The organism is Enterococcus hailinensis (assembly GCF_045862035.1).
GTDB lineage: Bacteria > Bacillota > Bacilli > Lactobacillales > Enterococcaceae > Enterococcus_A > Enterococcus_A hailinensis.
Genome location: NZ_BAAFRV010000002.1, coordinates 1 through 57,671, shown reverse-complemented (window position 1 = coordinate 57,671; position 57,671 = coordinate 1). Strand labels below are relative to the sequence as shown.

Annotated in this window: 47 protein-coding genes and 1 other annotated feature (1 of these 48 running past the window's edge); of the genes, 36 read left to right on the top strand and 11 right to left on the bottom strand. The window is 38.0% G+C overall.

Annotated elements, in window-relative coordinates; translation table 11 throughout:
• From ACKTSC_RS02050 to gshAB, 6 genes are all read left to right on the top strand, one after another.
• Positions 1–108: the final stretch of a LysR family transcriptional regulator gene (locus ACKTSC_RS02050; protein ID WP_407855062.1), read on the top strand. The gene continues 837 nt to the left of window position 1, outside the view; only the last 108 of its 945 coding nucleotides appear in the window; its start codon lies off the left edge, out of view; it ends in the stop codon at positions 106–108.
• A gap of 347 nt (positions 109–455) precedes the next feature.
• The gene (locus ACKTSC_RS02045; RefSeq protein ID WP_407856707.1) at positions 456–1,094 is read left to right on the top strand and encodes an amino acid ABC transporter permease; all 639 of its coding nucleotides are present in this window, start codon (positions 456–458) and stop codon (positions 1,092–1,094) included.
• Entirely contained in the window at positions 1,081–1,755 is a 675-nt protein-coding gene (locus ACKTSC_RS02040; RefSeq protein ID WP_407856706.1) for an amino acid ABC transporter permease, read from the top strand. Before ACKTSC_RS02045 ends, ACKTSC_RS02040 begins: the two co-directional genes overlap by 14 nt.
• A complete protein-coding gene (locus ACKTSC_RS02035) occupies positions 1,748–2,494 on the top strand; it encodes an amino acid ABC transporter ATP-binding protein (protein WP_407856705.1) in 747 nt (248 codons plus the stop codon). The genes ACKTSC_RS02040 and ACKTSC_RS02035 overlap by 8 nt, the downstream gene beginning before the upstream one ends.
• Positions 2,495–2,514: 20 nt before the next feature.
• A complete protein-coding gene (locus tag ACKTSC_RS02030; RefSeq protein ID WP_332580429.1) occupies positions 2,515–3,354 on the top strand; it encodes a transporter substrate-binding domain-containing protein in 840 nt (279 codons plus the stop codon).
• A gap of 193 nt (positions 3,355–3,547) precedes the next feature.
• Positions 3,548–5,809, top strand: a complete 2,262-nt coding sequence (gshAB, locus tag ACKTSC_RS02025) for a bifunctional glutamate--cysteine ligase GshA/glutathione synthetase GshB (protein WP_407856704.1) — start codon at positions 3,548–3,550, stop codon at positions 5,807–5,809.
• Between the two features lie 61 nt (positions 5,810–5,870).
• Here the strand turns inward: gshAB and ACKTSC_RS02020 are convergent, their stop codons facing one another.
• Positions 5,871–6,272, bottom strand: coding sequence for a hypothetical protein (locus tag ACKTSC_RS02020; protein ID WP_407855057.1), 402 nt, complete (start codon positions 6,270–6,272; stop codon positions 5,871–5,873).
• Between the two features lie 134 nt (positions 6,273–6,406).
• Here ACKTSC_RS02020 and ACKTSC_RS02015 point away from each other — a divergent pair, with 134 nt between their 5' ends.
• The 19 genes from ACKTSC_RS02015 (at position 6,407) to ACKTSC_RS01925 (ending at position 32,486) form a co-directional block, all read left to right on the top strand.
• On the top strand, positions 6,407–7,306 hold the full coding sequence (locus ACKTSC_RS02015) for a metallophosphoesterase (protein WP_407856703.1): 900 nt from the start codon (positions 6,407–6,409) through the stop codon (positions 7,304–7,306).
• Positions 7,307–7,322: 16 nt separating this feature from the next.
• Positions 7,323–8,669, top strand: a complete 1,347-nt coding sequence (locus ACKTSC_RS02010) for a hypothetical protein (protein ID WP_407856702.1) — start codon at positions 7,323–7,325, stop codon at positions 8,667–8,669.
• Positions 8,653–9,102 carry a YaiI/YqxD family protein gene (locus ACKTSC_RS02005; RefSeq protein ID WP_332580424.1) on the top strand — a complete coding sequence of 150 codons (450 nt, stop codon included), beginning with the start codon at positions 8,653–8,655 and terminating at the stop codon, positions 9,100–9,102. Before ACKTSC_RS02010 ends, ACKTSC_RS02005 begins: the two co-directional genes overlap by 17 nt.
• A 100-nt stretch (positions 9,103–9,202) precedes the next feature.
• Positions 9,203–10,276 carry a D-alanine--D-alanine ligase gene (locus ACKTSC_RS02000; RefSeq protein ID WP_407856701.1) on the top strand — a complete coding sequence of 358 codons (1,074 nt, stop codon included), beginning with the start codon at positions 9,203–9,205 and terminating at the stop codon, positions 10,274–10,276.
• Between the two features lie 134 nt (positions 10,277–10,410).
• Positions 10,411–11,766, top strand: coding sequence for a UDP-N-acetylmuramoyl-tripeptide--D-alanyl-D-alanine ligase (locus ACKTSC_RS01995; RefSeq protein ID WP_407856700.1), 1,356 nt, complete (start codon positions 10,411–10,413; stop codon positions 11,764–11,766).
• Positions 11,767–12,097: 331 nt separating this feature from the next.
• Positions 12,098–13,675, top strand: coding sequence for a degradosome RNA helicase CshA (gene cshA, locus ACKTSC_RS01990; protein ID WP_407856699.1), 1,578 nt, complete (start codon positions 12,098–12,100; stop codon positions 13,673–13,675).
• A 193-nt stretch (positions 13,676–13,868) separates the two neighbouring features.
• A complete protein-coding gene (acpS, locus tag ACKTSC_RS01985; protein ID WP_332580420.1) occupies positions 13,869–14,219 on the top strand; it encodes a holo-ACP synthase in 351 nt (116 codons plus the stop codon).
• A gap of 19 nt (positions 14,220–14,238) precedes the next feature.
• Entirely contained in the window at positions 14,239–15,366 is a 1,128-nt protein-coding gene (gene alr, locus ACKTSC_RS01980) for an alanine racemase (RefSeq protein WP_407856698.1), read from the top strand.
• Positions 15,367–15,399: 33 nt separating this feature from the next.
• Positions 15,400–15,771: a type II toxin-antitoxin system PemK/MazF family toxin gene (locus ACKTSC_RS01975; protein WP_332580418.1), complete on the top strand. Its 372-nt coding sequence runs from the start codon at positions 15,400–15,402 to the stop codon at positions 15,769–15,771.
• A gap of 309 nt (positions 15,772–16,080) precedes the next feature.
• The gene (locus ACKTSC_RS01970) at positions 16,081–17,535 is read left to right on the top strand and encodes an AcpB/EbpR/MafR family transcriptional regulator (RefSeq protein ID WP_407856697.1); all 1,455 of its coding nucleotides are present in this window, start codon (positions 16,081–16,083) and stop codon (positions 17,533–17,535) included.
• A 200-nt stretch (positions 17,536–17,735) separates the two neighbouring features.
• Entirely contained in the window at positions 17,736–19,478 is a 1,743-nt protein-coding gene (locus ACKTSC_RS01965) for an ABC transporter ATP-binding protein (protein ID WP_407856696.1), read from the top strand.
• Positions 19,471–21,348 carry an ABC transporter ATP-binding protein gene (locus tag ACKTSC_RS01960; protein WP_407856775.1) on the top strand — a complete coding sequence of 626 codons (1,878 nt, stop codon included), beginning with the start codon at positions 19,471–19,473 and terminating at the stop codon, positions 21,346–21,348. Before ACKTSC_RS01965 ends, ACKTSC_RS01960 begins: the two co-directional genes overlap by 8 nt.
• Before the next feature lie 139 nt (positions 21,349–21,487).
• Positions 21,488–22,426 (top strand): NADP-dependent oxidoreductase, encoded by a 939-nt coding sequence (locus ACKTSC_RS01955; RefSeq protein ID WP_407856695.1) that lies wholly within the window; start codon positions 21,488–21,490, stop codon positions 22,424–22,426.
• Positions 22,423–22,743, top strand: a complete 321-nt coding sequence (locus ACKTSC_RS01950; RefSeq protein WP_332580413.1) for a hypothetical protein — start codon at positions 22,423–22,425, stop codon at positions 22,741–22,743. Before ACKTSC_RS01955 ends, ACKTSC_RS01950 begins: the two co-directional genes overlap by 4 nt.
• A gap of 161 nt (positions 22,744–22,904) precedes the next feature.
• Positions 22,905–25,631 carry a YhgE/Pip family protein gene (locus tag ACKTSC_RS01945; RefSeq protein WP_407856774.1) on the top strand — a complete coding sequence of 909 codons (2,727 nt, stop codon included), beginning with the start codon at positions 22,905–22,907 and terminating at the stop codon, positions 25,629–25,631.
• Positions 25,632–25,784: 153 nt separating this feature from the next.
• Complete coding sequence (locus ACKTSC_RS01940; protein ID WP_407856694.1) at positions 25,785–27,608, top strand: APC family permease; 1,824 nt, start codon at positions 25,785–25,787, stop codon at positions 27,606–27,608.
• 194 nt (positions 27,609–27,802) lie between these two features.
• Positions 27,803–28,249, top strand: a complete 447-nt coding sequence (locus ACKTSC_RS01935) for a MarR family winged helix-turn-helix transcriptional regulator (protein ID WP_332580411.1) — start codon at positions 27,803–27,805, stop codon at positions 28,247–28,249.
• The gene (locus tag ACKTSC_RS01930; protein WP_407856693.1) at positions 28,249–30,630 is read left to right on the top strand and encodes an ABC transporter ATP-binding protein; all 2,382 of its coding nucleotides are present in this window, start codon (positions 28,249–28,251) and stop codon (positions 30,628–30,630) included. The genes ACKTSC_RS01935 and ACKTSC_RS01930 overlap by 1 nt, the downstream gene beginning before the upstream one ends.
• 14 nt (positions 30,631–30,644) lie before the next feature.
• Entirely contained in the window at positions 30,645–32,486 is a 1,842-nt protein-coding gene (locus ACKTSC_RS01925; RefSeq protein WP_332653639.1) for an ABC transporter ATP-binding protein, read from the top strand.
• Positions 32,487–32,595: 109 nt separating this feature from the next.
• Here the strand turns inward: ACKTSC_RS01925 and ACKTSC_RS01920 are convergent, their stop codons facing one another.
• The 4 genes from ACKTSC_RS01920 to ACKTSC_RS01905 are packed head-to-tail and all read right to left on the bottom strand — an operon-like array spanning position 32,596 to position 35,995.
• A complete protein-coding gene (locus ACKTSC_RS01920; RefSeq protein ID WP_407855046.1) occupies positions 32,596–33,258 on the bottom strand; it encodes an ABC transporter permease in 663 nt (220 codons plus the stop codon).
• Between the two features lie 5 nt (positions 33,259–33,263).
• Positions 33,264–34,181, bottom strand: coding sequence for an osmoprotectant ABC transporter substrate-binding protein (locus ACKTSC_RS01915; protein WP_407856692.1), 918 nt, complete (start codon positions 34,179–34,181; stop codon positions 33,264–33,266).
• A 3-nt stretch (positions 34,182–34,184) separates the two neighbouring features.
• A complete protein-coding gene (locus ACKTSC_RS01910) occupies positions 34,185–34,820 on the bottom strand; it encodes an ABC transporter permease (protein WP_332580406.1) in 636 nt (211 codons plus the stop codon).
• 2 nt (positions 34,821–34,822) lie between these two features.
• Positions 34,823–35,995, bottom strand: coding sequence for an ABC transporter ATP-binding protein (locus ACKTSC_RS01905; RefSeq protein ID WP_332580405.1), 1,173 nt, complete (start codon positions 35,993–35,995; stop codon positions 34,823–34,825).
• Positions 35,996–36,475: 480 nt separating this feature from the next.
• Between ACKTSC_RS01905 and queA the strand changes: the two genes are divergently transcribed.
• The gene (queA, locus tag ACKTSC_RS01900; RefSeq protein ID WP_332580404.1) at positions 36,476–37,507 is read left to right on the top strand and encodes a tRNA preQ1(34) S-adenosylmethionine ribosyltransferase-isomerase QueA; all 1,032 of its coding nucleotides are present in this window, start codon (positions 36,476–36,478) and stop codon (positions 37,505–37,507) included.
• Positions 37,508–38,130: 623 nt separating this feature from the next.
• Positions 38,131–40,773 carry a calcium-translocating P-type ATPase, PMCA-type gene (locus ACKTSC_RS01895; RefSeq protein ID WP_407856691.1) on the top strand — a complete coding sequence of 881 codons (2,643 nt, stop codon included), beginning with the start codon at positions 38,131–38,133 and terminating at the stop codon, positions 40,771–40,773.
• Between the two features lie 79 nt (positions 40,774–40,852).
• On the opposite strand, the gene adhE (ACKTSC_RS01890) is transcribed toward ACKTSC_RS01895, so the two are convergent.
• A complete protein-coding gene (adhE, locus tag ACKTSC_RS01890) occupies positions 40,853–43,456 on the bottom strand; it encodes a bifunctional acetaldehyde-CoA/alcohol dehydrogenase (RefSeq protein WP_407856690.1) in 2,604 nt (867 codons plus the stop codon).
• A gap of 409 nt (positions 43,457–43,865) precedes the next feature.
• Here adhE (ACKTSC_RS01890) and tgt point away from each other — a divergent pair, with 409 nt between their 5' ends.
• From tgt to ACKTSC_RS01870, 4 genes are all read left to right on the top strand, one after another.
• Positions 43,866–45,011 carry a tRNA guanosine(34) transglycosylase Tgt gene (tgt, locus tag ACKTSC_RS01885; protein WP_332581646.1) on the top strand — a complete coding sequence of 382 codons (1,146 nt, stop codon included), beginning with the start codon at positions 43,866–43,868 and terminating at the stop codon, positions 45,009–45,011.
• Positions 45,012–45,096: 85 nt separating this feature from the next.
• Positions 45,097–45,453, top strand: a complete 357-nt coding sequence (gene yajC, locus ACKTSC_RS01880; protein WP_407855043.1) for a preprotein translocase subunit YajC — start codon at positions 45,097–45,099, stop codon at positions 45,451–45,453.
• A gap of 271 nt (positions 45,454–45,724) precedes the next feature.
• Positions 45,725–48,328 (top strand): bifunctional acetaldehyde-CoA/alcohol dehydrogenase, encoded by a 2,604-nt coding sequence (gene adhE, locus ACKTSC_RS01875; RefSeq protein WP_332653631.1) that lies wholly within the window; start codon positions 45,725–45,727, stop codon positions 48,326–48,328.
• A gap of 152 nt (positions 48,329–48,480) precedes the next feature.
• Complete coding sequence (locus tag ACKTSC_RS01870; protein WP_332581009.1) at positions 48,481–48,948, top strand: hypothetical protein; 468 nt, start codon at positions 48,481–48,483, stop codon at positions 48,946–48,948.
• A gap of 25 nt (positions 48,949–48,973) precedes the next feature.
• Here the strand turns inward: ACKTSC_RS01870 and fni are convergent, their stop codons facing one another.
• From fni to mvk, 4 genes are read right to left on the bottom strand one after another with little or no spacing between them, the layout of a single operon-like run.
• Positions 48,974–50,017 (bottom strand): type 2 isopentenyl-diphosphate Delta-isomerase, encoded by a 1,044-nt coding sequence (gene fni, locus ACKTSC_RS01865; RefSeq protein ID WP_407856689.1) that lies wholly within the window; start codon positions 50,015–50,017, stop codon positions 48,974–48,976.
• A complete protein-coding gene (locus tag ACKTSC_RS01860) occupies positions 50,007–51,095 on the bottom strand; it encodes a phosphomevalonate kinase (RefSeq protein ID WP_407855040.1) in 1,089 nt (362 codons plus the stop codon). Before ACKTSC_RS01860 ends, fni begins: the two co-directional genes overlap by 11 nt.
• Positions 51,096–52,085, bottom strand: a complete 990-nt coding sequence (gene mvaD / locus ACKTSC_RS01855) for a diphosphomevalonate decarboxylase (RefSeq protein ID WP_407856688.1) — start codon at positions 52,083–52,085, stop codon at positions 51,096–51,098. It lies immediately after the preceding gene.
• On the bottom strand, positions 52,078–53,019 hold the full coding sequence (gene mvk / locus ACKTSC_RS01850) for a mevalonate kinase (RefSeq protein WP_407856687.1): 942 nt from the start codon (positions 53,017–53,019) through the stop codon (positions 52,078–52,080). Before mvk ends, mvaD begins: the two co-directional genes overlap by 8 nt.
• A 420-nt stretch (positions 53,020–53,439) precedes the next feature.
• Here mvk and ACKTSC_RS01845 point away from each other — a divergent pair, with 420 nt between their 5' ends.
• Both ACKTSC_RS01845 and ACKTSC_RS01840 read left to right on the top strand, forming a co-directional pair.
• Positions 53,440–54,096, top strand: a complete 657-nt coding sequence (locus ACKTSC_RS01845; protein WP_407856686.1) for a deoxynucleoside kinase — start codon at positions 53,440–53,442, stop codon at positions 54,094–54,096.
• Between the two features lie 119 nt (positions 54,097–54,215).
• Positions 54,216–55,121 carry a magnesium transporter CorA family protein gene (locus ACKTSC_RS01840; protein WP_407855038.1) on the top strand — a complete coding sequence of 302 codons (906 nt, stop codon included), beginning with the start codon at positions 54,216–54,218 and terminating at the stop codon, positions 55,119–55,121.
• A 45-nt stretch (positions 55,122–55,166) separates the two neighbouring features.
• Here the strand turns inward: ACKTSC_RS01840 and ACKTSC_RS01835 are convergent, their stop codons facing one another.
• Entirely contained in the window at positions 55,167–55,976 is an 810-nt protein-coding gene (locus tag ACKTSC_RS01835) for a Cof-type HAD-IIB family hydrolase (protein WP_407855037.1), read from the bottom strand.
• Between the two features lie 140 nt (positions 55,977–56,116).
• Positions 56,117–56,245: a sequence feature (ribosomal protein L20 leader region), on the top strand.
• 27 nt (positions 56,246–56,272) lie between these two features.
• Between ACKTSC_RS01835 and infC the strand changes: the two genes are divergently transcribed.
• The 3 genes from infC (at position 56,273) to rplT (ending at position 57,492) form a co-directional block, all read left to right on the top strand.
• Entirely contained in the window at positions 56,273–56,797 is a 525-nt protein-coding gene (gene infC / locus ACKTSC_RS01830) for a translation initiation factor IF-3 (RefSeq protein ID WP_071857809.1), read from the top strand.
• Positions 56,798–56,870: 73 nt separating this feature from the next.
• Positions 56,871–57,071, top strand: coding sequence for a 50S ribosomal protein L35 (rpmI, locus tag ACKTSC_RS01825; RefSeq protein ID WP_010742869.1), 201 nt, complete (start codon positions 56,871–56,873; stop codon positions 57,069–57,071).
• A gap of 61 nt (positions 57,072–57,132) precedes the next feature.
• Positions 57,133–57,492, top strand: coding sequence for a 50S ribosomal protein L20 (gene rplT, locus ACKTSC_RS01820; protein ID WP_071857808.1), 360 nt, complete (start codon positions 57,133–57,135; stop codon positions 57,490–57,492).
• Positions 57,493–57,671: the final 179 nt, after the last annotated feature.

Genomic DNA, 57,671 nt, shown 5'->3' with positions numbered 1-57,671 from the left:
AAAAGTCAGATCCAGCTGGCTTTCGTCAATGAGATCAAATGTTTTTTAGCAGACTATGAGACTTCAAACAGAGCCTGTTCTTTAGGATCTACGATCGTTTATCCATAAAAAAAATCAATCGCTACCAATCAAATTTTTCAATTATCTAACTCGCAAAAAAACTGGTATAGTTTCTTTAAACAAAAGATGAGAAAATAATGAGAGGTGAACGTGATGAGACAGAATATTTTGAGCAACAAAATGATGCCAAAAAACATGATGTGTATATGCTCATCATGTTCCTTGGCATATCCTTAAATAGTTTATTTTGAGGTTGAGCCAAAGGACTTGAAAATTCTTCAAGTCCTTTTTTGTTTTAATTTTCTAAAAGTAGTGGGGTGGAAAAACGAGAATCATAAAATAAATGTTTTTTTAAATCAATTGAAAAGAGGAATTGTCAGGTGGATTTTCAGGGGATGAAAGATAGTATACCTCAGTATCTTGAGGCGTTGAAAGTAACAGTAAGTCTAGGAGGAATCGGAATCGTCTTATCTTTTGTTCTAGGTTTTTTGATCGCATTGATCGTTTTTTTTTCGATTCCTATTTTAAAGCCGATCTTACAAGGCTATATCGAATTGTCGCGTAATACCCCTTTATTGATCCAACTATTTTTTCTGTACTACGGTCTGCCTAAGCTAGGTTTGCCGTTGGGGAAAAATACTGCAGCGATCATTGGATTGACTTTTTTAGGCGCAGCATATATGGCTGAATCGTTCCGTGGAAGTTTCGAGTCGGTCCCAAAAGTACAGATCGAATCTGGACGTTCGATCGGATTTAACAATTGGCAGTTGGCTCAAGCGGTCATCTTGCCCCAAGGCTTGAAAGTCGCGATCCCAGGTCTAGGAGCGAATGCGATTTTTTTGATGAAGGAAACTTCTGTGTTTAGTGCCATTTCGATCATGGATCTGACCAATGTCACGAAAGATTTGATCGGGATGTATTATTTGACCAAAGAATTTTTATTGATGCTAGTCCTTAGTTATAGTGTGATTATTTTACCGATGGTTCTAGTGATCTACCTGCTAGAGAGGAGGCAGCACCATGTCGGGCTTTGATATTTTTTTTGACGGCAACAATTTGATCCGTTTATTTCAAGGACTGCTGGTGGTAGTTAAACTATCGGTGATTTCATTGATTTTAGGGTTGATCTTAGGTGTAGTACTGGGTATTTTACGAACGACATCATTCAAAGTCATTCGAGTGGTTCTAAAAATTTATTTGGAGATTTTCCGGGTCGTCCCATTACTGGTTTTATTATTTGTCTTTTACTATATCGTACCGGAATTACTGAATAGTGAGGTCTCCAATCAAGTCGTTTCGATCAGTGTCTTTATCTTATGGATCTCAGCTGAAATGAGTGATTTAGTTCGCAGCGGTATCGAGAATGTTCCAGTACAGCAAATTGAAATCGGGAAATCTTTAGGTTTCAATTCATGGCAACAATATTATTATATTTTACTTCCTCAAGGAGTGATCCCCGTTATACCAGGTGTTATCAACCTCGTGACCCGGGTCATCAAGACCACTAGTTTGTTGATGATGATCGGGGTCACAGAAATGATTCGAGTCGGTACGCAAATTATTGAAAATTATACGGTAAAAGTACCTACAGCTAGTTTATGGGTCTACGGTTTGATATTTTTCTTGTATTTTGCGCTGTGTTATCCCTTAAGTAAACTAGCGGCTTATGTAGAAAGAAGGCAAGTGAATGGCTGAAGCAATCATGGAAATCAAGCAACTCAATAAATATTTCGGTACGAAACAAGTCTTGGCTCCCTTGGATCTGAAGATTGAAAAAGGTGAAGTCGTCGCAATTTTAGGCCCTTCAGGCAGTGGGAAAAGTACATTGTTACGTTGCTTGAATGGACTAGAGACGATCACATCAGGAGAGTTGTTCTTTAAAGGTGAGAAACTTCCGTTAACTGATAAAAGTTGGCAGAAAATGCGGACAAAGATCGGGATGGTCTTTCAAAGCTATGATCTTTTCCCTAATAAAACAGTTTTAGAAAACATAATGATCGGACCGATAAAAGTCCAAAAAAGAGCAACCGAAGAAGTTCAAGAACAAGCGTTGAATTGGTTAGAAAGAGTCGGACTAAAGGATCGAGCACATGCCTATCCCCGTCAATTGTCGGGTGGGCAAAAACAACGGGTCGCGATCGTTCGTAGTTTGTGTATGAATCCGGAGCTGATCCTATTTGATGAAGTAACTGCTTCGTTGGATCCAGAAAATGTTCGTGAAGTCTTGGAAGTGATTTTAGAATTAGCTAAAACCAATAAAACGTTAGTGATCGTTACCCACGAAATGGCCTTTGCGAAACAAGTCAGCGATCGAATTATTTTTATGGCGGAGGGAAAGATTTTAGAACAAGGACCGACGAAGGCCTTTTTTGAACAACCAGAAACGGAACGCGCAGCAGTGTTTTTAAGAAGTTTAGACTTCTCAAATTTATAAACAAGAAAGAGGAAGAAAAAATGAAAAAAATATGGGCAGTCATCACCGCAATTTTAGCGATCGGAGTGGTTACTTTCACGAGCCATCCTCAAACGGCAGAAGCCGCAAAAAATCCATCGTCAGTCGAAGCCATCAAAAAGCGCGGAAAATTGAAAGTCGCAGTCTTTGGAGATCTATCGCCTTATGGCTATCTGGATAAAGATGGGAAAAATCAAGGATACGATATTTACTTAGCAAAACGTTTAGCTAAAGATCTTTTAGGTGATGAATCTAAAATTGAATTTGTAGTGGTGAATGCGGAAGAACGGGTCGATGCATTAAAATCAAATAAAGTCGATATCGTTTTGGCGAACTTTACCAAAACACCTGAACGTGAAAAAGTTGTTGATTTTGCTTCGCCTTATATGAAAGTTGGGATCGGGGTCGTATCACCAAAAGATAAAGCTATCACAAAAGCATCACAATTAAATGATAAAAAATTGATCGTCACTAAAGGAACAACCGCTGAAACATATTTTGCGAAGAAATATCCAGACATCAATTTAGAAAAATATGAATCAAAAAGCCAACAATTCCAAGCTTTGACAGATGGTCGTGCAGCTGCACTTGCCGATGATAATACGTATTTGTATGCGTGGGTCAAAGAAAATCCTGATTATGAAGTTGGGATCAAGGAGATCGGGGAGGTTTCAACGATCAATCCTGGGATCAAAAAAGGCAATAAATCATTATTAAAATGGGTCAATAAAGATTTGAAGAAGTTGAAAAAAGCTGATTTCTTTGAAGAAGCCTATGATCAAACATTGAAACCATTCTTTGGTTCAGATATTAAAGCAACAGATGTCATCATCACTAAATAGTCAGATGTAGCTAATAAAACAGTTCTTTCTTTGGTTGACCGTTCCTTAGAAAGAATTGTTTTTTTGTTTAAATAAAACTACGATCGTTCTCTCATGTATATTTTATATTGTGAACAATCTTTTTTTTAAGCATTTCCGTTCTGTTTATGTATAATCTTCTATATAATGTAGCTGGGAAGGGGGATACAAACAAATGAACATAAAAAATATGATGGAGCAAGAAACAGTTAGACCATTCTTGCTGCAAGCAAGATACGGGATCGAAAAAGAAAGCCAACGTGTCACTCTAGATGGTGAATTGGCGAAATCGAACCACCCTTCAACGGTAGGTAATCGTAATTTTCATCCATATATCCAAACAGATTTTTCTGAAACACAATTAGAGTTGATCACGCCCGTTACTGAATCAGTGGAGGAAGTACTGGCTTATCTAGAAGCTATCCATGATGTAGCGCAACGTAGCTTACCTAAAGATGAAATGATGTGGCCCTTTTCAATGCCGCCAGCACTGCCAGAAAAAGAAGAAGACATTCACATCGCCAAATTAGAGCATCACGCCGATGTTTTATATCGTCGTTATTTGGCACGCGAATATGGCAAAAGAAAACAAATGGTCAGTGGGATCCATTTCAACTTTGAATATGGGTTGGATCTAGTTGAACAGCTATTTTTAGTTCAAACACAAGAAACGTCTTTAGAGGACTTCAAGACGCATTTATATATGAAAATCGCTCGCAACTTTTTACGTTATCGTTGGTTGATCACGTATTTATTTGGTGCGAGTCCACTAAGCGAGGCCCGTTATTTTGATAGCGAAGATCGTCCGAACGAACCTGTTCGCAGTATCCGTACTAGTCAGTATGGTTATGTCAATAAACCGGATGTCCAAGTTTCTTACGAATCATTGACTCGTTATAGCCAAGATTTGGCTGAAAATGTAGCTCGAGGACGTTTATCAGAAGAAAAAGAATTCTATGCACCGATTCGAATGCGCGGTGGGAAAAAAGTTGCCGATCTTTTCCACACGGGTATCCGTTATGTTGAATTAAGAAATATCGATTTGAATCCTTTTGATCGAGTGGGTATCGATGCCGATGAAATCAAATTCATTCATTTATTCATGCTGTATCTACTTTGGACAGATGAAAAATTACCAGCAGATGATTGGGTAGCCGAGGGTAACCGGATCAGTGATGCAGTATCATTAGAACATCCAACGAAACCAACAGCATTTTATGAAGAAGGCCAACAAATTTTTGCAGAAATGTTGCAAATGATCAAAGAATTATCCTTAGAAGGCTCTGAATTGGTACGTACGTATCAAAACTGGTTGGATCATCCAGCAGAAACCTTAGCTGCTCGAATTTTTGTCTTAGATGAAAAGGAAGGTCAAGCGGTGGTTGCTACTGAATGGGGTCGCAAATTTTATGACCAAGCTTGGGCACATCCCTACCAATTAGCCGGTTTCCAAGAAATGGAATTATCGACACAAAATCTTTTATTCGACGCGATCCAAATGGGGATCGAAGCGGAAGTATTGGATCGTCAAGATCAATTTGTTAAATTACAACATGGTACTCATCAAGAATTAGTAAAAAATGCTAATATGACGAGTAAAGATACCTACATCGCACCGTTATTGATGGCGAACAAAACAGTGACTAAAACAATTTTAGCTCGTGCTGGTTTCCGTGTCCCAGCAGGAGAGACTTTTGGCTCGATCGAAGAAGCGAAAAAAGCTTATTTACGGTTTGCTAAGAAAGCTTTTGTGATAAAACCAAAATCAACCAATTATGGTCTTGGAATCACGATTTTTAAAAATGAAACATCGATCGAAGATTTCAATGCCGGTCTAGCGATTGCATTTGCAGAAGATGATGCAGTGATCATTGAAGAATTCATGCCAGGAACAGAATACCGTTTCTTCGTGATCGATAGTCAGGTCAAGGCTGTTTTGTTACGAATCCCAGCCAATGTTGTAGGAGATGGCGAGCGAACGATCAGCCAACTGGTAGCTGAAAAAAATGCAGATCCATTACGGGGAACACATCATCGTTCACCATTGGAAGTGATCCAACTAGGCGCACTAGAACAATTGATGTTAAAAGAACAAGGCCTTCAAATCGATAGTATTCCTGAACAAGGCTGTCAAGTTTTCTTACGTGAAAATTCGAATGTTTCTACCGGCGGTGATTCCATCGATATTACTGATGAAGTAGATGAAAGTTATAAAAAAATTGCCATTGATGCTGTTGCGGCACTGGGTGCTAATATCAGTGGGATTGATTTGATTATTCCAGATAAAGACAAACCTTATGAAAATCATGAAGATTACGGCATCATTGAAGCTAACTTCAATCCAGCGATGCATATGCATATCTATCCATATGCTGGCAAGAGCCGACGCTTGACGATGGACGTCCTTCATTTCTTATATCCCGAACTAACACATTAAAAAAGAGGTTGAACCAAAAGTTTTAAACTTTTGGTTCAACCTCTTTTTGTGTTCTAGAAGATTAGATTTCTTCTAGTTGGATCGTTTGTTTGGTTTCTTCAACTACTAAACCAGTCCGCGCCTCCCACCAATGTTTCATTTCTTTTTCATAGGTAGTGGGAAAGCGATTGATCGTCTCGATCAAGGGCGCTCCTTGCAAGGTAGCGTAAGAAAAGTTCATGGCTAGATTTAGTTTTAACTCATTCAACAACAGATAGTATTCAAACATCATGTAATACATCTCATCATCATCTTTACTGGCTAAGACTAATGCTGCTCGGTCTAACATAAATCCTAAACTGCGCATCATAAATAAAAAACCGGGTAATTCTGCTGACTCAATATCTTCGACTTCTTTTAAAATATCGACATGCTGATCAAGCGCTTGCAATAGATCGGTTTGCAAATTGCGATACGTAACCATAGGTATCCTCCTTAAGATACTACTTTTAGTTAAGTATAGCACAAGCTAAAAAAAGCACCGTCGTTTTCTTTGCATTTGATTCGCAATATCTGTTCGTTTTGTGTAAAGTAAACAAAGAAGAAGGAGGCATTAAAATGGGGACATTAGCCATCATTACAGACCTACATGCAGATATCAATCATTTTGGCGATGAAGAGCTGGCATTATTGTTTGATTTATTGCAAGAAAACAAGGTGACACGGTTGCATTTTGCTGGTGATACCGCAAATAAAATCGCTCATACTTTGGCAGTGAACCATTTTTTCCGTCATCAAGGCCTTCCGACGACTTTTAATTTAGGCAATCATGAGATGGGGAATATTCAAGGTGAACAGATGATCGAACATTATCCCGATAGTCATTTTCTCAACTTACGCTATCTACCCTTGACCGATCAAACGGTCTTATTAGGTTTCAATGGTTGGTACGATTATGGTTTTTCTGAATTAACTGATCCTAAAAAAATTCGTTCGACTAAAAATATTTATTGGTTTGATCGGATCATTGATCGTTTTTCAGATGATCAAACCGTTGATCAAGCAATTCTGAAGGAATTAAAATTAGTATTGGATGATTTGGCTCAAAAAAATTATCAAGTGATTCTAGCCACTCATTTTGTTCCTAAAGCAGAATTTATCGTTCATTTAAGCGGGAAATATCAAATTTGGAATAAATTGAATGCCTTTCTAGGTTCCAAAGCATTAGGTGAATTATTGGATCGTTATGATAATATCCAGCAAGTGGTTTTTGGTCATACGCATCGACGCTTTTCTGATCAAGTCATCAATCAAACGATCTATAGTTGTCGTCCATTAGGTTATTACTACGAGTGGCGGATCACTCGCGATTTCATTTTAAAAAATCAATTGGCAGAGGTATTTATTCCAACTAAAATGCGGAGTATACTGAATAAAAACCAAATAGCTTTTGCTGCCTATAAAAAAGAGCATTTAATAGAAGAGTTTCGCCAAGCGATAACTTTAATCTCTTATTGACGAAAGGATCGTTTCAATGGAAACCATCAAGAATTTTTTTCGGCGTTTTACTCAGACTACACCCTTTGTTTTAGCGAATACCTTAGTGATCGTTCCGTATTTACTATTTATCCATTTAATTCATTCTAGTATTGCTATGACAGCGATGCCTTTTGTTTTATTCTATACTTTTCGTGTAACAGGAATCTTTTTGATTCGTGGGTTGCATCGTTCTATCGATCAGTATACGCTGTTAATGGTGGCGCTTTTAATCGGAGGATTTGGCGCATTTTTGACATTACTAGGAACGATTTATTTTTCTAGTTATTTGTTTGGCAGCATATTATTAGGGCTGAGTGCGGCCTGGTTGCCAGCTGCAAATACTAGTGTCAATTTTTATGAGCAGACTCAGGGATTTCGCTCGATGACTAGTAAAGGATATCTTTACGCTTTGGTCGTTTTAGCCCCTTTAGGTTTTGGATTGACTGCAAGTTTACCGGTTCAAATGGTCGTTGTACCAAGTATGATTACTTTGTATTACATATGTGCCTATCATACTGTAAAGCATTACCCACATTATGAAATGGATTTTAAAGAATTACCTAAACATGTTTTTTCGATCCCAGAATTGATTTGGTTCGTTTTATTTTTCAGTGCTTTATTTTTATTACGTAGTGGGCGTTTGCTATTCAACGAAAAATTAGTAGATGGTTCAATCATTTTGTTTGCAAGTATCTTTATTTTAGCCATCGTAGTGATTCATCAGGTTAAAGACCGCTGGAAATTACCGTTATGGCAAAATGCTCTGACATTTTTAAATGGAATGATCGGAAATTTTATTTTTCTTTTCGGGGCATTTTATATCGCAGTTTATAAAGGAAGTGCTGCTCAAGGGTTATACTTGTTTTTACCGTATGTTCTAGCGACATTCAGCGCCTTATTGGTTGCAGGTAAATTAAGAAAAAAAGCGAAAAATCCACTTATTTTTCAGTTATTTGGGTTGATGGTCGGTCTATTGCTGTTAAGTATTCGAAGTATCTTTCCACTTGCTATTTTTGTTTTGACATTTTTCCAAAAAAGTACCAGTTCTTGGTTGAATCGCCTATATTATCAAACCGATAGTATTCCTGAACAGCAACGGATTACGGCAAAATATTCTACTTCAAATAAGGGCAGCATCACCCATCAGTTTATTTTGATGTTTTTATTAGGCGCGACATTATGGGAGAAGGAATTGCCGATACGAGATCTTTTTCTACTAAAAAACCTGCATACTCAGGCAATTTTTGGGACGATGGATCTTGTTAAATTTGCAACGATTGTCCTATTATTAGCAGGAATTTATATTGTAGGAAGGATGGGCAAAGATGCGTTTAATCATTGATGGCGATGGTTCACCAGTAAAAGAAACGACGATCGAGGTTGCTAAGAAATTTTCATTACCTGTAGTGATCGTAACAAGTATTGATCATTATTCGACAAAAGAGTACCCTGAATTCGTAGATTTTATCTATGTTGATCGCGGAGCTGATTCTGCCGATTTTAAAATCGTTTCGGTGATCAAACCAGAAGACATATTAGTTACACAAGATTACGGGTTAGCTTCTTTGACATTAGTGAAAGCAGCACACGTCATGCATCAATCAGGTATGGAATATACAGCGATGAACATTGATTCTTTATTGACCCAACGATTTATTGGTAGTAAAATGCGGCAAGCGAAACAACGTACAAAAGGACCAAGACCTTTTACAAATGAAGATCGTACTCATTTTAAGAAAGTCCTAGAAGACTTGATTTCAAGCGATTTGTTGTAACATAAATGATAAGCTTCGTAATACTTGTAAAACTTTTTTTTGGAGATTCTAGTTTTTATGCTAAAATATGAAAGATCAGAAAGTAATGGAGGACATTCAGTTGAAAATTATTTTACTTTATGGTGGAAAGAGTCCAGAGCATGATGTAGCGATTCTATCGGCTTTTTCAGTAATTTCTGCGGTTTATTTTGATTATTATCAAGTCCAACTTGTTTATATTGATAAGACCGGTCAATGGGTCAAAGGCCCATTATTAACGGAAGCACCAGAGACAGATGAAGTGTTGCGCTTAACATGGGATCCAACGGGCAATGTTGTAGAAGGATTCAGCGGTCGAGTCATCGGAGCTGGCGAAATCAAAGAAGACAACGCGATCGTCTTCCCAGTTTTACACGGACCGAATGGTGAAGATGGAACGATCCAAGGTTTCTTAGAAACATTGGATATGCCGTATGTAGGTACTGGTGTAATGACTAGTGCATGTGCAATGGATAAAATCATGACAAAGTATATTTTACAAGCAGGCGGTATTCCCCAAGTACCCTATGTGCCTGTCTTAAAGAATCAATGGAAAGAAAATCCAAAACAAGTCTTTGATAAATGCGAAGGTATGTTGTTGTATCCAATGTTCATCAAGCCTGCTAACATGGGTTCAAGTGTAGGGATCTCGCGTGCCGAAAATCGCGAAGAATTACAAAAAGCCCTGCAAGAAGCCTATCTTTATGATTCTCGCGCTTTGGTTGAACAAGGAATCGATGCTCGCGAAATCGAAGTCGCTGTTTTAGGTAACGATGATGTACGTACGACATTACCAGGTGAAGTGGTAAAAGAAGTCGCTTTTTATGATTACAATGCAAAATATATCGACAATAAAATTCAAATGGCAATTCCAGCGGATGTTCCGGAAGAAGTGATGAATAAAGCACGTGAATATGCTAAGTTAGCCTACACGATGTTAGGCGGTTCTGGACTTAGCCGTTGCGATTTCTTCTTAACGAATAAGAATGAATTATTCTTAAATGAGCTAAATACAATGCCCGGTTTTACTGAGTTCAGTATGTATCCATTATTATGGGAAAACATGGGATTGAAATATGGTGATTTGATTGAAGAATTGATTCAATTAGGAAAGAAACGTTTCGAAATGAAAGCTGCATTGCATTTGAATAAGTAAGCCACGTTATATCACAAGCAGGATTTGAAATGTGAGTGTGACAAAAAATGTCACACTCCTTTTTTCCTAATAGAAGATTTTTAACACAATCGACTAGTCCTGTAGCTAGAGACAATTAATATGGGAGGAACACCATGAATTTTACAACGACAATCATCAGCAAAGCCGTTCAAGGTGAAGTATTGACGGAAAATGAGGTGACCGTTACTGGTGTCGAATTCGATACACGCAAAATTTCAAACGGCGATTTATTTGTTCCGTTAAAAGGACAAAATGATGGTCATGATTTTGTGTCAAAAGCAATTGAAAACGGAGCGGCTGCAACATTATGGAGCAACGATCCAGCGACTGCGCCAGAAGGGATTGCAGTTATTTTAGTGAATGATACACTTGCAGCTTTCCAAGCATTAGCAAGTTATTATTTATTAGAAGAACATCCAGATGTGATCGCTATTACTGGTTCTAATGGGAAGACGACGACAAAAGACATGACAGAATCTGTTCTTAGCCAGAAGTATCGGACGTATAAAACGCAAGGAAATTATAATAATGATATCGGGTTGCCTTATACGATTCTGCACATGCCAGAAGGAACCGAAAAATTGATTCTTGAAATGGGTATGGATCACGCAAATGAAATCAGTGTATTATCTGAATTAGCAGAACCAGATGTTGCAGCTATCACGATCATTGGTGAAGCACATATTGAAAATCTAGGATCGCGAGAAAAAATTGCCGACGCTAAAATGGAAATTACTACCGGTTTAGCACCCGATGGTTTATTGGTCATTCCTGCAGATGAACCTCTTTTAGCAGATCGTATCCGTTCATTGTCACAAACGATTGAAACTTTTGGTATCCAACAAGGGGATATCTCAGCTACGATCTTAAATGAAAATAAAGGAGCAACTGTTTTTTCTGTAGATGATAGCGGTTATCAAATCCCATTACCAGGAAGCTACAATGTTCAAAATGCTTTGATCGCATTAGCAATCGGACGTTGGTATGGTCTAGATAATGAAGAGATTTTCCAAGGATTAGCGTATGTTCAAGTTACTCAAAACCGAACACAGTGGTTAAAAGCTAAAAATGGCGCGGATATCTTAAGTGATGTGTACAATGCGAATCCAACAGCGATGGCATTAGTTTTAGATACTTTTGCCAAACTTCCTACAGAGGGACGCCGAGTTGCTGTTTTAGCAGATATGTTAGAATTAGGTGAAGAGTCATCGGCACTACATGCCAACATGATCAATCATATCAGTGAACAAGATTTTCAAGAAATATTCTTGTATGGAGAAGAAATGAAAGCTTTAAAAATTGCATTAGCTGATCGTTATCAAAATCTTAAGGTTCATTATTTTGCTAAAGATGAAAAGGCGCAATTGGTTGAAGCTGTAAAGGAAAGCCTACAAGCTGAAGATAGTATTGTATTAAAAGGTAGTAATGGAATGGGCTTGTTTACACTAGTGGAAGCTTTACAACAATAGTGAAAACTTGCAGAAAATAAAATGGTGTGCTAGAATGAGCCATTGCCGAGAAATGAAGTAATGATTGATGAGTCATCCAATAAATTAAAGATTCGCTAGTGGATAAGTCTACTGGCTTACCAATTATTTCTAAGGAGCGGTTGGGACATTATTCAAATGAACGATGTCGCAGCCACTTTTTGTGAGAGATGATCCTTCCGCCTGACTTCGCGGAGCGGTTTTTCGGTACCTATCGCCAAAGGTGGCAACTAAAGGGACGTTGCAGCCCAAACGCAGATAACTAACCATACGCTCTAAATGATAAGGTCAACATACATTAGGAGGATATCATTTGAAATTCAATGAATTAAAATTATCACCAGAACTATTGATCGCGGTTGAACGCGCAGGTTTTGAAGAAGCAACACCGATCCAAGGACAAACTATTCCTTTAGCATTAGCAGGAAAAGACGTTATTGGACAAGCACAAACAGGTACTGGTAAAACAGCAGCCTTTGGTCTACCAATGTTAGACAAAATTGATACATCTAAAAATACTTTACAAGGTTTGGTTATTTCACCAACACGTGAACTTGCAATCCAAACACAAGAAGAATTATATCGTTTAGGTCGAGATAAAAAAGTTCGTGTTCAAGCTGTTTACGGTGGGGCTGATATCGGTCGCCAAATTCGTGGCTTGAAAGATCGTCCACATATCGTTGTGGGTACACCAGGACGTATGTTGGATCATATCAACCGTCACACATTAAAACTAGAAACAGTTGAAACATTAGTTTTAGATGAAGCAGACGAAATGCTAAACATGGGCTTCTTAGAAGATATCGAAAAAATCATCAGTAAAGTCCCTGCAGAACGCCAAACATTGTTGTTCTCAGCAACAATGCCAGATGCAATCAAAAAAATCGGCGTTAAATTTATGAACCAACCTGAACACGTGAAAATCAAAGCGAAAGAAATGACTGCTGATTTAATCGATCAATACTATGTTCGGGCAAAAGATTTTGAAAAATTCGATATCATGACACGTTTATTCGATGTTCAAACACCAGATTTAGCTATCGTATTTGGACGTACAAAACGTCGTGTGGATGAATTAGCTCGTGGATTAGAAGCTCGTGGCTACAAAGCTGAAGGAATCCATGGTGATTTATCACAACAAAAACGGATGAGTGTTTTACGCTCATTTAAAGCTGGTAATCTTGATATTTTAGTTGCGACTGACGTTGCTGCCCGTGGTTTAGATATCTCAGGCGTAACGCATGTATACAACTATGATATTCCACAAGATCCAGAAAGCTATGTTCACCGTATCGGTCGTACAGGTCGTGCTGGTAAAGGCGGTATGTCTGTAACTTTCGTGACACCAAACGAAATGGGTTACTTACATGTAATCGAAAACTTAACTAAAAAACGTATGAATCCATTACAACCACCAACCGAAAAAGAAGCATTCAAAGGTCAATTAGGTGCAGCGATGGAGCAAATCCAAAGCCAAATGGAAGAAAATTCTGCTAGCCTAGAAAAATATAGTGAAACTGCTCAAGAATTAACCGCTACTTATTCTGCTGAAGAATTAGCAGCATTGTTATTGAAGACAGTTGCTAAAGACCCAGCGGATTCAGTTCCAGTTAAAATCACTCCAGAACGTCCATTGCCTTCAAATAAAAAAGGTGGATTCAACCGCGGTGGAAATCGTGGCGGAAACAAACGTAATGGTGGGGGCAACAATCGCGGCGGACGTGGTAAAGATAATTACCGTAAAGACCGTGATCGTAACAGCGACAACAATAAAAACAAAAATTACGGTGGCAACAAATCACGTAGTAACGGCAACAATAAAAATACAAACACAAATCGTAACAACGATAAAAAACGTGGATTTGTCATTCGTTCAAATTCAAACGACTAAAAATTTAAAAAGCTGGAACAAAAGTAGAAAAAACTTTTGTTCCAGCTTTTTAGTATTTTATATCACCAAAAATACTAAAAAATTTAATTTGAAATAGCTATTTTGAAAAAATAGTAATGTTTCTTTAGAGAAAAACGTGGTATTTGAAAAAGTCTTTGGTAAAATAAAGAAGATATATGAAAGGGTTGGAGTAATGATCAAAGGAATCGGAATCGATGCAACAGAACTTGAAAGAGTGGCAAAAATTATTGAGCGTCGCCCGCATTTTGTTGAAAGAATCTTAACTCCGGCAGAACAGACCCTTTTTGCTAGCCATTCTTCCCATCGTCAGGTAGAATTTTTAGCAGGGCGATACGCATGCAAAGAAGCATTTTCTAAAGCTTGGGGTACGGGGATCGGAAAAGTTAGTTTTCAAGATCTAGAAATTTTACGTGATAAGAGCGGTGCGCCGACCTTTACAAAATCACCACATCAAGGGAATGTATTTGTTAGTTTGACGCATACAGATGAACTGGCAATTGCCCAAGTAGTTTTGGAAGAATAGAAAGAAGGATACTTAGTTTATGGTTGTAACTTATCATCGACCAACGAGAGCCATTATACATAGGAAAGCATTAAGAGAAAATATCAAAAATGAAGTCGATCGTTTACCAAAAGATGTAGAATTATTTGCAGTTGTAAAAGCGGATGGTTATGGGCACGGAGCTGTTGCTACTGCGCAAACAGCATTGACAGCTGGAGCAACTGGTTTTTGCGTGGCGACTTTAGATGAAGCGATTGAATTAAGAGAAGCTGGAATTATCGAACCGATTTTAGTCTTGAGTGTGGTATTTCCAAGCTATCTCTCTTTGGTAGTGGATTATGATTTGTCGATCACTGTGGCGACAAAAGATTGGCTGATCGAAGCACAAAAGGTTTTAAAGGATTTAACCGAAATGACTGAACCAATCAAAATCCATATCAAAGCAGATACTGGAATGGGTCGTATCGGATTTGTGACCCCTGAAGAAGTGAAGGAAGCAGCAGAAATCGTTGAAGCTTCTCCTAATATGGTTTGGGAGGGACTATTTACCCACTTTTCTACAGCAGATGAAGTAGATTTTTCTTATTGGCAAAAACAAGCTTCACGATTTCAAGCAGTTCTTGCGGTTTTAGATCATTTGCCGCGTTACGTACACTCAAGTAATAGTGCTACGGCATTATGGCATGATCAAGAAATGCCTGGAAATATGATTCGGTACGGTGTTGGAATGTATGGATTGAATCCATCGGGGCATGAGTTGCCTGAACCTTATAACTTACAGCCTGCAATGGAATTAGTTTCTGAATTGATCCAAGTAAAGAAATTAGCAGCTAATGAAGGTGTCGGCTACGGAAAAACCTACGATACGTCGGAAGCAGAGTGGGTCGGTACAGTACCTATCGGCTACGCTGATGGCTGGATTCGCAAGATGCAAGGTTTTTCGTTACTAGTAGATGGCGAATTTTGTGAAATTATTGGGCGAGTATGTATGGACCAATTAATGATTCGTTTGCCTAAAGAAGTTAAAGTTGGTACCAAAGTAACCTTGATTGGGAAAAATAAAGACAAAGAAATCACGATGCAAGACGTTGCTGATCATTTAGGAACGATCCATTATGAGATTTGTTGTATTCTTTCTGAACGTGTTCCAAGAATTTATCAAGAATAGATCGGATGATCTTAAAATTTTGGGAGGAGAATTATGGTAAAACGTGGTGATATCTATTTTGCAGATTTATCGCCCGTGATCGGCTCCGAACAAGGCGGCATACGCCCAGTGTTGGTTATCCAAAATAATTTAGGTAATCATTTTAGTCCAACGATCATTGTTGCTGCGATCACGGCAAAAATGGCAAAGCCTAAATTACCAACACATATTGGGATCCCATCGAACGGAACAGGAATCGAGCGAGATTCAGTCATTTTATTAGAGCAAATCCGCACGATTGATAAATCCCGTTTGAAGGAAAAAGTTTGTCATTTAGAGCCTTGTTTGATGGCGGAAGTCGATGCGGCATTGCGTATCAGTGTTGGGATCGAAACGGTATCGGAAGTCACACCCAGTCTTACATAAAATCAAAAAAATTGATTTATCATTATAAAAAATATTTGGGTATCATAATAGATTATTGTAATTGAAGCTTAGGATGATTTATTCATCTTAGGCTTTTTTTGTTATGCCCATCATATTTTGAATACATAAATAATCAATTAAAATAATTAAAAATGTTACTACGATATTAATTGCAAAAAATATTAAATAAAATGTGATATTTTTACGTTTAGGTGTGGTTATTTTGGGATATAATGATAAAATATTATTATAATCAAAAAACTAATTAATGATATTAAAGGATTAATTGTTGCGTTAGGAGGTTTTTTTTTGCGGCGATTGCTTAAGAATACGACCCAAAGGCGTCTAGCGATTATTGGCGTATTACGGGATTTATTGGGGTGGCAAAACCCTGAAATGATTGCAGAATTATTAGATTGTTCAACTAAGACAGTTTTATCTGATGTAGAAGCGATCAATGATTATTGGGGAGAACATGTCGGCGTAGAATATTCCCGAATGAACGGGTTGCGTTTGAATGAGGCACTGCATAATAAGACGCGACAACTGGCTAGAAATTTAATGGAAGAATCCGAGGCCTTCCTATTTTTAGAACGACTTTTTTTTCAGCCGAATGAAGAGATTGAGTACTGGTTGAACGAATTATATATCAGTGAAGCAACTTTTTATCGGATGATAAAGCAGATAGATACCGTTTTAGCAGAAAAAGGTTTGATTTTAAATCGACGTCCATTTTATATTACTGCAGAAAATGAATGTTGGGTTAGAGATTTTTATGTCCAACTGTTTTTAGAAAAATATGGAATCAATGAATGGCCCTTCGACGTAGAACGAGAAAATGTTATCGCATTCATTAGAAAAATGAATCTATCTTTTGAGTTAGCTTGCAACGATCGTGAGTTATTGGAAAATAGCTACTTGTTGGCAGTAACGATCGTTCGCACATCTCAAGGTTTTTATTCTAAAGCTACTGATAATCTATCGGCTAATCAGAGAACGATGGAAAAAATTTTGAGGTTACGTCCATTTGCAGATCGCATCGTCCATGCGACAAATTATTGTGTGACGGAGCATTGGCAGGATGAAATAGCGAATAGTTTATTATGCAGTTGTGTGAATGGGGTCTTAGATAAAGATTGTCTGGAGACAGCCGCAGCTTTAGAAAGATTTATCGACGAACTAGAGCATATTTACGATGTTTCGCTGACTCCAGAAAAAAAACAGTACATGGTTAAACGGCTATTACGGATCAAAACCAAATATCAGTCGTATCCCTACTCGCGAACGATCCTTTTTGATTCTGCAGCCTATTTTTCTAGGAATGCACAATCGCAATTTCCACATTTTACAAAACACGTCCATCAATTGTTATTGCAGTTAGAACGGACGACCGGCGATCCTTGGTTCAGTCAATTTCACTTTGCTGTATTGGCTATCTTATTCAAAGAATGGGAAGGCTTGGCACTATCGTTAGATATTCGTTCATCTAAAGTTAAAATTTTAGTTGTTAGTGATTCAGGCAAGAGCCACGCTAAAATGATTGCTGAGTTGATTCAAAGCCGTTTCTATTATCGTGTAATGATCAAAATCTACGAAGGTTCCGCTTTAGAATTCCATTATGATGAAAGCTTTAAAAAATATGACTTAGTGGTAACGAATTTTCCAATTAAAAAATATCCATACAGCAATTTAAAAATCATTGATGATTTCATAACAGAAGTGGATCTTTCCGCCATCGGTGCAGTTGTTAAAGAAATTCATTAGAAGGCTATTTGGCCTTCTTTTTTGTGGGGAATAATAAAAAAATGAAGTAATAAAGTCGGGGATTTTTAATAAAAAAAGGGTAAATATATTAGAATTTTAGACTAAAAATCTCTATACTGAATAGGTAGCAATTATTTTTACTTGTTTAAAGTATTGTTTTTTTTTTCAAAGTTATTTTAGGCGTGGAAGGACGTGAACGAATGTTAAAAAAATTGTTGACAAATGTTGGCGAATACAAAAAACAAAGCCTTCAAACTCCATTGTATACGATGGGGGAAGTACTGATGGATGTGATCATGCCATTGATCATGGCTGGATTGATTGATCAAGGAATTGAAAAAAGCGATAGTGATACGATTTTACGTTACGGTGGCTTGCTTTTCTTATGTGCTATTTTTGCTTTAGCAATGGGAACGTTAGGCGGACGGACAGCCGCAGTGGCCTCAGCTGGTTTTGCAAAAAATTTGCGGCATAAATTATTTACCCAGATTCAAGGCTTCTCGTTTTCAAATATTGATCGTTTTTCAAGTGCCAGTTTGATCACACGTTTGACAACGGATGTGACCAATGTTCAAAATGCTTATCAAATGGTAATCCGTATTTTAGTTAGATCGCCATTGATTTTGATTTTTTCTTTGATTATGACGTTTAATATCAGCCGTGAGCTTTCTATGATCTACTTGGTGATCGTTCCGATCATGATCATCGGATTGGGAACGATTATCCGTTTTGCTTTTCCACTATTTGAAAAAGTCTTTCGTACCTACGACCGTTTGAACAATGTAGTCCAAGAAAATTTACAAGGGATTCGAGTGGTAAAATCGTATGTCCGTGAAGAGCATGAAGAAGAAAAATTCAGACAAGTATCACAAAGAGTTTTTGATAACTTTACGAAAGCACAAAGAATTGTTGCCTTTAATATGCCACTGTTACAGATAGCCGTCTATGTTTGTATGCTTTTGTTGTCGTGGTTAGGTGCGAAGCTGATCGTGACAGAAAGTGCTTTATCAACAGGTGAATTAGTCAGTATGTTTAATTATACGATGCAGATTTTAATGAGTTTGATGATGCTATCGATGACGTTTGTCCAACTGATGATCGCGCGAACATCTGCTCGAAGAATCTCTGAAGTGTTAAATGAAGAAAGTGATCTAAAAGATGGCGAAGATCCATTGACTGAAGTTCCAAATGGAGCGGTTGAATTTAAAAATGTATGTTTCAGTTACAAAGACGATATGGATAAATTGGTTTTAGAAAATGTTGATTTATCCATCAAATCTGGTGAAGTGATCGGAATCGTTGGCGGTACAGGTAGTTCGAAATCTAGTCTGGTCCAGCTGATTCCACGTTTATATGATGTGACACATGGTGAAATCAAAGTTGGGGGACATGATGTTCGACGCTATTCTTTAGAAGCGCTACGCGATCAAGTGGGGATGGTTTTACAAAACAATGTCTTGTTTAGTGGGACGATCGCGGAAAATTTACGCTGGGGCGATGCCGATGCAACGAACGAAGAAGTGATCCATGCTGCGAAAATCGCACAAGCAGATCCTTTTATCCAAGAGTTTCCTGCTAAATACGAAACAATGATCTCAGAAGGAGGCAATAATGTTTCAGGGGGGCAGAAGCAGCGTTTAACGATTGCCCGAGCATTGTTGAAAAAACCAAAGATTTTGATCCTAGATGATTCTACAAGTGCTGTGGATACTAAAACGGATCAGGCGATACGTTCCGGTTTGGCGAAAGAGATTCCGGGAACGACGACTTTTATCATTTCACAGCGAATCAGTTCGATCCAAGATTCTGATCGAATCATCGTATTGGATGATGGAAAAATCAACGGTATCGGGACTCACGATGAATTGCTGATGAATAATGTGATTTATCAAGAAGTTTTTGATTCTCAACAGAAAGGATTCGGTGATCACCATGATGAATAAAAATGAATCCACCAAAGCCAATCCTATCCAAACGATGAAACGCTTATTAGTCATCATGGCGAAAGAGAATAAGTTGCAATTACTTATTGTATGTATCATGATTTTACTAAGTGCATTTGCTAACGTTCGCGGGTCATTATTCTTGCAAGTAGTTATCGATGACTATATCACTCCATTGATCGGGCAAAGTAATCCTAATTTTTCAGGCTTACTGAAGGCTATTTTAACGATGGCATTGATTTATCTTGTCGGTATCATAGGGACCCTTTCTTATAATTTGATCATGGTCAAAGTTTCTGAAGGGACTCAGAAAAAAATCCGCGACCAAATGTTTGAACACTTAGAGACATTACCGTTGCGTTATTTTGATTCACGCTCTGCCGGAGACATCATGAGCCATTTTACAAATGATACAGATACATTGAGACAAATGATTTCTCAAAGTATCCCAAATTTGATGATGGCCTTTGTTACGTTCATCTCAGTTTTTATTGCGATGTTTTCTTTGAGTATTCCTTTGGCGTGTTTTGTGATTGTATCGATTTCATTGATGTTTGTCATTTTACGAGTGATCACAAATCGAAGCGGGAAATATTTTGGTGCGCAACAGCGTTCATTAGGTAAAGTAAATGGTTATGTTGAAGAAATGATGCATGGACAAAAAGTTGTGAAAATTTTTAACCATGAAGAAACAGCCATGAAAGAATTCGATGTAATCAATGAACAGCTGCAAGAAAGTGCCACGAAGGCCAATGCGACAGCCAATATGTTGATGCCGATCATGATGAATTTATTGAATATCCAATATGTTCTAGTGGCGATCGTCGGCGGGTTATTTGCGGTATATGGTGTGTCGGCGTTGACTGTCGGAATGATCGCTTCATTTTTACAGTTGAGCCGCTCATTGAATGGTCCAATTAGTCAGATTTCGCAACAAATCAATTTTGTGATCATGGCTTTAGCTGGAGCAGAACGAATTTTTCAATTATTAGATGAAGAACCAGAAGTAGACGACGGCTATGTGACGTTAGTCAACGTTACTGAAAAAAATGGGGAATTAACAGAATCTACAGAACGCACAGGTATTTGGGCATGGAAACATCCTCATGATGATGGAAGTATTTCTTATGTTCGTTTAACTGGAGATGTTCGGTTTGAAGATGTGAACTTTGGTTATAACGATGACCATGTAGTCCTACATGATATCAATCTTTACGCAGAACCTGGTCAAAAAGTTGCATTTGTAGGAGCGACTGGTGCTGGTAAAACGACGATCACTAATTTGATCAATCGATTTTATGACATCCAAGAAGGTAAAATCCGTTATGACGGCGTCAATGTAAAGAAAATCAAAAAGAGTTCTTTACGTTCTTCGCTAGGTATCGTTTTACAAGATACTCATCTATTTACTGGAACAATTAAAGAAAATATCCGTTATGGAAAATTAGATGCTTCTGATGAAGAAGTTTATCAAGCGGCGCAGTTGTCAAATGCTGAAACGTTTATCAATCATTTACCTGAAAAATACGAGACGGTCATTACAGGTGATGGCGATGGTTTATCGCAAGGTCAGCGGCAATTATTGGCGATCGCGCGAGCAGCGATTGCCGATCCTCCAGTAATGATTTTAGATGAAGCGACATCAAGTATCGATACCCGAACAGAAAGTATCGTTCAATCAGGAATGGATCGTTTGATGGAAGGTCGGACAGTCTTCGTAATCGCTCATCGCTTATCTACGATCCAAAATTCAGATGTGATCATGGTGATGGATCATGGCCGAATCATTGAGCGCGGCGATCATGATAGTCTATTAGCGGAACGTGGAATGTATTATCAATTGTATACAGGAAAAGTAGAATTAGATTAATATTAATAATAGTAGAAAAAGATGTGCGAAAGAATTTCGTACATCTTTTTCATATTATTGGAATTCACTAGATATTACTACTACAATGGAGCTAATGAAATGAATTCAAGTAGCTGAATCAAAGAAAGGGTGGTAGAAAATGAAACGTTTTGCGATGAAAGACTACGGAAGAGCTGAGGAGGTCTTGATCGAGATCGAGGCTCAACCAAGAGTAATCGATGAGACACATATCAGAGTTGCAATCAAAGCCTTTGCGATCAATCCGTATGATATTGCTTTGCGAAAAGGTGATATGCAAGCCTTTCGGAAATTAAAATTTCCTTATGTCTTAGGCAATGATGCTGCCGGGATCGTTACTGAAATAAAAGGTGATGACTCTCCTTTTGCAATTGGTGATGAAGTCCTGCTACACGCTGTTGGCGGTACCTATGGTGAAGAAATCGTTGTACCGACAAAAAAGGTAGTAAAAAAACCTGTCACGATGTCTTGGGAAGCAGCCGCAGGATCAGTTACGCCGTGGCTAACTGCTTATAATTTAGTCACACATGTTTTAGCTGATCAAATCGGAAATACAGTGCTGGTCCAAGGCGCATCTGGGGCAGTCGGTTCTTTGCTTGTTCAGTTACTAAAAAAAAGAGGTAAAACAGTCTTGGCCTCTGCCTCAATGCGAAATAAAGAACTAGTGCTAAAACTTGGCGCAGATGCATTCGGTGCGTATGATCAAGAGGACATTGGAAAATTATTTGCTGATCGTGCAGATACCGTGATCGATGCAACCAGAGGCGGCCATGGAAATCAAAGTGGCATGCATGCCATGAAAAAAGGTGGAAATTTCATCGCTCTGAATGAATTACCAGAAGAGAAAACCAAAGAAGGGCAGTATATAGCTTATAGTCCATCAAAAGAGTATTCAGACCAAGAAGCTTTGCTTTCATTTACTCAAATCGCTGATCAAATTCAAATAGCAATCGCTGAAGTACTTCCCTTTAAATTAAGCAGTGTGATCAAAGGACATAATAACTTAGCTGAACATGGTGCAGTTGGAAAAATTATTATCAAGAAAGGAATCGCTGAATGAACCAACAAAAATGGTATGAAGTCAAAATGAGCTTTGATGGCTTAGAAGAATTATCCGATGGGTATTACCGGATTCGTAAAATTGAAACGGGCTACCAGTTGGCTTATTTAATCGCAGGACCTTGTGGAGACAAAGTCATCCATCCAGAAATTACTTTAAAGTATCAAGATGATCAACTCCAACCAGTCAGCTTGCTTGATCTTGATAGTACGCCCATTCGTCGTTTGTCCAAAGAAAATGGTGATTATGAAGAGTTAGAACAAGCAACAGATCAATTATTGGATCGATTTCTTGCTATAAAAAAACTTAGGATTTAAGCATTTATTTAGGAGTCGAAGATGAAAAGGGATACAATTATGACAAATTAATCGGAATGTCCAAAAAGGTGATTTCAGCCACGTATTACAATTGAAATTTACCGAAATTCCATGCTACATTAAAACAGCAAAAAAAATAGTAGGTGAAATCAATGAAAGTTATTCAATCACTCAAAAATACGTGGCGTCTTTTCATATTAGACTGGCGTCGTATCATAAAAAATCCAATCGCAATATTCTTGATGGTCGCTTTATTTGTGATTCCTTCGCTATATGCATGGTTCAATATCAAAGCACTTTGGGATCCCTATGGAAATACAGGGGAATTACCGATCGCAGTTTACAGTGCAGATGCAGGAGCTAAATTTCAAGATAAAGATGTAGAAATAGGAAAAGAAGTCATAAAGAATCTCCACAAGAATAAGCAATTAGGCTGGAAATTCGTTGACTCGAAAAAGCAAGTCGTCGACGGAGTAAAATCTGGGAAGTATTATGCAGGTATTTATTTACCTAAAGAATTCTCAGAAGATTTATTAAGTTTTACATCAGGAGATATCAAAAAACCTAAAATCGAGTATTACTTAAACCAAAAAATCAATGCGATTGCTCCTAAGATTACTGATAAAGGAGCAGGTTCGATTCAACAAGAAATCAGCCAAGAATTTATCAAGACAGCTAGTTCCACCTTGTTGAAGGTTTTCAATGAAGTCGGGTATGATATCGATTCGAATCTAGTAAACATCAACAAAGTGAAAAGTTTAATCTTAACTACCAATGATAATTTGGATGAAATCGATAAGTACACCCAAGAGGTACTAGAAGTTCAAGGCAAGTTACCAGAATTAAAAGAAAAATTGGCAAAAGCTAATGAATTACAAACATATTTACCGCAAATCGATGAAATGGGTCAAAAATTGATCACATTGAATCAGAAAATGCCTGAAATCAAAAAGCAGGCCAGTGTCATTTTGACCTTGCAACAAAAAATTCCAGAGATTCAACAAGCGGGTACTCAAATCGCTCAAGTCGACAGCGACTTTGCAGAAATCGAAAAAACGATGAATGATGGTATCAATGAAGCCAAACAAGGTTTGACTATCATTCATCAAGTTCAAACGATCTTGCCAGATATTCAAAAGTTAGGCAATCAAGCAGATGACTTAGCTTCAACAACTAAAGATGGTGCAGAAAAATTAAAAGAAGCTGTGCCCAATATTTCAAGCAGTGTTCAAATTACATTGCAATCATTAGGACAAATCGCTAATACTACAAATTCTGTAGCTGATAATTTATCAGATCTTTTAAATAAGAATGAGTTAACCGATCAAGATAAGCAAGATATTGCTAATCTAATTAAAGATTTTCAAGCTAGTATCGCTAACCAAAAAGCAACTATTACACAATTAATTTCTTTCTTAAATGATTTGAAAAAAACTGCAGAGGATAATGGTAATACAGATGCAGTTAATGTAATTAACACAGCAATTAGTCATCTCAATAATATTGATGCTGTATTATCTGATCTAAGTGGTCATTTTGGGGAAATAAATACAGCTGTTCAAAATAATAATTTGCAAGATGCTAAAGATCTATTAAAAGAAGTCGACAGTTTTACAAAGCAAATTTCTGACGATGTTAGTGCTATTGATGTAACAGGAATTTCTCAGACAATAACTACAGTCCTTGATAAATTAATTTCAACGATCACTACGGCTCAAGGTGTGTTGAATCAAGCGCAACAAATTGATTTTGCTTCATTGTTGAATTCGACAGAAGGGACGGTAAGTACAGCCATCACCTTCTTAGAAAAATATCAAAAACAAATGCCGGCGATTCGTCAAGAAGTACACGATGCCAATACTTTATTGAACGGACATATGAATGATATTGTTAATGGTATCAATACTGGTGCGGATCTTTATAACAATGAATTGCCGACAGTCGAACAAAAATTATCTTTAGCAGCTAATTTTATGCAAAATGATTGGCCAGGTGTAAAAACTGATTTAACAGATGGTTTGAAAATGGCCAATGATAAAATGCCAGAAGTTGAAAAGGCTGTGGATCTTGCTTCAGATTTGATTAAAAATGATTGGCCGTCTTTACGTAATGGTATTCAAAAAGCAGCCGCTGCTATCGATAAAGGTGATCAAACGCTCGATCTTGGAGAAATAGTGAAATTCTTGAAATTGGATGCGCAAAAAGAAAGTGATTTCTTTACTTCACCAGTTGAATTAAAGACAAACACGATGTATCCAATCGAAAATAATGGTTCTGCCAGCACACCGTTCTATACGGCGTTGTGTCTATGGGTAGGAGCGGTATTGTTTTCTAGTGTAACTACGACCGAGTTTGTTTTAGACAAAAAAGATCGTGGTAAATATACCAAACGTGAACGCTACGGTGCACGGATGTTGACATACTTAGTTGTCAGCATCGGACAAGCATTGATTGTAACTTTAGGAAATATTTTCTTATTAGGTGTCGATGTTAAAAATCCGGTCTATAGTGTCCTATTCGCTGTTCTTATAGCATTGGCCTTTATGATGTTGGTCTACACGCTTGTAGCGTTATTCGGAACGGTCGGAAAAGGGATCGCGATCATTATTCTTGTACTATCGATATCCGGTGGGGGCGGGAATTACCCGATCCAAGTATCTGGTAAATTCTTCCAAGCAGTCAATCCGTGGTTGCCATTTACCCATGCGGTTAATCTTTTACGTGAAAGTGCCGGCGGTATTTACTGGCCAAACGCTACGCAAGATATCATTATTATGATCGGTATTTTTATCGTTTTTGGTATCTTAGGGACATGGGGATATCCACTCGTACAACCACATTTAGAGAAGCTTACGAAAGTCTCTCATGAAAGTAAAATCTTCCATTAAAATATGACAGGCAGAGCAACAGCTTATTACTGTTGTTTTGCCTGTTTTCATGTTTTACTTAGAGTATGTAAAGACGTTGAAAAAAACATTGACAATTAGGGTGAGTGCGAGTAATATTTCGCTTGTTTATATTTTTTAAAAGGAGTGAGTTTAGTGGATTATCTTAAGCGTTTGCTGGTTGGCCGGCCATTGAAGTCTTCTGAAAATGATGACCAGAATTTATCTCGTTTTGCGGCTTTAGCAATGCTTTCATCAGATGCGTTATCTTCTGTTGCATACGGTACAGAACAAATTGTGGTCGTGTTGGTGACTTTATCCGCCGCAGCGATTTGGTATTCATTGCCAATTGCAATTGTTGTTTTGATTTTATTAGCATCATTGATTTTATCTTATCGTCAAATTATTCATGCTTATCCTCATGGAGGAGGCGCCTACGTTGTTAGTAGTGATAATTTAGGCAAGAATGCTGGCTTGATTGCTGGTGGTTCGCTCCTAGTCGATTATATGTTGACCGTAGCGGTATCTGTTTCCGCAGGTGCAGAAGCGATAGCCTCTGCGATACCAGCGTTGTATCATCATCGTGTGTTAATTTCTATTATTATTGTTTTATTATTGATGTTGATGAATCTACGCGGCTTGCGTGAAAGTGCCGGCTTATTGATGACCCCGGTATACAGTTTTATCGCAGTTATTACGATTTTGATCGTTGTCGGTTTATTCAAGATTATTACTGGTGCCGAACCAATGCATGCGACAGCTCAAGTTGGCGCTGTCGTTCCAGGCATTTCGATGGCGCTGTTATTACGAGCTTTTTCTTCCGGTTCTTCTTCGTTGACTGGGGTTGAAGCCATTAGTAACGCCGTACCATTCTTTAAAAAACCACGGGCTAAAAATGCCGCCGGTACCTTAGCAATGATGGGTTTGATTTTAGGATTCTTCTTTACTGGAATTACTTTCTTGAACTATTGGTTCGGAATCGTGCCGACAGCTCAAGTAACAGTTTTATCTCAAGTTGGAGAAGCTGTTTTTGGTAAAGGAATCATGTTCTATATCTTACAATTCGTAACAGCGTTGATTTTAGCAGTGGCTGCCAATACAGGATTTTCTGCTTTCCCCGTTTTAGCTTATAATTTAGCAAAAGATAAATTTTTACCGCATCGCTACCAAGACCGTGGTGATCGCCTAGGTTATTCTAATGGGATCATTACGTTAGCTTTAGGTTCAATCATTCTATTATTGATTTTCCAAGGCTCAACCGAACGCTTGATTCCTTTGTACTCAGTTGGAGTGTTCATTCCATTTACATTGTCGCAAACAGGGATGGTCTTGAAATGGCGTAAAGAAGGCAAACATTGGTTAAGAAAATCAATCGCTAATATCATTGGAGCATTGATTTCATTTGCAATCGTCATTATCTTGTTTGCATATCGTTTAGTTGATATTTGGCCGTTCTTTATCATTATGCCGATCTTGATTTTTGCTTTTTATAAAGTACACACACATTATAAAAATGTGGCTGAACAATTGAGATTATCAGATGATGTCAAATTACATGAATATGAAGGCAATACAGTAATCGTGTTAGTCGGTAACGTCACTCAAGTGAATATCGGGGCAATCAATTATGCACGTTCGATCGGTGACTATGTGATCGCGATGCACGTATCTTTAGAAGAAAATGAAGAAAAAGAACGGGAGATTCGCCATGATTTCCGTGAGAAATTCCCAGATGTTCGTTTTTCAGTTGTACGCTCGCCGTATCGTTCGATTATTAATCCAGTTAGCCGTTATGTTGATCGTGTCAGCAAAAATGCGAAAGAACATAACTATACAACGACTGTCTTGATTCCAGAGTTTGTTCCAAATAAAACATGGAAACGTTCGTTACACAACCAAACAGCTTTACGCTTGCGTTACCGGTTATCGTATCGAGATGATATCATTATCAGTACGTATAACTATCATTTGAAAAAATAAATATGGGGAGTTTGTCCGAATCTGGGCAAGCTCTTTTTTTATTTAAATAAAATATTAAGAGAAAAAATAAAAACGTATTCATTTTTATTTTTAAAGTAAAAGACTTGATTTTAATGTCGAATAGCATTAATGTCGAATAGCATTAATTACTAACACTATTAGGTATTAATGAAAAATAAAAAAGGAGGAGTCTTATGACATTCGCAGAAGAAGCAGAACGCGAGCTCATGCAGATGATGTTAAAGAATCGCCATGGTGCTTTTAGTAAAATCGAGAAAAGCAGCAAAGGCGCTAGTATTGTCATCAAAGTTTTAGATCGTTTAGGTGAACCAACAAATCCTAAGTATTTAGCGGACACCTCAAACTTATCAACTGCTCGAATCGCTGCTGTTTTAAACAATCTGGAAAAACGTGGTTTAGTGATTCGGACGATGGATCCTGACGATCGTCGAAGGATCAATGTGAGTTTGACAGAAGCAGGTAAAAAAGCAGCTAAATCTGAAAAGCAAGAGATGCGTGCAAAAATTATTCAAGTGTTTGAGCTTATGGGAGAAGAAGACACCAAAAAGTATCTTGAATTAACTGCTAAGTTTGTCGGCTACTCTCAAAAATTATCCGCGGAAGGGGAAAGTGATCAATAGTGAAGATTTTTAAATACCTTAGCAAATACTGGTATGCGATTCTCGCCGTATTAATGTTATTAATCGTTCAAGCATACAGTGATTTGAGCTTACCGAGTTTGACGTCGGACATCGTTGACGTCGGTATCCAACAAGGAGGGCTAGAACAGTCGACTCCAGATAAAATCAGAAAATCAACGCTTCAAGGAATCGAGATCTTTATGACCGATAAAGAGAAGCAAACAATTGAAGACAATTATAAAGCAACTACTCAAACCGTTGATGGTAAAAAAGTTGATATTTATAAATTGGATCTTCAAGATGGTATGACAAAAGAAAAACTAGCCGATATCTTTAATCTACCAATGATGATGATCGCTTCCGCTCAATCAAAAGATTCTAGCAATGCAAAAGAAGCAAAAGCAGTCATCGATGATTACAAAACTATTTCTACTGATGCTGCGAAAGCTCAAGCATTAGGAAAAGAAGCAAAAACATTAGGTGAACAAGCACAAGCCGCTGGGAAAGAAGCTGCCGCAGCGACAGATGCTGCTCAAGCCCAAGCCAAAGGAGCAGAAGCTCAAAAACTTGCTGCCCAAGCGCAAGCAAAAGGAACAGAAGCGCAAGCGTTAGGTGCTTCAATCAAAGCTAAAAATGATGCGATGCCAGAAAAAGTCGACGCGGCTCGTAAAGCAACAAAAGAAAGTTTAGGCGACATGGGTGAAGATTCACTGAAAACAGTGGGTATCCAATTAACATTAGCTGAATACAAAGCATTAGATGTGAATACTGGAAAGATCCAAAATGATTACATGATCCAAACTGGTATGAAGATGGTTGGCTTGACATTAGTGTCAGCAGTAGCTGCCATCATCGTCGGTCTGATTGCCTCGTTAGTTGCCGCAACAGTAGGTAAAAATTTGCGTGTTGGTCAATACAAACGAACACTTTCTTTTTCAAATAATGAAATGGAAAAATTCTCGCCTGCTTCATTGATCACCCGTAATACCAATGATATCCAACAAATCCAAATGGGGATTGTTATGATCATGCGTATGGTTTTATACGCACCGATCTTAGGTATTGGTGGGATTTATCGTGTCTATCAAACAGGAACAGGTATGGGCTGGATCGTCGGAGTAGCGGTCGGTGCTGTATTGGTTTTAGTGATTGCATTATTAGGAACGACAATGCCAAAATTCAAAGCGTTACAAAACTTGGTCGACCGTGTGAACTTGGTTTCACGGGAAATCATTACTGGGTTACCAGTTATTCGAGCATTCTCTCGTGAACGTTTTGAAGAAAAACGTTTTGATGTTGCGAATACAAATTTAATGAAAACACAAATGTTTGTTAACCGTGCAATGTCATTGATGATGCCGCTTATGATGTTATTGATGAATGGTATTTCAGTCTTGATCGTTTGGGTTGGCGGTCACAATATGGACAATGGTCAATTACAAGTTGGTGATATGATGGCCTTCATCACTTACACAATGCAAATCGTTATGGCATTTATGATGCTATCAATGGTTTCAATCATCTTGCCGCGTTCAAACGTAGCAGCTGGTCGTGTCGATGAAGTCTTGAATACCGAACCTACCATCAAAGATCCAGAAAATCCAAAAGATGATCATGACTTTAAAGGTGAAGTGAAATTTGAAGGTGTTCAATTCCGCTATGGCGATGCTGATGCTGATGTTCTTCATCGTATTAATTTCACTGCCAAACCAGGACAGACTACGGCCTTGATTGGATCAACCGGTTCAGGTAAATCAACGATCGTGAATTTGATTCCGCGATTATTTGATGTAACTGGCGGCCGCATTACGATCGATGGTATCGATATCCGTGAAATGAGCATGCACAAATTGCATGAATTAATGGGCTTCGTACCGCAAAAAGGTGTATTGTTCTCTGGGGATATTGCTTCAAATATCAAATTTGGTGATGCTGATATCTCAGATGAACAAATGAAAAAAGCTGCAGAAATTGCTCAAGCAAATGAATTTATCAACGCTAATGAAAAAGGATTTGAACGTGAAATCTCACAAGGTGGGACAAATGTTTCTGGTGGACAAAAACAACGTCTGTCAATTGCACGTGCCTTAGCTAAAAATCCTAAGATCTTGATCTTTGATGACTCTTTCTCAGCACTTGATAACAAGACCGATGTTACTTTGCGTAAAGCACTTGCTGAAAATGTTAAAGGCGTTACACAAATCATCGTTGCTCAAAAAATCTCAACGATTCTACATGCAGACAATATCATCGTATTAGACGAAGGTCGCGTCGTTGCTCAAGGAAACCATGAAGAGTTGATGGCATCATCTACTGTTTATCAAGAAATTGCACAGTCACAATTAAGTAATGCTGAATTAGGCATTGAAGAAGCGGATTAGGAGGAGCGAAAAGAATGGCAGAACAAAAACAAAATCGCCCTCGTGGTGGCGGACCTGGACGAATGGGCGCACCAGTAGAAAAAGCTAAAGATTTTAAAGGAACAATCAAAAAATTAGTTTCTTATCTAGGCGCTTATAAAATCGGTGTATTCTTTGTAATGATCTTTGCAATGGCTTCAACCATATTCAATATTTGGGGGCCAAAAATCTTATCTAAAGCAATCACTGAATTGTTCAACGGGTTAATCAAAAAGTATCAAGGAACTGGCGATATCAATTTTGAAAAAATCGGCGGGATCCTATTATTCATGTTAGGACTCTATGTAGTCGCTTCTTTATTCGGAATCGTTCAAGGCTGGATCATGTCGACGATTTCGCAAAAGATCACTTATCGGATGCGTAAAGAGATTTCTGAAAAAATCAATCGCATGCCAATGAATTATTTTGAAAGTCGGACGACCGGTGAAGTATTATCTCGTATCACGAATGACGTTGATACTTTGGGTCAATCATTGAACCAAAGTTTGACTCAGTTGATCACATCGACCTTTACGATCATCGGAGTTATCGTTATGATGCTTTCGATTTCTGTAAAAATGACAGGTGTGGCGATCTTGATCTTACCGATCTCATTAGTCTTGATTTTGATCGTTGTCAAAAATTCACAAAAATACTTCAAAACACAACAAGAATATCTTGGTGTGATCAACGGGAAAGTTGAAGAAACAATCGGTGGCTATACGATCGTTCGTTTATTCAATGAAGAAGAAAACTCGTTGAAAGAATTTGAAGAACAAAACAATGTTTTATTCAAATCTGCTTGGAAATCACAATTTCTTTCTGGTTTGATGCAACCAATCATGAACTTTGTCGGTAACTTAGGTTATGTTGGTGTGGCAATCGTCGGTGGGATCATGGCTTATAATGGAACAATCACTGTTGGTGATATCCAAGCCTTCATCCAATATGTCCGTAATTTGACTCAACCAATCGCGCAATTAGCACAAGTTTCAAATATGTTGCAATCAATGGCTGCCGCGGCTGAACGTGTTTTTGAATTCTTAGCAGAAGATGAAGAAGACCAAACAGTTGAAAATCCTGTAATGATCGATAAAGCAGAAGGCATGGTTGATTTTGATCACGTTCAATTCGGATATACGTCTGATAAAATCGTCATCCAAGATTTTACTTCCCATGTAGATCCAGGCCAAACAGTAGCCATCGTTGGACCAACTGGTGCAGGTAAAACAACTATGGTTAAATTATTGATGCGCTTTTACGATGTAAACTCTGGTGCCATTAAAATCGATGGACATGATATCCGTGATTTCAATCGCGCAGACTTACGTAAAAATATCGGAATGGTGCTTCAAGATACTTGGTTGTTCAAAGGTACGATCATGGACAACTTACGTTATGGCCGTTTAGATGCTACGGATGAAGAAGTTTACGCAGCAGCGAAAGCCGCTCACGTGGATCACTTCATCAAGACGTTACCTGGCGGTTATGACATGGAATTGAATGAAGAATCTTCTAATATTTCTCAAGGTCAAAAACAATTATTGACGATTGCTCGTGCCATCTTAGCAGATAAACCAATTTTGATTTTGGATGAAGCAACTTCATCTGTCGATACTCGGACAGAAGGTTTGATTCAAGAAGCAATGAATAACTTGATGAAAGGCCGGACATCTTTCGTTATCGCTCACCGTCTTTCAACTATCAAAGATGCAGATAAAATCCTTTATATGCAAGATGGCGATATCAAAGAACAAGGGAATCATGAAGAATTATTAGCACAAAACGGATTGTATGCAGCTTTATACAATTCACAATTTGAAGAATTAGCAGACTAGTGTATAAACTAAAAGAAGCTGAGATAAACGTAGAAAATACGTTTGTCTCAGCTTCTTTTTTGATATCTGTTAAGTAAAAGATCAGCGTTTCGGTAATAGTAAGAACTTTTTATCTGCTAGTTTTACTTGCTGGATCTAACCGTTTTTCGGCGATACTCAAAATCCAGTCCGTAATGATAGCCATCAATGCAGTTGGCAATGCACCAGCTAAGATGATAGCTGTCCCGTCAGTCACGTTTGTACCACGCAAGATGATGTCTCCTAAACCACCGGCTCCAACGAATACACCGATTGCAGTAATTCCGATAGCCACGACAAGGGCATTTCGGATACCCGCCATAATAACAGAAATCGATAATGGCAGCTCAATCATATATAATCGTTGCCAATTTGTCATTCCCATTCCGGTACCAACATCTAAAGCATTCTTATCGACTTGGCGCATCCCAGTATAAGTATTTTTGATGATTGGTAATAATGAGTATAAGAAGACTGTTAGGATCACGACATTCACACCTAAACCCATTCCAATCATTAGTACAGAGATCATTGCCAATGAAGGAATCGTTTGGATCACATTAGCTAAACGAATGACCCAGTTCGCTAATTTTCGGTGTCGGGCAATAAAAATCCCAATAGGAATACCTACTATTGCTGCAAAAATGACTCCGTAAATCGATATCAAGAAGTGGCGTATAAATTGTGCGAAAATGATACTGCCATTCGTTTGATAGTATTGAATGAATTGTTGAAAAGTATTAAGATTTTCCACTACGCTCACTTCCCTTCGAAATAGTTATGTTCTTTTAGAAAATCTTCCGCCACGATTTGTGGTTCCACTAAATCATTGTCGGCCCGATAATTAAGTTTTTGCATTTCTTTCGTTGAGATCGTCCCTGCTAAACGATCCAAAGCATCTTTTACTTTAGGATCAGCTTTTAGCAACTTGTTAGATACGATAGGCGCCGCATCATAAGGCGGGAAGAAATTGAGATCGTCTTCTAACATCACTAGATCATAGCTGGCGATTCGTCCATCAGTTGAATAACCTAAAACGATATCCATTTTCCCAGCAGAGAGTGCATCATAAACTAAGCTGACTTGCATTGGAAGAATTGAAGAAAATTCAAATCCATAAGCCTGTTTGAAGCCTTCGTAGCCATCACCTTCACGAGAAATCCAAGAAGTATCAACACCAGCTTTTAATTCTCCAGATACACGTTTCAAATCACTCACTTTTTTTAAATTGTATTTTTCTGCCGTATCTTTTCGAACTAAAAAGACATACGTATTATCGAACCCATAAGAAGGGAACCAAGTTTGATCGAATTGCTTTTCAAATTGGTCATGAACGATATTAAAAGCTTTTGTAGGATCTTTTTCAGCGGGCAATTGCAGGATCGAAGATAAGTCAGTACCCGTATAACGAGCTGCTGAAATCGAAGCATCACCTTTGATCATCGCTTGATGATTGATCATATTGGTCGCTAAATTATTGATCACCGTCGTATCTTTATCCGTGTAATGCTCGACCATTCCAGCAACGATACTTCCTAAAATCTGCATCTCTGAAGTGATCCCGCCAGTAATAGCAATCGTATCATCATTGTCATTTGTAGCAAGCCCAGGGAACGAACAGCTGCTCAAAAGAAGTAAAGAAAGTCCTAACAAGGCAACCATTTTAAGTTTTTTCATTCATTACTCCTCCTTCCTTAAAGCAATCGGGGTCATACGATCTTCAAGCAATCCTAAGATAAAATCGACAATCAATGCCATTAAGATTACTGGGATCGTTCCGGCAATGATCAATGGTGGCTGGAAGTTGTTTAAACCACTAAAGATCAAATCACCTAAACCGCCCGCACCGATGTAAGAAGCGAGTGTTGCCCACGCAATAACATACACAGCGGCTAAACGAATACCAGCCATGATCGTTGGAATCGCAATAGGAAGCTCAACTGAAACAATCGATTGCAGATTGGTCATGCCCATACCTTTTGCAACGTCGCGATAATTTCGATCGACATTTTTCATTCCGATAAAGGTATTGCGTAAAATCGGTAATAATGAATAAATAAATAGTGCGATGATGGCAGGAAGCTTTCCTACACCGAATATCGGGATCATCAAAGCCAGTAGTGCTAATGAAGGAACTGTTTGTAAGACACTGGCAATTCCAATGACAACGTTTGAAATTTTAGGCAAGCGTGTTAAAAGAATACCTAAAGGGACTGCTACTAAAATCCCAAGGCCTAGTGCAATTGCAGAAATATACAAATGTTCAGCGCTTTTCGTCAGCATTTGACCTCCATATTGATTGAAGAATGCTTGCATGTTTACGCCTCCTCACTTGTAATATTTTCAGCGGCATCACCAAACGTTTCTTCTTCACCCCAAAGCACATCGTAAATGATATCCACTAAGGAAACTCTGGTTAAAATTCCTACGAGGTGATTGCGATCATCAACTACAGGTACATATTTTACTCCGCGTTTTAAGATTCGCTGTAAGCTGTCTCGCACTAATGCGGATTCTTTTACATAGAAGACATTCGGATTGATGATATCCCCAACGCTGGTAGCTTTACCGCGGCGGCGTTCTTTATCGATCGTTTCAATATCCACAAAACCTTTTAAGACGTTGTCTTCATCGACGATCAACAATGTATCCACGCGTTTTTCACGCATTAAACGAATCGCATTTTGTAGACTCTTTTCTGGAGTAATCGAAACTGCCGAATGCATCATGATCTCTCCAACAGTTGTGGTGTCTGGTTTTGCTTGTAATAGACGATCCTCACCCAATAATTCTTCAACGAATTCATTGGCAGGTTGCTGCAAGATATTTTCAGGTGTGTCAAATTGAATCACTTTCCCATCATCCATGATGGCGATTCGATTTGCTAGTTTTAAGGCTTCATCCATATCATGAGTTACAAAGACGATCGTTTTTCCTAAACGATCTTGTAAATCTTTGACCAGATCTTGTAACGAGTCACGAGTGATCGGGTCCAATGCACCAAAAGGCTCATCCATCAAAATAATGTCTTGATCCGCTGCTAGCGCTCGAACGACTCCAATCCGTTGTTGTTGTCCACCAGATAATTCATGAGGATAACGATCCAGCATATCACGAGGTAATTCCACTAGATCAATCATTTTTTCCGCCGTTTTGTTTTGTTCTTCTTTATCTACTTTTAATAGACGCTGAACGAGCGTGATATTTTCGCGAATCGTCATATGCGGCATTAAACCAATATTTTGGATGACATAACCGATTTGACGGCGTAGTTCGACCGGATTTTTCTTTTGGATATCTTCGCCATCGATTTTGATTGTCCCTTTTGTAGGATCGATCATGCGATTGATCATCCGCATCGTCGTTGTTTTTCCGCTCCCACTAGTACCAATTAAACAAATAAATTCTCCCTTTTCAAAAGAAAGATTGACGTCTTCGACAGCTACTTTGTTTCCGTTATAAATTTTAGAAACGTGGTCAAATTCAATCATTTTTTCACTCCTTTTTTATCTTCGGAAAAGCTATTCTTATCAAGAAAAATAGTTCCCAGATTCCTTCATAGTTATTTCTATTCCTTTATTTTTTAAATAATTTCATCGCTTGAATTATCCATTTTTTTTAAGATAGAATAAAATAAACAAATGACTAAATGTAATAAAGTGAACAGACTTATGATTTTAGTATGCAACAAGGGGAGATTAAAAACAAATAAATGGTGTTTTTTAGTCACAATGACCTAGATAAAAAAGTATTTTTTGGATCGAAAATAACACTTTCATAAATTGTTATTACGAATAAACTGTTTTTTATAGATGAAATAGATAAGAATAAAAAACGAAATTGTCTAATTTTAGAAACTCTTCAATGAAAATTACTGAAAGAATAAGTGGTCACTTGTATAAGTAAAACAGCGGGATGCTTTTCAAGGACAATACTCCATGATAGAATAGCGAAGGAAAAGAGGAGAAGCTATGTTAACGACAGAAGATTTTGATTTTGATTTACCCGAAGAATTAATTGCTCAAACCCCTCTAGAAAAACGAGATAGCTCTCGTTTATTGGTGTTGGACCATCAATCAGGAAAAATAGAGGATAAACATTTTGATGCAATCATTGACGAATTGAACGCAGGCGATGCGTTAGTCATGAATGACACTCGTGTATTACCAGCACGTTTGTATGGTGAAAAACCAGAAACCGGCGGACACTTAGAAGTCTTACTTTTAAACAACACCCAAGGCGACGAGTGGGAAACGCTAATCAAGCCTGCCCGGCGAGCAAAAGTCGGCACACAAATTATTTTTGGTGATGGTCGATTAAAAGCAGAAGTAAAAGAAGAACTAGAACACGGCGGACGAATCGTTGAATTTTCTTATGAAGGAATCTTTTTAGAAAATCTAGAATCACTTGGTGAAATGCCGTTGCCGCCATATATCAAAGAACGTTTGAATGATCCAGAACGTTATCAAACTGTTTATGCGAAAGAAAATGGTTCGGCAGCAGCACCGACTGCGGGGTTACACTTTACACCAGAACTACTAGAAAAAATTGCTGCCAAAGGTGTTCAATTAGTTTATTTAACGCTACATGTAGGGTTAGGAACATTCCGCCCAGTCAGTGTGGATAATATTGCGGAACACCAAATGCACAGTGAGTTTTATCGTTTAACAGAAGATGCCGCCGCTCAATTAAATACGGTTCGTGCAAACGGCGGAAAAATCGTAGCTGTCGGAACAACTTCGATCCGGACATTAGAGACGATTGGAACAAAATTTGATGGTGAAATCAAAGCTGATAGCGGCTGGACGGATATTTTTATTACTCCAGGTTATGAATTCAAAGTGGTCCAAGCATTTTCAACTAATTTCCACTTACCGAAATCAACATTAGTGATGTTGGTCAGTGCCTTTGCCGGACGTGAAAAAACCTTAGCTGCTTATCATCATGCCATAGAAGAACGCTATCGCTTCTTTAGCTTTGGCGATGCGATGTTTGTAAAATAAGAAAATTTTTTGCTATCTTTATAAAGAAAGACACCTTGGCGAGGGTCTTTCTTTTTATATGCAAAAATAAAAAAGCCAGGCTCTCGATAAGCCTGACTCTAAGTATCTCGGAAGGATTAAACCATTCGAATTTATATACTACTTTTATTTAATGGTACATGCAAAGTATTACATGAATTTCTTGACTATAAACATAAATCTTGTTCTTACTACATTTTCACGATATTCAGTTTTAAGAAACTTTTCTTAATTACGTATCTTTTTACTTGTGTGTTTGATCGTACTACTCAACCTCTGATACGCATTCACTATTTATAAGGGAATACCTCACACATACACAATGAACAACTTTCAGGTGAATCTGGTATTACTAACAACTTTATTGTTTACTTTCTTTCTACTACCTTTATCGAGAAATCCTTCGAATGATTTAAGTTCCTCCTTCCTTGTATTTATAATATAGCATGTTTTTCTATTTATTGAAAGCGTTTAGCATTGGTTATTTAATAAAAAATATTTGTTTTATTTAATGTTAAATATAGGTAGATACTTTGAACTACCTATATTTTGTGTGTTATAGTAATAACATAAGGAATTTTTTTATAACTTAAAGGAGGAATGGGATGAAACCCTACAAAGAAACAGAAGATACTGTAATAAGTGAATTTAACGCTGATTTAGAGAATGGATTATCACAATCACAAGTTGATGAAAAAATAAAAAATAACGGTAAAAACAAATTTGAAGAACCGCCTAAAGAATCATTGGTGAAAAAGTTTTTTCATAGCCTAACTGATTTTACAACAATTATTTTATTGGTGGCTGCGGTCATTTCATTATATACCGCGGTTGCTACAGACCATGGTGATTATTTTGAGAGTTTCTTGATTATTGCAATCGTCGTTATCAATTCTGTTTTAGCAATTGTACAAGAAGGTAACGCAGAAAAAGCATTATCAGCTTTACAAGATATGAATAAGCAGACCGCTAGCGTATTACGAGAAGGTAAACAACAAGAAATCGATGCCGAAGATTTAGTCCCTGGAGATACTTTACTACTAGAATCTGGTTCAATGATTACTGCAGATGCACGAATCATTGAAGCTTCCCAATTGCGAGTAGAGGAATCCGCATTGACTGGTGAAAGTGAACCTGTAATGAAGGATCCCGAATTTGTTGGGGAAGAAGACGCGGCGTTAGGCGATCGGATAAATATGCTTTATAAAGGTTCGACAGTCGTTAACGGACGCGGAAAAGCAATCGTTACTGCGACAGGTATGCAAACTGAGATGGGTAAAATTGCAGGCTTGCTGAATGATGATGAAAATCAAAAAACACCTCTGCAAAAACGATTAAATCAATTAGGAAAACGAATTAGTTTGATCGCTTTAGCAGCTGCGGCTTTTGTCTTTTTCATTGGTGAAATGCAAGGCGAACCGATGTTGGATATGTTTATTACCTCTATTTCTTTAGCAGTAGCAGCAGTACCGGAAACGCTGACGGTCATCGTAACATTGACTTTGGCTTTTGGTGTTCAAAAAATGGCAAAGAAAAATGCAATTATCCGTAAGTTACCGGCAGTTGAGACATTAGGGTCAGCAAATGTAATTTGTTCTGATAAAACAGGTACTTTGACTCAAAATAAAATGCGTGTTCGACGTGTTTGGACCCACGGTGATTCTGTTGTAGATACGGAAGAAGGAATGACCGATGAAGCGATGGAAGTATTAACTACTGCCGCTTTGTGTACTGATGTAATCGTTGAAAATGATGATAATGAATTGGAAATCAAAGGAAATCCAACCGAAGTAGCTATTGTTCGGGCCGTAGAAGAAAATTATCATACAAAAAGTGAGTTAGAAGAGAAGTATCCACGTATCGGAGAAATTCCCTTTGATTCAGAGCGTAAGATGATGACGACCGTGCATAAGCGAGGGAAAAAATATATTTCGATCACAAAAGGTGCTTTCGATGTTTTGCTTCCTAAATTTCATTACGGAGATGTCGATCAAGCAGCAATCGTAAATGATCGTTTTGGGAAAAAAGCATTGCGTGTGATTGCTGTAGGCTATGCAATCCATGATGAAGAGCCGCAAGAAATCACTTCAGAAGCATTAGAGAAAAACTTACGATTAATGGGATTGATTGGGATGATCGATCCACCAAGACCAGAATCAAAAGATGCGATTGCTCGGGCTAAAAAAGCTGGAATCAAAACAGTAATGATCACCGGCGATCACGTTGTGACTGCAGGTGCAATTGCTAAAGAATTAGGAATCATGAATAGTCGAAAAGAGGCTATCTCAGGTGCCCAATTACAAAAAATGACTGATGATGAATTAGATAGTAAAGTCAAAGAATTATCCGTTTACGCACGGGTAACACCGGAAGATAAAATACGAATCGTTAAATCATGGCAGCGGACAGGTGCGGTAGTGGCCATGACGGGTGACGGGGTCAATGATGCTCCAGCCTTAAAAGCAAGTGACGTTGGCTGTGCAATGGGAATTACAGGAACGGATGTTGCTAAAGGTGCCGCTGATATGGTTTTAACAGACGATAACTTTGCAACGATCGTCGATGCGGTTGCACGAGGACGTTCGGTTTACCAAGGGATTCGAAAAGCTATCAATTTCTTGTTGAGTTGTAATATTTCGGAAATTTTTATCGTAGTTATCGCTATGCTATTAGGTTGGGGAGCGCCATTTACGGCAGTACAATTACTATTTGTTAACGTAGTAGCAGATGGACTACCAGGTTTTGCGCTAGGTCGTGAACCGGCAGAAGCAGGGATCATGGATGAAAAACCAATTCCAAGAGATGAAGGGATTTTCGCACGAGGATTGTGGCAAAAAATCGGCTTAAATGCGGGTGTCTTCACAATCGTTACATTGATTGGTTTTTACATTGGAGCTTTCGTAAATAATGTCAGCTACTTTACACCGGCAAGTTTTGAAGTGGGTCAAACAGTGGCCTTCTTAGTTTTAGCCTATTCTTCGATCTTACATGTCTTCAACGTTCGCAGCAGTAAATCGATTTTTAGAGTAGATTTAGCTACCAACAAATCGTTAGCCGAAATGGCTTGGCTGGCAATCGGTATTACGACGCTGATTGCTTTGATTCCGAAAACACAAGAATTATTCTATCTTGTACCAATCAGTATGAATCATTGGGTGATTGCGATTCTACTTTCAATCGTGCCGATCATCGTGAATGAATTGATCAAATTCCACAAAGCACCAGAAGTAGATACGGAAAGTATTTAAGTGTTTAGTCAAAATAAAAAACCTTCGATGGATATTCTTCATCGAAGGTTTTTTTGTAGTTTATGTGCTACTAAATCAATTATGCTTTGTAATCGTAGCAAGTCACGATGATTTCTTTTAATTCGCTGATCAATGGTTCTTTAGGATTGGCGGTTGTACATTGATCCTCGTAGGCTAACTCTGCTAAATGATCTACGGTCGCTTCTAATGTTTCTTTGGTCACACCTTGAGCTTTTAGATTCATCTCAATTCCCACGCTTACACCTAAGTCATAGACAGCTGTAATAAGGGCTTCAACTAATTCTGCGGTTGTATTTCCTTCCAAACCAAGGAATTTTGCAATGTCAGCATAATCAGAGTCTGCACGGAAATAATCATATTTAGGGAACATCGCATGTTTTTGCGGATCTTTGGCATTGTAACGGATGATGTGTGGCAATAAGATTGCATTTGTACGACCGTGAGGAATACCATATTCACCGCCAATTTTATGAGCGACAGAATGACAAATCCCTAAGAAAGCATTGGCAAAAGCCATACCAGCCATGGCTGAAGCATTATGCATTTTTTCTCGTGAGGTTTCATCACCGATCTTCACTGATTTTTCAAGATAATCAAAGACGATTTTGATTGCTTGTAAACTCAAACCGCGAGTATAGTCTGAAGCCATCACTGAAACATAAGATTCAATTGCATGGGTTAATACATCCATTCCTGTGTCTGCGGCAATCGAAGCAGGTAGAGTCAGGACAAACTGTGGATCGATGATTGCTACGTTTGGCGTCAATGCGTAATCAGCTAATGGATATTTTACATGTGTTTCGCTGTCAGTAATTACGGCAAATGGTGTGACTTCTGCACCGGTACCAGAAGTAGTCGGAATACAAACTAATTGTGTTTTCTCAGGCGGTTTAATTCCATACGTGCGCTTACGGATATCTAAGAATTTTTGTTTGGCACCAAAAAATGAAGTATCAGGGTGTTCAAAGAACATCCACATGCCTTTTGCTGCATCCATTGCAGAACCGCCACCAAGAGCGATGATCGTATCTGGTTGGAAATTAAGGATCATTTCGAGCCCTTTATAAACCGTGTTCGTAGATGGATTCGGTTCAACATCTGAAAAAATCTCCACTTTGACATCATTTTGGCGTCTACCCAATGCCTCTCTAACGGTGTCGGCATAACCAAATTGCACCATTCCTGGATCACAAACGATCATCACACGTTCAACATTTTCCATTTGGGTCAAGTACAATAAAGAATTTTTTTCAAAATAAATTTTTGGTGGAAGTTTAAACCATTGCATGTTTTTTCTCCGTTTCGCTACCGTTTTGATATTGATCAAGTCTAGTGCAGATACATTATGCGAGACTGAATTTTTTCCATATGATCCACAACCCAATGTTAAAGAAGGAATCAATTCATTATAGATGTCACCGATACCACCTTCAGAAGAAGGCGAATTTACTAAAATTCGGCAAGCTTTCATTCGCAAGCCGAAAGCTAATTCAACTGATTCGTCTTCAGTATGGATGACTGCCGTATGTCCAAGCCCGCCTAGAGCTAACATCTCTTCACATAATTCAAAACCATGTTCAATATTTGATGATTGCACCATTGCTAAGACAGGTGATAGTTTTTCGCGTGAAAGAGGATACTCTGCACCAACACCTGCTAATTCTGCAATCAGCAGTTTAGTCCCTTCAGGAACAGCGATTCCTGCCAAATCAGCAATAGCTTTTGCTGAATAACCTACGATTCTTGGATTGACAGCATATTTTTCTTCATTCATTACGACATCTTCTAATTGACGAAGTTCATTTTTCTTAACAAAATATACTTGATGTGCTTGGAATTCTTTTTTGACGTCTGCATAGATTTCTTTATCAACGATCACTGCTTGCTCAGAAGCACAGATCATTCCACTATCAAATGTTTTTGAAACAAGTAAGTCATTGACAGCGCGTTTGATATTTGCTGTTTTTTCAATATAAGAAGGAACATTACCCGGACCAACACCTAGAGCTGGTTTACCTGTAGAGTAAGCAGCTTTCACCATAGCACCGCCGCCAGTAGCCAAAACGACTGCGATACCAGGATGGTTCATCAATCCTTGAGTGGCTTCAAGTGATGGAGTTTCGATCCATTGAATACAATTTTCGGGAGCTCCGGCAGCAATGGCTGCATCACGTACGATTTGTGCAGCTTCTGCTGAACATTTTTGTGCACTAGGGTGGAAGGCAAAGACAATCGGGTTACGTGTTTTCAAAGCAATCAATGACTTAAAGACAGTTGTCGAGGTCGGGTTGGTCGTTGGAGTGACGCCGCAAATGACACCAACTGGTTCAGCAATTTGAATTAGATGTTTTTGCTTATCCTCAAAAATCACACCAGCTGTTTTGTCATTTTTGATGTTGTTCCAGATATATTCAGATGCATACATATTTTTGATTGCTTTGTCTTCAATGACTCCTCGACCAGTTTCTTCTACCGCCATTTTCGCAAGCATCATATGCTTGTCTAAAGCTGCCATAGCACCTTCATGAACGATATGGTCTACTTTTTCTTGTGTGAAAGTAGAGAAAATTTTCAATGCTTCATTTCCGTTTTTCGCTAATTCATTGACTACGGTGTCAACAGTAATAACTTCCCTTTGTTCCTGTTCAGCTGTTTTAACCATGTTGTTCCTCCTAGTATTTTTTTAACGACTTAATCATAATTGGTACATTCGCAGATGTAAACGCTTTCTATTAATAAATATTTATTTCACAATTGTTGTTTGCTGTTAGTATAAAATGAGAAGAATTAAAAAATAAATCAGTTCTTCAATTTTTTCTTGAAATACATTACCAGTATCCTAGTTTAATTTTATAAAATAAAAGTTTGCTTGTTTAGATAGGAACAATTATTTAACTATTTTGATAAAAAAAATAAAAATGAATAAGCTTGTATATTTATGATCAAGAAAGTACAACTTCTTTTAATAAGCATTAAGGTGTTGAAGGAAAGTTGCAAAAGCTACTTAAAACCAGTATCATGGTACTCGTTGCAAACTAATACATAACATATGAAAGAAAGTAGGAAATTAAATGACTGAACCTGCCATTTCTTATCGCTTAATAAAGAAAGAAAAACATACGGGTGCTCGTTTGGGCGAAATCATTACACCGCACGGAACATTTCCAACACCGATGTTTATGCCAGTAGGAACATTAGCGACGGTCAAAACGATGTCGCCAGAAGAATTGAAAGCTATGGGTGCTGGAATTATCTTGAGCAACACGTATCATCTGTGGTTACGACCTGGTGAAGATCTTGTTGCAGAAGCTGGAGGATTACATAAATTCATGAATTGGGATCAACCGATTTTAACCGATTCTGGTGGTTTCCAAGTTTTCTCATTAGCAGATATGCGTAATATTGTTGAAGAGGGTGTGCATTTCAAAAATCATTTAAATGGTTCAAAAATGTTCTTATCACCTGAAAAAGCAATTGATATCCAAAATAAATTAGGTTCCGATATCATGATGAGCTTTGACGAATGCCCGCCATTTGATGAAAGCTATGATTACGTGAAAAAATCAGTGGAGCGTACATCTCGTTGGGCAGAACGCGGATTAAAAGCACATGCAAATCCATCTACCCAAGGTCTGTTTGGTATTATCCAAGGTGCCGGTTTTGAAGACTTACGTCGCCAAAGCGCGAAAGACTTAGTCAGCATGGATTTCCCAGGCTATTCGATCGGCGGCTTATCTGTTGGTGAACCAAAAGAAGAAATGAATCGTGTCCTAGAATTTACGACACCATTGATTCCTGAAAATAAACCGCGCTATCTAATGGGTGTTGGTGCAGCCGACTCATTGATCGATGGTGTCATTCGTGGAGTTGATATGTTTGACTGTGTCTTGCCAACACGAATTGCTCGGAATGGGACATGTATGACTTCAGCAGGACGCTTAGTTGTTAAAAATGCTAAGTATGCACATGATTTCCGTCCGTTAGATGAGAAATGCGATTGCTATACTTGTAAAAATTATACACGTGCATATATTCGTCACTTGATTCATTGTGATGAAACATTTGGCATTCGTCTGACGTCTTATCACAACTTACACTTCTTGATCAACTTAATGAAACAAGTTCGTCAAGCGATCATGGATGATAATTTATTAGAATTCCGTCAAGCCTTTTTTGAAGAGTATGGTTTTAATAAACAAAACGCAAAAAGTTTTTAAAGGATAACCAAAAATGCTAGTGTAACAGTAAAAATTTTGTTACAGTTAACAATGGAATTACTATGAATGCGAGGGGAAATTTAAAATGGGTAACTATTCAATGATCATCTTACTTGTTTTGATGTTGGGAATGTTCTTTATGATGAATCGTTCTCAAAAGAAACAACAACAAAATCGTCAGAATGTATTAGATTCAATGAAAGCTGGAGACAACGTTGTAACGATCGGTGGATTACACGGAGTCGTTCACGAAATGAATCCAGAAGATAAGACAGTTACTTTGGACTGTGAAGGAATCTATTTAGTATTTGATCGTGCATCAATTAAAAATGTACAATCAGGCACAACAACAACTGCCGCACCGGTTGAAACACCAAGTGTTGAACCGAAAACAGAAGAACCAACTGAAACAATCATCGAAGAAAAACCTGAAGAAAAATAAAAGTGAATTTTTTCTAATTTTGAAAGATCCGGAAATTTCCGGGTCTTTTTTTATATACTTTTTACTAATAGTATAATTGTGAATTTAATATCATTTATATATTATCTAAATAATAGAGCTATCGGATACTGTTTTTTTCTTTATTTAAAAGGTTCTAACCATATGTAACTTGGTGTGAAAAGAATCACAAAAAAGTTCTTTACAAAATGGAAACGCTGTTGTATGATATATATGTGAAAAGAAACACAATAATTTTTCTAGGAGGATCCACATGGCTAAAGCGGTAGAAAAAGAAAAAACTCAGACAATCAGTGTTGAACAAACAATAGATGAATTGGCAACTAAAGCAAATGTTGCATTAAAAGAAATGGCAGATTTTGATCAAGAAAAAGTTGACCATATCGTTCACGAAATGGCGATGGCAGCTTTAGATAAACATATGATGCTTGCAAAAATGGCGGTAGAAGAAACAGGACGCGGAATTTACGAAGATAAAGCAATCAAAAATATGTATGCATCTGAATATATTTGGAACAGCATCAAAAATGACAAAACTGTTGGTGTTATCAATGAAGATAAACAAAAAGGCTTGATTCAAATCGCTGAACCAGTCGGTGTTGTTTGTGGCGTTACTCCAACAACAAATCCAACATCTACTACGATTTTTAAAGCCATGGTCGCTTTAAAAACACGGAATCCGATTGTTTTTGCTTTTCATCCAAGTGCACAAAAATGTTCGTCTGAAGCGGCTCGTATCATTCGTGATGCAGCTATCGCAGCCGGAGCCCCTGAAAATTGTATCCAATGGATCGAAAAACCATCATTAGAAGGAACAACTGGTTTGATGAATCATCCAGGTATCGCGATCGTTTTAGCGACTGGCGGGGCAGGCATGGTCAAATCAGCGTACTCTACAGGTAAACCAGCTTTAGGCGTTGGTCCTGGTAATACACCTTCTTACATTGAAAAAACAGCAAAAATCAAACGTGCTGTCAATGACTTGATCGTTTCTAAAACATTTGATAATGGAATGATCTGTGCGTCTGAACAAGCGGTGATCGTTGATAAAGAAGTTTATGCAGACGTAAAAGCAGAATTCGAAAGTCATCAAGTATACTTTGTTAAAAAATCAGAATTAAGCAAATTAGAAGACGCCGTTATGAATGAAGGCAAGTATGCTGTTAATCCAGCGATCGTCGGTCATTCAGCAATTGATATTGCTGAACGAGCTGGTATCAAAGTTCCAGCAGGAACAAAATTATTGATTGCAGAACTTGATGGGGTTGGTGCAGATTATCCATTGTCACGTGAAAAACTTTCGCCAGTCTTAGCTATGGTCAAAGCAGAAAATACAGCTCATGGTTTTGAACTATGTGAAGGTATGTTGGACCTAGGTGGACTTGGACATACGGCTGTTATTCATACGGAAGATGAAAACTTACAAATTCAATTTGGGTTACGAATGAAAGCTTGCCGAATCTTAGTAAACTCACCATCGGCTGAAGGTGGTATTGGTGATATCTATAATGAATTGATTCCTTCATTAACATTAGGTTGTGGATCATATGGACACAATTCAGTTTCTCATAACGTATCTGCGATTGACTTGATCAATATCAAAACTGTAGCGAAACGGAGAACGAATATGCAATGGTTTAAATTACCGCCAAAAATCTATTTTGAAAAAAATTCTTTATTGTACCTAACACAAATGGAAAATGTCGAACGTGTCATGTTGGTTTGTGATCCAGGAATGGTTCAATTCGGGTATGCTGATATCGTTCGTGAAGTTTTAGGTCGTCGTACGAATGATGTAAAAATCGAAGTCTTCTCCGATGTTGAACCAAATCCGTCAACGAACACTGTTTATAAAGGTTTAGAAATGTTTAATGATTTCCAACCAGATACAGTTATCGCTCTTGGTGGTGGATCTGCAATGGATGCGGCAAAAGGCATGTGGATGTTCTTTGAACACCCAGATACTTCGTTCTTTGGTGCCAAACAAAAATTCTTGGATATCCGTAAACGGACATACAACATCGGCAAACCAGAAAAAACACAATTTGTATGTATTCCGACAACTTCTGGAACAGGTTCAGAAGTAACGCCATTTGCTGTTATTACTGATAGTGAAACACATGTAAAATACCCATTAGCGGATTACGCATTGACGCCAGATGTAGCAATCGTGGATCCTCAATTCGTTATGACGGTTCCAGCATCAGTTACAGCAGACACAGGTATGGATGTTTTAACTCATGCAATTGAATCTTATGTTTCTGTCATGGCATCTGATTACACGCGTGGCTTGAGTTTACAAGCAATCAAAATCGTCTTTGATTATCTTGAAAAATCAGTGAAGACAGGCGATACAGAAGCAAGAGAAAAAATGCATAATGCTTCAGCGATGGCTGGTATGGCTTTTGCCAATGCTTTCTTAGGAATTTGTCACTCAATCGCTCATAAAATTGGTGGAGAATACGGTATTCCTCATGGACGGACAAATGCAATCTTATTACCACATATTATCCGTTACAATGCCAAAGATCCGCAAAAACATGCGATGTTCCCTAAATATGATTATTTCCGTGCAGACTCTGATTATGCTGACATTGCTCGCTTCTTAGGTCTAAAAGGAAATACCACTGAAGAATTGGTGGAAGCTTTGATTACAGCTGTCTACGACTTAGGGGTTAAATGTGGAATCGATATGAACTTGAAAGCGCAAGGCGTCACGCAAGAAACATTAGATTCAACAGTTGATCGTATGGCTGAATTAGCCTACGAAGACCAATGTACAACCGCTAATCCTAAAGAACCATTGATCAGTGAATTAAAAGGTATCATCGTCACAGCCTACGACTATAAAGCGTAGTTGAAAAAAGAGTCTCCATATGGAGACTCTTTTTTTATATGTAAGTGTGTTTTTTATTTAAAAAATTATTTTATTTAGAAAAATTGATCCTCTTTGATTGTTATGGCCCTAAAAAAACGATAGACTGAATTTAATATACGCGGAAAGGGTTCATGATGATGGAAAAATTGAGGAGAGAGATCAAAGAATTAGGTGAATCAGGAGCTCATTTACATGCGATCGTTGACTATTTAGTAAATGAGAAAAAAATTATGGGAAGTAAAGCAAATTATATCTTTATGTTAGATATGCAGGATTATATTGCGGCCTTGAATCGTTTGGCTCCCTCAACAATAGAAATGACTGTTGAACCTCATGAAGTAAAACAAATCAATTATTTATTGACTCGCCAGTATGAGTTGATAAAGTTGATTCAAAGAGATATTGAACGAAACATCGATGCAAAAAATATTGATCCAGAGCAATATAACGAAAAACAGCTCAAACGATTAAAAACAATCAATCAATTGTTATTGCAAGATAATTTAGTTTTCCAAGCAATGTTGGATTCAACTAAAATTGGCAGTAATATTCGAGTCGGTCAAAAGAAAACTTGGCTGCAACGCTTGTTTAGAAAATAAAGAGGATGCGTTTAACGCATCCTCTTTATTTTCTATTAGCTAGTCGTTGATAATCGATGCCTCGTGCCTGACACCATTCTTTAGGAGAGCCACTTAAAATAATAGGATTTTTGATTAGTTCGTCTGTTGTGGTTTTGTCAGTCATTAGATATAAACGGGCTAACTGGACTTTCCAATCTTCAATCAGCTCGATCGTTTTATCGACACCGTCACTCATTAATGAATCTAAGATAGTTGCAGAGATCCCGACTGCTTTTGCTCCTAAACAAAGAGCTTTAAAAATATCATATGCATCACGAATTCCGCCAGAAGCAAGGATCGTAAGGTGATCGATAGCTTGTGCTTCAAGTAAAGAGATAACCGTTGATTGTCCCCAATCATCAAGATAGCTCAATTCACGTTTTTTCCTTCGAGCATTTTCAATTTGTGAAAAACTGGTTCCGCCACGCCCTGATACATCGATGGCTTTTACACCATAGCTTTGCAATTGTTGAATCGTTTCTCTGGTCATCCCAAAGCCGACTTCTTTTACGATCACAGGCACATGTAATTTTTCAATCGATTCTTTGATATTTTTGGGCCAATCATAAAAATCGCTGTCGCCTTCAGGCATAACTAATTCTTGCGGGACATTTAAGTGGATTTGCATACCATCAGCATGTAAAAGGTCAACGATTTTTTGAGCATCTTCACTGGTACGGCCAGCGCCCATATTCGCTAGCAACGGGCCATTGGGATTGACCTCGCGGATAACGGTATAAGAATCAGCGACGCTAGGATCTTTTAAGGCTGCACTGACAGAGCCGGTCGCCATCATCAAATTTGTTTCCCGTGCGATGATCGCTAAATCATGGTTGATCTTTTTTGTTTTTTCACTTCCACCAGTCATGGCATTGATATAAAACGGAGCAGCTAATTTTAAACCAAGAATTTCAGTGCTCAAGTCGATAGAATCAGACTTTGTTTTAACCAAAGAAGAATGGATCAGGCGTACAGCATCAAAATCATTTTCTTTTTGTTTATGGTGAAAGGCGCGAGCTAATGAGACGTGTTCGTCTTTACGATTCATAGTGATCCTCCGTTAAGTGATAAACATGTAAAGGTAATGGGGTAATACCAGCTTTTTCCCAAGAACTCATCAAGGGTAAGATGCCAGCCCGCTTATCGACGATTACGATACCGCAGTCGCCACCGCCAGCACCAGAAGATTTTGCTGCGCCACCATATTTTTCCGCTAAGTCGTTTAGTCTTTTTAGTTCCTCAGTTTCGATTGAGACGTTGCTGAGGCTCGTTAGTTGATTAAGTAATATACGATTTTTTCGAATCATTGATTGAATCAATGACACATCATTTTGTTTGAATCCTAGAATCATTTGGTCGACACAGTCTTTGCTATCGGTCAAAAACTGTTCGTAAGAAGTTTTCTTTTCATCTCTAGATTGATGAACTTGATCAACTAAATCCGAAGTAGAAGCAGGACTTCCAGTCCAACCAATCAACAAACGTAAATCTTCAGGGACCTTTAGTGGTTCGATATTTAAATTTGGCCAGTCGTAAGCGATCAAGTCTGTTAATTTCTCGTTAGCTAACTTACTTAAGACCCAATCATGATCGAAAGTTGAAAAAGCTAGCCAGCCGCCATAGCAACTAGCTGCGATATCTCCGCATGAACCGTTTCCTTGGACATTTAAATGGGCTAACGTCGCTAATTTAAATAGCTCTAATTGTGATAAGTTCAGTTCGTAAAAGGCGTTTAATGCTTTAACAGTTGCGACGGTCACGGCACCGCTAGAACCTAAACCGTATTTACGTCCATTTGAATTATCTAATTCACTCGTAACTTTTAAATCAAAGAAGGCTAATTTTTTACCTTTTTCTTGAGCGAATTTTTCAGTGAAATGGATGGCAGCTAAAATATAATGAAAAGGATTGTCACGAATATCCAAAACGAGTTCATTATTACGTCGAGTCCAACGTACAGGCAAATCACTATATTGAGTCGATTGGATACTGCCGCTTTTTTTAGCCGGTTCGATCGTTACCGTAATGAATTGATCAATGGCAACGATGATGGCAGGATGTCCAGGTTCGACCACCGCATACTCGCCGGCGATATATAGTTTTCCTGGTGCAGATACTTCGATCATTTATGCTTCCTCCGTTGATAAAATTTCAATACTTGGTCCTGCATGAGCGACAATCAATTGAGTTGGATCAAAATGTTTAGCTAACTCATCAAGAACTTTTTCTTCATTTTTACGCTCAACTAAAACTTTGACGTTAGGACCCGCATCCATTGTGAAATAGCAAGAAATACCGGTTGTTCTTAGTTGACGAACAAGATTCATTGCCTTCATGCTTTCAGCTGACCAATATGTAAAAGGAGGTGTAGCGGCTAATGTAGTGCCATGCATTTTTAGCGCACTTGCTTCAGTCACTTCGCCTAGAGCCGTAAAATCTTTTGCTGCAATCGCTGCTTTGGCTTTAGCCAAGTCTTTTGGAACACTTTGTAGCCAGCCATCATAAAATGAAGAAGTTTCAACTGTTCGTTGCATGCCATCACGGCTAGAAACATCTTTCTTTGCATCATTAACTACAATAAAAATCATACTTAAATCTTGCTCGAAATCGTTACTAATGATTTTGGTTGCATAGGAAGTCTCGTCGGAAGTTCCTTTTTCCCATTCGGCAAAACCGCCATAAACACTACGAGAAGCAGAGCCTGAACCTCGACGTGCTAGACGAGATAGTGCGATCGGCGACAAATCTAAATTCAAAGCAGCACTAACCGCTCCAGCCAAAGCTGCCAATCCACTAGCGGAAGAGGCCAGTCCTGCTGCAGTAGGAACAAAATTTTGACTTTTAACGACAGCGAATAAGGTACAATCGGTTTTTTTTCTGGCTAAATCAAGAAAGCGACTTATTTTTATAGTCGCTTTCGAATCTTGTAATTGATTGTCTAAATAAAATTGGTCTTCCGTGAATTCAGTTGAAAAAATGACTGTTGTTTCGGTATAAAAAGCATCTAATGTTAAAGATAGACTGTTATTCATTGGTAAAATTAATTCTTGATTTTTTTTACCCCAATATTTAATTAAGGCAATATTCGTATAAGCTTTCGCTTTCCCGCTAAACATGTGCGTACACACCTAACCCTTCAATCCATGTATTGCGCGCCCCGGCATCTAATAGTGTTTGCTGTAGTTGCCGTCCGCTCGTTTCATTTTCTGCTAAGGCGATCATGCAGCCCCCACGGCCGCCGCCTGTTAATTTTGCTCCTAAAGCTTCATGTGTTAAAGCCGTTTCGATCAAATGATCTAAATGGCGATTGCTTGTACCTAATAAACGTAGTAAGCCTTGTGCTTGATTCATACAATCTCCTAAAATATGCGGCTGATTTTTTAGAATCGCTTGTTGTGCTTGTTGTGTCAATCGCCCTAGAGATTTGATTTGTTTCGCTGTTTCGCGAGGTCTTAACTCCCTTAATTTTGCGATGTCGCGAACAGCTTTACGTGTTTGTCCTTTGATACCTGTATCGGCAACAACTAAAAAAGCGTCCATATTCAATTGGAAAGGTTGGAAACCAATTTCTTTTTGATAACGAATTGGTTCAGTTCCACTGATGGTTGTAGCATCAATCCCACTTGGATTACCGTGTGCGACTGCTTCTGCTTGGTTCACGAAATATAAAACATTCTCTTGGGTCGCAGGCTCTTCCATCCAGTCGAAAACCGCCCGTGTGATTGCAACAGCTACTGCAGCACTGGAGCCCATTCCGCGTTCTGCAGGAATGGAGCTTTCTATCTTTAAGTAAAAAGGTTCTGGAATTTTAAAATGCTTAACCAGATACCAAAGTAAAATAGTAACGTTGCGCATCGTAGTGGGTGCTTCGCTGAGCGGTCCGTGGAAGAAACTAGACTCAATCCATGATTCAAGTTTGTTTTTACGAATCGTTGCTTGAATACCTGTTCCTGAAAAAGGGAACGCAATTGCAGGCTCGCCATATACAACAGAATGCTCGCCCATTAATATAATTTTCCCACTGGCATAACCCGTGCCGATCGATTTCATTAAAAAAACTCCTAATTCATTTTAGAGTAGTTATCTCACATAAAATAAGTCTGCTTCTAGAAAGAGGTGTAGCAAGATACTTTTTTATGTAAGGGTATGGTTTTTATTTGATTTAAGCTAAATAGCTTTTATAAAAAATAATACATTTTGTTTATTTAACTTGTAAATAGGAATGCTTTTATATCATTCTTATTATATCGGAATTATCAAATTTAGTCTCTTTCCATTTTACTCACAGTCTTGCGACAAGTAAACGAAACCGCTGAAAAGTTTTCGATAATCCTCATATTTTTAAACATTCTTTAGAAGCAGAGATAATTATTTCTTTGCATTTTTTATTTGACTACACCATATATTGGGGGTATATTTGTTGAGTTGAGAATTATGTACCATATTTTGTATGAAGCGAGTTGGAGGTTTATGAGCGTGATTGTACTAGCAGGAACCATCGGAGCAGGGAAATCTAGTTTGACAGAAATGTTATCTAAACATTTGGGGAGTCAAGCTTTTTATGAATCAATTGAAGATAATGAAGTATTGCCATTGTTTTATGCAGATCCAGAGCAGTATGCCTTTTTATTGCAGATCTACTTTTTAAATAAACGGTTTGATAGCATCAAAAAAGCGATGCAAGATGACAATAATGTCTTGGATCGTTCGATCTATGAAGATTCTTTATTGTTCCATTTAAATGCGGACTTAGGTCGAGCAACTGAAACTGAAGTAAAAGTTTATGATGAATTATTAGCAAATATGATGCAAGAGTTGCCTTATGCCGCTCAGAAGAAACATCCAGATCTATTAGTCCACATTCGCGTTTCTTTTGAAACGATGATGGAAAGAATCCAAAAACGCGGTCGTGAATATGAACAATTGGAATTTGACCCGACATTATATGATTATTATAAAGAATTGAATCGTCGTTATGATCAATGGTATGAAGACTATAATGAAAGTCCTAAAATTCAAATCGATGGCGACCAATTGAACTTTGTCGATGATCTTACAGCTCGTGAAGAAGTCATTCGCATGATTGATGAAAAAATTTTAGAAGTTCAAGCTGTACCAGCAGAATAAGTCAAAGCACGCAAAGAAAATTGCGTGCTTTTTTGTATCATTCAAAGCGTGGATAGGAGCAACCAAAGATCGATTTTGGTATACTAAAAATTGATGAAGGAAAGTGGAGGGGCGTAAAAATGGACAGTAGCCAAACATTTAATCAAGACCTTAGTTCATGGATCAATGTAGATAGTACCCAATCTCATGAAGTAAAAAAATTGAAAGAACGTTATTCCATTAGTGATGAAATGCTAACCTATGCTTTGGATAAAAATGAACGAGCACGGGTTGAATATGATCCGACAGAAAAAGCATTATTGTTGATTTTTAAAGTACCGAATCTGCTGAAAAAAGACAATCATTATGAGACAAGTCCGATGGCTTTTATCTTAAAAGACCAGCGTTTTTTTTCTTTTGTCAATGAACGAACGATGTATGTTGAAAATATCATTGAACGTTTATTGAATGACGAACCAAATCAAAGTGCAGCTAGTTTGCTTTTTCATACTTTGTTTTTGATTTCCGATTATTATTTTCCTTTAGTAGAAGAAGTAGACAGCCAGCGGATCCAACTGAATAAAAAATTAAGAGAAAAAACGACGAATAAAAATTTATTAGCTCTTTCTGATTTAGAAATCGGCTTAGTCTATTTAGTGACTGCTACTAAGCAAAATGCTGTTCTTTTAGAACAGATCAAGGCACAGTCAATTTTTTCTAGTTTTACAGAACAAGAAAAAGAAGAACTCGACGATGCATTGATCGAAGCAAAGCAAGCTGTTGAGATGACGAAATTATCCAGTGAGATATTGGATCAATTATCAGGAACGTATAATAATCTTCTGAATAATAACTTGAATGATACGATGAAAATATTGACGATCTGGTCGTTATTGTTAACGATTCCCACGATCGTAACAGGTTTTTTCGGGATGAATATGCCATTACCTTTTACGCATTCAGAAGTAGGGTGGATCATTTCTTTAGTGATCAGTTTAGGATTATCGATCTGGCTGATGTTGGTATTATGGCGCCGAATACGATAAAAAGTCTGAGACAAAAGTATTTATACTCGTGTCTCAGACTTTTTTTTATAAAATAAATTTTTCGATAACTTCGGCAACTGCGCTGTTTTCGTGATCCGCGATTGTAGTATATTGAGCAGCTTTTTTGATTTCAGGAATCGCATTTGCCACAGCAACACCTAAAGCAGCTGTTTGGATCATTGAAAGATCGTTAGTATTATCTCCGATAGCAATTGTTTCATCCATGGGAATCGCTAAATGAGCGGCTAAACTTTTTAAAGCCGTCCCTTTATTGACACCTTTCGGATTAAATTCGATATAACGATTCGATGAATAACTAATTTCTAAGGCTTCATGAAGTTCATTCGGCATGTCTTGTTCGATTGTTTCCAGATAGTGACGATCTAAGTTTTGGAACAAGGCTTTATAACACGTTTGTTTTTCCAAAAAGGAAAAATCATCGTCCGTTCGTTTTTCATGAGGAATCGTTGAAAGATAGGCATCTTCATTCGGATTGCTATGATACACATAGGTTTGTTCAAACGTATAAAGATGGATCGCAACATCATACTTAGAGCCAAATTCAAATAACTGAGCTAAAAGCTCGAATGACATCGGAGATTCTTTAATGATCGTGGGTCCTTGACTTTCGACGACTACGCCGCCATTGAAGCCGATCATATAATGATTTGCTTTATCGACAGCATCTAATTCTATTAAAGTCTGCTTGATTGAATGAAAGCCGCGACCCGTTGCAGGAGCAAAAGTAGTACCTTTGACTTCTGCTTGTTTGATTATTTCTTGAGTTTTTGAAGAGACGTGTCGCTGTTTGTCTAAAAGTGTTTCATCTAAATCACATGCAATCAATCGGTACATAGGTGTACCTCCTTAAATTTTCTACTTACATTATAGCAAAAATGAAAAATAGTCACTTGCTTTTTGACTGGCGATTTTTTAAAAAGTAAATAAAATAGATTGACAAAATAGATAAACAAAGATATACTATTAAAGTTGAGAAATGAAAGCAGAAGCACCCGCTTCTCGCCTTACGCGAATATCTCGCTGGGCTAGATAGTTAATGACTGATCTTTTCGATGAGTCGGACTACGTGCGGGTTCGTAAAGAACTCGTTTTTTTATTCGCTTTTTTTCTCTCAAAAATTTTGGAGGTGAATGACCATAGCAAAGGATATGATGGTTAACGACGGCATTCGTGCACGAGAAGTACGTTTGATCGGACAAGACGGCGAACAATTAGGTGTTGTAGCGAAAGTAGAAGCTCTAAAAATAGCCGAACAAGCAAATCTTGATGTAGTTTTAGTCGCTCCAGGTGCGAAACCACCAGTAGCACGTATTATGGATTACGGAAAGTATCGCTTCGAACAACAGAAAAAAGAACGTGAAGCACGTAAGAAACAAAAAGTGATCAACGTTAAAGAAGTTCGTTTGAGTCCAACGATCGATGTGAATGACTTTAACACAAAACTTCGTAATGCGCGTAAATTCCTAGAAAAAGGCGACAAAGTGAAAGCTTCGATCCGCTTCAAGGGCCGTGCCATTACCCATAAAGATATTGGTCAAAAAGTTCTTGATCGTTTAGCGGAAGAAACTGGCGATATCGCTACAGTTGAACAAAAAGCGAAGATGGACGGACGTAGCATGTTCTTAGTGCTTGCACCGAAAGAAAAGAAAGACTAGCAATAATTTTGAGAATGCATCTTTGACTCTGGTTGAAGAGTATGCGAAATGAAAAGTAGGAGGAATTTTAGTCATGCCAAAACAAAAAACACATCGCGGTTTAGCAAAACGCGTAAAACGTACTGGTAACGGCGGTTTGAAACGTTTCCGCGCCTTTACAAGTCACCGTTTCCACGGAAAAACTAAAAAACAACGTCGTCAATTACGTAAAGCATCTATGGTATCAAAAGGCGATTACAAACGTATCCGCCAACAATTGGCACGCATGAAATAATTGCGTCACCCGCTTTACAACTTAAAAAATTCAATGATTTATTTATTAGGAGGAATTAAACATGGCACGTGTTAAAGGTGGAACAGTAACTCGTAAACGTCGTAAAAAGACATTAAAACTAGCTAAAGGTTACTACGGTTCTAAACACACTCTATTTAAAACAGCTAAAGAACAAGTAATGAATTCATACAACTACGCATATCGCGATCGTCGTCAAAAGAAACGCGACTTCCGTAAATTATGGATTGCACGTATCAACGCTGCAGCTCGTATGAACGGCTTAAGCTACTCAAAATTAATGCACGGTCTTAAACTTGCCGGTATCGAAATCAACCGCAAAATGTTAGCTGATTTAGCAGTTAACGATGCAGCTGCTTTCACTGCACTAGCTGACCAAGCTAAAGATTCATTAAGCAAATAATTGTTGTTTGACAACAATCGAGCCTCACTCAATCGAGTGAGGTTTTTTTTGTAACCTGCATTCCCGAATTGTGTAACGATAATCACTCGAAAAACCGCTGTAACGCTTGATATATAGCGGTTTTTTTGTAGACTTATAACTCGTTATATAATATAATGTATAACGAGGAGTGTTGATAT

What these genes read in the sequence shown, in the direction of transcription:
- rpmI (WP_010742869.1), top strand. Translation starts at nt 56,871, where the DNA reads ATGCCAAAACAAAAAACACATCGCGGTTTAGCAAAACGCGTAAAACGT.
- ACKTSC_RS01840 (WP_407855038.1), top strand. Translation starts at nt 54,216, where the DNA reads ATGGACAGTAGCCAAACATTTAATCAAGACCTTAGTTCATGGATCAAT.
- ACKTSC_RS01925 (WP_332653639.1), top strand. Translation starts at nt 30,645, where the DNA reads ATGGCAGAACAAAAACAAAATCGCCCTCGTGGTGGCGGACCTGGACGA.
- ACKTSC_RS02020 (WP_407855057.1), bottom strand. Translation starts at nt 6,272, where the DNA reads ATGGTTACGTATCGCAATTTGCAAACCGATCTATTGCAAGCGCTTGAT.
- acpS (WP_332580420.1), top strand. Translation starts at nt 13,869, where the DNA reads ATGATCAAAGGAATCGGAATCGATGCAACAGAACTTGAAAGAGTGGCA.
- ACKTSC_RS01895 (WP_407856691.1), top strand. Translation starts at nt 38,131, where the DNA reads ATGAAACCCTACAAAGAAACAGAAGATACTGTAATAAGTGAATTTAAC.
- ACKTSC_RS01870 (WP_332581009.1), top strand. Translation starts at nt 48,481, where the DNA reads ATGATGATGGAAAAATTGAGGAGAGAGATCAAAGAATTAGGTGAATCA.
- ACKTSC_RS01965 (WP_407856696.1), top strand. Translation starts at nt 17,736, where the DNA reads ATGTTAAAAAAATTGTTGACAAATGTTGGCGAATACAAAAAACAAAGC.
- alr (WP_407856698.1), top strand. Translation starts at nt 14,239, where the DNA reads ATGGTTGTAACTTATCATCGACCAACGAGAGCCATTATACATAGGAAA.
- adhE (WP_332653631.1), top strand. Translation starts at nt 45,725, where the DNA reads ATGGCTAAAGCGGTAGAAAAAGAAAAAACTCAGACAATCAGTGTTGAA.
- ACKTSC_RS02005 (WP_332580424.1), top strand. Translation starts at nt 8,653, where the DNA reads ATGCGTTTAATCATTGATGGCGATGGTTCACCAGTAAAAGAAACGACG.
- ACKTSC_RS01950 (WP_332580413.1), top strand. Translation starts at nt 22,423, where the DNA reads ATGAACCAACAAAAATGGTATGAAGTCAAAATGAGCTTTGATGGCTTA.
- ACKTSC_RS01905 (WP_332580405.1), bottom strand. Translation starts at nt 35,995, where the DNA reads ATGATTGAATTTGACCACGTTTCTAAAATTTATAACGGAAACAAAGTA.
- mvk (WP_407856687.1), bottom strand. Translation starts at nt 53,019, where the DNA reads ATGAAATCGATCGGCACGGGTTATGCCAGTGGGAAAATTATATTAATG.
- gshAB (WP_407856704.1), top strand. Translation starts at nt 3,548, where the DNA reads ATGAACATAAAAAATATGATGGAGCAAGAAACAGTTAGACCATTCTTG.
- ACKTSC_RS01910 (WP_332580406.1), bottom strand. Translation starts at nt 34,820, where the DNA reads ATGCAAGCATTCTTCAATCAATATGGAGGTCAAATGCTGACGAAAAGC.
- adhE (WP_407856690.1), bottom strand. Translation starts at nt 43,456, where the DNA reads ATGGTTAAAACAGCTGAACAGGAACAAAGGGAAGTTATTACTGTTGAC.
- ACKTSC_RS02045 (WP_407856707.1), top strand. Translation starts at nt 456, where the DNA reads ATGAAAGATAGTATACCTCAGTATCTTGAGGCGTTGAAAGTAACAGTA.
- ACKTSC_RS02030 (WP_332580429.1), top strand. Translation starts at nt 2,515, where the DNA reads ATGAAAAAAATATGGGCAGTCATCACCGCAATTTTAGCGATCGGAGTG.
- infC (WP_071857809.1), top strand. Translation starts at nt 56,273, where the DNA reads ATGACCATAGCAAAGGATATGATGGTTAACGACGGCATTCGTGCACGA.
- fni (WP_407856689.1), bottom strand. Translation starts at nt 50,017, where the DNA reads ATGAATCGTAAAGACGAACACGTCTCATTAGCTCGCGCCTTTCACCAT.
- mvaD (WP_407856688.1), bottom strand. Translation starts at nt 52,085, where the DNA reads ATGTTTAGCGGGAAAGCGAAAGCTTATACGAATATTGCCTTAATTAAA.
- yajC (WP_407855043.1), top strand. Translation starts at nt 45,097, where the DNA reads ATGGGTAACTATTCAATGATCATCTTACTTGTTTTGATGTTGGGAATG.
- ACKTSC_RS02035 (WP_407856705.1), top strand. Translation starts at nt 1,748, where the DNA reads ATGGCTGAAGCAATCATGGAAATCAAGCAACTCAATAAATATTTCGGT.
- ACKTSC_RS01995 (WP_407856700.1), top strand. Translation starts at nt 10,411, where the DNA reads ATGAATTTTACAACGACAATCATCAGCAAAGCCGTTCAAGGTGAAGTA.
- ACKTSC_RS01960 (WP_407856775.1), top strand. Translation starts at nt 19,471, where the DNA reads ATGAATAAAAATGAATCCACCAAAGCCAATCCTATCCAAACGATGAAA.
- rplT (WP_071857808.1), top strand. Translation starts at nt 57,133, where the DNA reads ATGGCACGTGTTAAAGGTGGAACAGTAACTCGTAAACGTCGTAAAAAG.
- ACKTSC_RS02015 (WP_407856703.1), top strand. Translation starts at nt 6,407, where the DNA reads ATGGGGACATTAGCCATCATTACAGACCTACATGCAGATATCAATCAT.
- ACKTSC_RS01935 (WP_332580411.1), top strand. Translation starts at nt 27,803, where the DNA reads ATGACATTCGCAGAAGAAGCAGAACGCGAGCTCATGCAGATGATGTTA.
- ACKTSC_RS02010 (WP_407856702.1), top strand. Translation starts at nt 7,323, where the DNA reads ATGGAAACCATCAAGAATTTTTTTCGGCGTTTTACTCAGACTACACCC.
- queA (WP_332580404.1), top strand. Translation starts at nt 36,476, where the DNA reads ATGTTAACGACAGAAGATTTTGATTTTGATTTACCCGAAGAATTAATT.
- ACKTSC_RS02040 (WP_407856706.1), top strand. Translation starts at nt 1,081, where the DNA reads ATGTCGGGCTTTGATATTTTTTTTGACGGCAACAATTTGATCCGTTTA.
- ACKTSC_RS01955 (WP_407856695.1), top strand. Translation starts at nt 21,488, where the DNA reads ATGAAACGTTTTGCGATGAAAGACTACGGAAGAGCTGAGGAGGTCTTG.
- ACKTSC_RS01860 (WP_407855040.1), bottom strand. Translation starts at nt 51,095, where the DNA reads ATGATCGAAGTATCTGCACCAGGAAAACTATATATCGCCGGCGAGTAT.
- ACKTSC_RS01845 (WP_407856686.1), top strand. Translation starts at nt 53,440, where the DNA reads ATGAGCGTGATTGTACTAGCAGGAACCATCGGAGCAGGGAAATCTAGT.
- tgt (WP_332581646.1), top strand. Translation starts at nt 43,866, where the DNA reads ATGACTGAACCTGCCATTTCTTATCGCTTAATAAAGAAAGAAAAACAT.
- ACKTSC_RS01915 (WP_407856692.1), bottom strand. Translation starts at nt 34,181, where the DNA reads ATGAAAAAACTTAAAATGGTTGCCTTGTTAGGACTTTCTTTACTTCTT.
- ACKTSC_RS01835 (WP_407855037.1), bottom strand. Translation starts at nt 55,976, where the DNA reads ATGTACCGATTGATTGCATGTGATTTAGATGAAACACTTTTAGACAAA.
- ACKTSC_RS01975 (WP_332580418.1), top strand. Translation starts at nt 15,400, where the DNA reads ATGGTAAAACGTGGTGATATCTATTTTGCAGATTTATCGCCCGTGATC.